This window comes from Microbacterium sp. ISL-59 (assembly GCF_018613945.1).
GTDB lineage: Bacteria > Actinomycetota > Actinomycetes > Actinomycetales > Microbacteriaceae > Microbacterium > Microbacterium oxydans_B.
The window spans coordinates 353038-407033 of sequence record NZ_JAGGPG010000004.1; the positions used below are offsets into that span (position 1 = coordinate 353038).

Genomic DNA, 53996 nt, shown 5'->3' on the forward strand with positions numbered 1-53996 from the left:
GAGGCCCGCTCCGGCGACCCACCCGGAGATGGTCGCGAAGCCCGCATCCGACGAGACGGCATCCACGATCCGGCCGAGGCATGACGGCATCACGATCCCGAGAGCGGATGCCGCGAGGAAGAGCGCAGCGACCGCCGCCGTCCGACCCGGATGCTGCCGCAGCAGCCCGCCGACGACGGCCCGTACGCGGGCGCTGGACGCGATCGGCAGCAGAGCGGTGGTCGAGGTCGTGTCACTCATGGCGAGCATCCGATCCGGGAGAGGGGAGGTCGATGACCCGGTCGCAGACGTCGAGCAGCACCGGGGAGGTGGTGATCACGATCACGGTCTCGTCGTGCTCCGCGAGCGCGCGGGCGATGTGCGCCTCGGTGAGGGCATCGACGGCCGAGGTCGGCTCGTCGAGCACCAGCACGTCGGCCTCCGCATGCAGGGCTCGGGCGATCCCGATGCGCTGGCGCTGTCCGCCTGAGAGGCGTCGACCGGCTTCGCCGACCTGCGATTCCCAGCCGCCGACCTGCACCACGGTGTCGTGCAGTGCGGCCATCTCGATGAACGGCGGATGCGCGGGCTCGTCTGTCCCGTGGCCTCGCACGGCCTCGCGCAGAGACCCGCTCACGATCGTCTGCCCGTGGGGCGGGGCGACGACCCGGCGGCGGTACTCGACGGGGTCGAGGGTGGTCAGATCACGGAGTCCGCCGTCGACGGCGACCGACACCAGCCCGGGCTCGGCGCGCGAGCGCAGCCCGAGCAGGCGGGAGAGCGCGCGGGCCGCGTCGCTGTCGGCGGGACGGATGCCGAGCACCTCGCGCTCGCGCACCTCCACGAGCGGGGATCCCGAGCCGGCGCGGAAAGCCAGCACGACATCGCCGGCCGGTTCTGCCGGAGAAGACGCGGCGGGCGCATCGAGCAGATCCTCGGCGTCGATCACCTCGGCGAGGCGCTTGGCCGAGGCGAGCTTGTGGATCCAGTTCGAGGGGAACGAGCCGGCGTAGGCGAGGTATCCGCTGATGAACTGGGCGAGTCCGAGCACGGTCACCAACTCGCCGATGCTGATGCGGCCCTCCGCCGCGAACCAGGCAGACATGCCGGCGAGGGCGGTCGTCGCGACCGCGGCCAGGGTGCCGCTCACCGCTTCGTAGGCGGCGAGGGACCGGCCGGCAGCTGTCGCGGCCCGGCGGGAGGTGTCGCTGGCGGCGATGTACCGCCGCACAGCCTCCTCGCGCGCACCGATTCCCACGAGCACCCGGAAGCCGCCCATGAAGTCGGCCGCGACGGCCCCGGCCTCGGTCGCGGCATGCTGCTCGGCGAAGCCGCGACGCTCCAACGGACGGGAGACGACCTGCATCACGAACATCATCGCGATCGTCGAGCCGAACACCACGATCGTCGCGACGGGGGAGATCACCAGCATCGCGAGTCCTGCGCCGATGATCGCGGCGATCGTCGAGAACTGTTGCGCGACCGACCAGGCGACTCCGGCCACGCGGTACGTGTCGGAGGTGACGAACGTGAGCGCTTCGCCCGGAGTGACAGCGCGGCGGGAGAGCCGGGGGCGCAGCATGCGGGAGAGGGTGAGGTGGCGCAGCGCCTGCTCGCCGTACCCGTAGATCGAGACCATGAGCCGCGAGGCCGCCTGATAGCTCGCGGTCAGCACGAGGAACGTGCCGACCAGCACGCCGAGCCAGAGCGCGAGGGCTGCGGGGTCGGCGGGCAGCACGGCGCGGTCGATCGTCGCTCCGATGAGGACGGGGATCGTGGCTTCGGCGAGGGAATGCACGATGAGCAGCGCGGTGGCCCCGGCGAGGGCGATGCCGCGTCCCTCGGACTTCAGCGCGATCCCGAACAGCCTTCGCGGAGTGGACGTCACGGCGTCCGCCGTCCGAGCGGCAGCACCAGCGGCGTTCCCGACACCGGGTCCGTGATGACCTTGCAGGGCAGGTCGTACACGGCCTGGACGAGCTCGGCGGTGATGATCTCCCGCGGGTCGCCCTGTGCCACGATCGCCCCGTCGCGCATCGCCACGAGGTGCGTCGCATAGCGGGCGGCGTGGTTGAGGTCGTGCAGCACGGCGACGAGCGTGGTGCCGTCGCGGTGCAGGTCGGCGAAGAGCTCCATCAGGTCGATCTGGTGCGCGATGTCGAGGAACGTCGTCGGCTCGTCGAGCAGCAGGTGCTGGGTCTGCTGGGCGAGGGCCATCGCCACCCAGACCCGCTGACGCTGCCCGCCCGAGAGCTCGTCGACCAGGCGTCGCGACAGGTCGGTGACCCCGGTCGCCGCCATGGCCTCGGACACCGCGCGCTCGTCGGCGCTGCTCCACGTGCGCATGGCGCTCTGGTGGGGGAACCGCCCGCGGCCCACGAGGTCGGCGACCGTGATGCCGTCGGGGGCGATGGACGACTGCGGCAGCAGCCCCAGCTTGCGGGCGGCCTCCTTCGGCTTGAGTGAGCGCAGCTCATCGCCGTCGAGGAGCACCGCTCCGGTGGTCGGGCGCAGCAGGCGGGCGAATCCGCGCAGCAGGGTCGACTTGCCGCACGCGTTCGGTCCGATGATGATCGTGAACGAGCCGTCGGGGACCTCGAGTGACAGGTCGGAGATGATGGGGGTCTCTCCGTAGCCCAGCGTGATGTCGCGGGCCAGCAGCGAAGCGGTCATGGGTGTTCCTTTCAGGTGCGGCGCGCGTACTGGGCGGCCAGCAGCCAGGCGAGGTAGATGCCGCCGACCGAGACCGTCACCACGCCGACCGGTACGGCGACGAGCTGGGCGACGGCATCCGACACCACGACGAGCGCGGCGCCGGTCAGCATCACGGGCACCGTGCCCATCGGGGTGTTCGATCGGGTGAGTCGCTGCGAGATCTGGGGGGCCGCGAGGGCGATGAACGAGATGGGGCCGGCGGCGGCGGTGACGAGGGCGACCAGGGCCACGCCGAAGACCATGGCCGCGAGGCGGGTGCGCCCGGGGCTGATGCCGAGCGCGGTGGCTGCGTCGTCGCCCATCTCCAGCACCGGCAGCGTGCGGGCGAGGGGGAGGGAGAGCACGGTGACGATCGCGAACACGATCGTCGCGGGGATCAGCTGGTCGAAGCCGAGCGAGGCGAGCGAGCCCGCGCCCCAGGTCGCGGCCATCATCGCCTTCTCGACGCTGACCGAGATGAGGATCCACGAGGTGAGCGACCCGAGTCCGGCCGAGACGCCGATGCCGACGATGATCAGGCGGAACGACGACATCGTGTTCTTGTTGGCCAGCGCGTAGACGAGCAGCGCGGTGAGCAGGCCGCCGACGAGGGCTCCGGCCGCCTTGAACATGTAGGTGTTCAGCTCGAGCACGATCATCACGAGCGTGACGCCGAACTGGGCCCCGATGCCAAACCCGATGATGTCGGGGGAGCCGAGCGGGTTGCGGGTGAGGGACTGGAAGATCCCGCCGGCGAGGGCCAGCGCTGCTCCGCACAGCACCGCGAAGAGCACGCGCGGCAGACGCCACTCGAAGACCACCTGGCGGATGTCGGGGTCGGATGCCGGATCGACGATGGCGCGCAGGCCCGCGGGGAAGTCGATCTCGTAGGCGCCGATGGTCATCGAGGCCAGGCCGGTTCCGACGATGACGATGATGAGCACGACGCTGACGATGACGGAGCGCACCGGGATGAGGGCGGCGATGCGCCGGGTCTCGATCCGAATCAGGCGACGCCCGTGATCGACCGGGGCGAACTCGGTGTGCGAAGAGTCGATGGCGGGCAGGGCGACGGGCTTCTGGTCGATGCTCACAGTCCGCTCACCCGCTTCCGGCGCACGAGGATGATCAGGATCGGGGCGCCGAGCAGAGCGGTCACGATCCCGACGCGCATCTCCCCGTTCGGGAGCACGATGCGGCCGAGGATGTCGGCGAACAGCAGGAACGCCGGGCCGATGACCATCGAGTAGGTCAGCACCCAGCGCTGATCGGGTCCGGTGAACCAGCGGACGATGTGCGGGATCATGAGCCCGACGAAGGCGATGGGGCCGGCAGCGGCGACGCTGGTTCCTGCCAGCAGGGTGACGGCGATGATGACGAGGATCCGCGTCACGCGCACGCGTGCGCCGAGCGCCTGCGCGAGGTCATCGCCCAGGGCGAGGGCGTTCAGCGAGCGCGCGCACAGCAGACCGATCAGCAGACCGATCGCGATCAGTGGTGCCGCCCACGCGAGCTGGTCGAGGGTGCGTCCGCCGATCGAGCCGACACCCCAGAACCGCATGACCTGGAGGGTGCCGAGGTCGCGCAGCACGATCGCGGTGGTGAATCCGGTGAAGGCCGCACCCAGGGCGACCCCGGCGAGCGTGAGTTTCATGGGGGTCGCACCCGACGCCCCGAATGAGCCGAGGACGTAGACGAGCACGGTCAGGACGAAGGCGCCGGCGAGGGCGAACGGCACGTAGGCGCCGGGTGCCGTCAGGCCGAGCACGCCGACCGCGAAGGTGACGGCGAAGGAGGCGCCGGCGTTGACTCCGAGGATGCCGGGGTCGGCCAGCGGGTTGCGGGTGAAGGCCTGGATGAGTCCGCCGCACACGGCGAGGGCGGCACCGACGACGATGCCGAGCAGCGTGCGCGGCACCCGCAGCTCCATGACCATCAGGTGCAGCGGGTTCTCGTCGTCGTAGGAGAAGAGGGACTGCAGCACGGTGAGGGGGTCGATCGCGCGGCTGCCGATCGCGAGCGAGGCGATGGCGGCGACCACCAGCACCACGGTGGAGACGATGAGTCCCAGCACCAGCGTCCCGTTGCGGTGCGGGGAGTCGTCGCTGCGACTCCCCGCACCTGTGTTCGAGACGTCCGTGTCGTCTTGCGTCGCCAGGGACATCTCGCGGGTCACTTCCCGTCGATGGTCGGCTCGCCCTGCAGTGCGGCTGCGAGGTCGTCGACGTACTTCGGGAGGATGTACTTCAGCGACAGCACGGTCGGTGCGCTGATCGCGGAGGCCTCGGCGTCGTTCGCGTAGATCACGTACGACCCGTCGGCGATCGGCTCCCAGCGGGAGACGACCTTGTTCTCGACCGTGTACTTCCCCTCATCCGCGCTGCCGCCCCAGGCTGCGAACAGGTCGGCCTGCACGTCGTAGAGGTTCTCGAGGCTGACGCCGGTGTACCAGTTGTCGCCCTCGGCGCTCGCGAGGAAGCTGTCCATCGCCGAGGTGGAGGTGAAGCCCAGCGCCTCGGTGATGCGCACGCGCGGGTCGTACTCGAGGTAGACGCCGAGGTCGGTACCGCCCTCGTTCAGGGTCAGACCCCAGACGAAGGTCTTGTCCTGGAACTCGGGGTGCTCGCCGGAGAGGGTGGTGATCTGCTCCTCGGTCTCGGCGATCAGCTCCTCGGCCTTCGCGTCCTCCGACAGGGCCTTGCCGACCGTGCGGGTCATGCCCTCCCAGGTGCCCGGGTTCCACGGACCCTCGATGTACGGCACCGTCGGAGCGATCTCGCTCAGGCGCTCGTACTCGATGTCGGTGACGCCCGAGTAGAGGCTCAGGATCAGGTCGGGCTTGAGTTCCTTGATGGCCTCGTAGTTCGGGCCGTCCTCGACGAAGGGGATGATCTCGGGGGTCTCGCCGTATTCCTCGGTGACGTAGTCCTCGAACCAGGGCTGGTAGCCGCTCTCGTCGGCGCCCCAGACTTCTTCGATGCCGACCGGGTTGGTGCCGAGGGCCGCGACGATGTCGGGCGTCATCCAGCCGAGGGCGACCACGCGCTGCGGCTTCTCGGGGATCACGGTCTTCCCGTGGCCGTGCTCGATGACCACCCCGTCGACAGCGGCCGACGTGGGTGCGGATCCGGCGGTTTCACCGGATGCCGTGCACCCTGCCAGGGTGAGCGCGGCGGCGACGGCCGCGGCGACGAGGGCCGAGCCTCGGCGGATCTTCGGGCGCGCAGAAGCGTGCGACATGGTTCTCCTTCGGGAAGGGGGGGGAGGGGTGTGCCGCGTCGACGCGGCGAGAAGTTAGGTAAGCATGCCCTAACAGAACGATGTTAGAACGCGGATGGCTTGCTCAGTGTCGCGGGAGCGACGACTTGTGTCGCGGAACCGACAATGGCGGTCGGAACAACCGCGAGCGGTCAGCGCCAGTACAGCTGATGGGCGGTGTCGGCCTGCACGCGCGCGACGTGCTGGCGGGGAGTGATCCCGAACCGCTCCTTGAAGGCGGCGGAGAATGCGCTCGTCGTCGCGTAGCCGCAGCGGTGCGCGGCGGCGCCGATGGGTGTGCCGTCCACGATCAGGCGTGCCCCCAGAGTCATCCGCACTCCCGTGCGCCAGCGGCCGAAGCTCATGCCGACGTCGTTCTGGAAGATGCGCAGGACCGTGCGCTCGTGGAGTCCGTGCGCGAGGAAGAGCTCGACGGCCCCTCGTGGATCGCCGGGGTCGGCGAGTACCGCCTGCACCAGCGGGGCGACCCGTTCGTCGGTGGGCATCGGCACCTCGCCCCACTCGCTCGCGGCCTCGGGCAGCGGCTGCTGCAGCATCTCGATCAGCACCGACTGGATGCGCACGCGCAGGTCGGTGGGCATGTCGTTGATGCCGAGGTGGAGCAGCATCTCCTGCACCGCCCGCGGCACCAGGACCCGGGTGATCTGGTCGACCGGAGCGAGCAGGGCCGTATCCGGGATGTAGGTGTAGCAGCCGATCGAGTCGGGCTCGTGGTGGGCGGTGTGCGGGGTGTTCGCCGGGATCCACACGCCCTGCCCTGGGGCCAGGCGCCACCGTGCGTCCTGCAGGTGCACCCAGACCGTGCCGCGGTAGCACCAGGCGAGCATCGGATCGGCGTGGCTGTGCGGAGGGGAGAGCGGACGAGCGCCGGTGTCCTCCCCCGTGACGACACCCGTGCCCATCAAGTACGGCTCGGCCACCGTCGACGGGAACGAGGGGCTCGCCGCCCAGTCGTCCTGCCGGAATGAGTTCATCGTGCTCCGCGTGAGGGCCGCGTGCGCTGCCGTGGAGTGGATGCTGCGCGGCTCGTCGTACCCCGCAATGCTAGCCGGACTGCAGCGGGCGGCTTCGGGAGGCCCGATGATGGAGACATGCCTTCCGCCCATCGCCCCGGTCTGCGGGTCTCGTCGGGTCTCACGATCCCCGAGGTCGAGCTGTCGTGGCGCTTCTCGCGGTCGTCGGGCCCGGGAGGGCAGGGCGTGAACACCGCCGACTCGCGTGCGGAACTCGTGTGGGACGCGGCGAACTCCGCCGCGCTCACGCCGCATCAGCGCGAGCGGCTGCTCGATCGGCTGAGCGGACGCCTGGTCGACGGGGTGCTGACGATCGCGGCCTCCGAGCATCGCGCGCAGTTGCGCAACCGCGATGCCGCGCGGGATCGACTCGTCGCGCTGGTCGCCGAGGCGCTGAGGCCGCCGGCACCCCCGCGTCGTGCGACCAAGCCGAGTCGCGGGTCGAAGGAGCGTCGCCTCAAGGCCAAGCAGCGACGTACCGACGTCAAGAGTCTGCGCCGCCGACCTCGCGACGACTGAGTCAGCGCGGGAGCCAGCTCTCGATGCCGTCGAGCAGCCGCTGCAGCCCGAACTCGAACAGCGCATCCAGGTCGAGATCGAAGTCGTCCGATCGCACCAGGGAGGCGAGCAGGGGGAGGTCGGTCGGCGACACCATCTCGGCGATGTCGGTGGATCGGGTGGTCATGTACTCGTCTGCCGTGAGGCCCGTGTCCTGACGCTGCTCGGCCTCGAAGGCGATGTCGGTCGCCAGGGACTTGACGTGGCTGAAGACGATGACGCTGATGTACATCATCGTCTCCATGCTCAGCCCGAGTGGGGCCAGGGCCCGCAGGCACCACTCGGTGTAGCGGAAACCGTTGGGGACGAGCTGCGGCCGCGAGATCGACATCACCCCCGCGAGCCAGGGATGCCGTTGGAAGCTCGCCCACTGCAGTCGCGCCGACACCTCCAGATCGGCGCGCCAGTCCGCTGACGGCTCGGGGAACGACTCCTCCCCGAGCACCGCGTCGATCATGAGCAGGATCAGGCCGTCTTTGCTCTCGACGTGCCGGTAGAGGGACATGGTGGCGGTGCCGAGCTCGGCGGCTATCCGCCGCATCGAGATCGCCTCGATGCCTTCGGCGTCCGCCATCGCGATCGCGGTCGCGACAACGGTCGCGGTCGTCAGCGAGGGGGTGGGCGTCGTCGTGGGGGAGGCGACGACGCTGCCGATGCCCGGTGTCGAGACGATCAGGCCCTGCTGCTGCAGGTGCGCAAGGGCCTTGGTCGCGGTGGCGATCGCGACGCCCCAGTCGCGGGTGATCCCGCGCGCCGACGGCACCCGGTCTCCCGGGCTGAGGTCTCCGGACTCGATCCGCTCGGCGATCTCTGCCGCGATGGTCTGTGAAGTTGCTCGCACCGTACTAGTACACCACCCTTCTAACTAGAACACTTGTACAGCGTATATCCGCTGTATTACCGTGCTTCTCATGAACGAATACAGCGTACTCATCTCCGGCGCCGGCATTGCAGGACCCGCCCTCGCACACTGGCTCCACAGGCAGGGCATCCGCTCGACGATCGTCGAGCAGGCGCCCGACGTCCGCCTCGGCGGGCAGGCCGTCGATCTCCGCGGACTCGGCGAGGTCGTCGCCGAGCGGATGGGCATCATGCCCCGCGTGCGCGAGCGCATCGTGCACGAGAAGGGGCTGCGCTACATCGACAGCGCGGGCCGCGAGCTCGCCACGATGCCTGCCGATCTCTTCGTCGGCGACGGCAGTCCCGTGACCGAGATCGAGATCATGAAGGGCGACCTGACGGAGATCCTCCTCGATCTCATCGACGAGCACACCGAGGTCATCTACGGCGACCGGATCGAGTCGATGGTGGAGGGTCCGGATGGCGTCGAGGTCACTTTTCGCAGTGGTCTGGTCCGCACCTTCGACGTCGTCGTCGGTGCCGACGGCATCCACTCCGGTGTGCGGGCGCTCGCCTTCGGTCCGGAGGCCGACTACGTCGTGCACCTCGGCGCGTACCTCGGCTACTGCACCGTGCCGGACGCCGGTCCGCTCGATGACTGGTTCGACATGTACAGCGAGCCGGGGAGGATGCTCGCGTTGAGGCCCGAGCGCGCCGGTTCGGCGAAGGCGATGCTGGCGTTCGCCGCCACCGGCGCGGACGTGGATCGGCGCGACGTCGCCAGTCAGAAGCGGCTCCTGCGCGAGGTCTTCGCGGGGATGGGCTGGCGGGCCGGAGAACTGCTCGCGGCGGCGGATGCCGATGCCGACTTCCATCTCGACACCGTCAGCCAGGTGCGCATGGACAGCTGGACCCGAGGGCGCGTCGCCCTGCTCGGGGATGCCGGCTATTGCGGGTCGCCCCTCACGGGGATGGGCACGAGTCTCGCTCTCGTCGGCGCGTACGTACTGGCGGGTGAGCTCGGACGTGCCGCGGGAGATCATGCCGCGGCGTTCGCCCGTTACGAGGAGATCATGCGGCCCTACGTCGCGACGGCCCACACGCTGGCACCCGGTGGCGTCGACGGCTTCCTTCCGCGCAGTCGATTCATGCTCTGGATGCGGGTGCTCTCCGCGCGACTCATGCACCACTGGCCGATGCGTCAGATCGTCGCGCGAATGCTCGACAAGTCCGAAGCGATCGAGCTCCCGGACTACGCCTCGACCTCGGTCGCTGCGATGCCTTGATCAACCTCGTCGCATCTGAGGGCGATCAAGCTCGGGATTCGGCGATCGTGGCTTCGATCGGTGCCCAGCCGCTGTCGAGCAGCCGGAATCCCGCGTCCAGGGTGCCGAGGGGGTCGTCGCTGTCGTTGACGAGCAGCTGCATCTGCAGCACGAACCGGGCGTACACGCGGATCTCTGCGACCGGCTCGGCGAGACCGAGCTCGTCGGCGATGGCATCGGCGAGGGCGTCTTCGTGCCGGAGCCACATCTTCGCCGCGTAGTCGCGCAGTGCCGGTGTCTCGTTGAGGAAGCGCAGGAAAACGCGGGTGACGTCGTTGCCGTGCTCGTCGACGTTCGCGCGGAGTTCGGCCGTATAGAACTCGTGGATCGCGCGGTTGATCGTGGTCCCCGTCGGCCGGTCTCGGACGGTGGAGACGAGGCGGTCGCGCTGCTCGTCGTCCTCGTCGAAGACGAGGGCCTCCTTCTGGGGGAAGTGCGCGAAGACGGTGGTCGGGGAGACGTCGGCGGCGTCGGCGACCTCGCGGATGCTCACGTTGTCGAAGCCGCGCTCGAGGAACATCATCGTCGCGACGTCGGAGATCGCCTTGCGGGTCGCGGCCTTCTTCCGTTCGCGGCGCCCGAGGGGCTCTGGGGTCGTCATGGTCCTCACCCTATCGTGAACCGACCACAAAACTGGCTTGACACCAAAACTGGTATCGCTACACTTTTGGTATGACTTCACCCAACACCCTCACGCGCCGGGAACAGAAGCGCGCCTGGATCATGCTCATCGTGCTGACGATGCTCACCGTCATCGGGATGACGGTCGTCCTCCCCGTCCTTCCCTTCGTCGTGCTCCAATACGTCTCCCACGAGAGTGACCTCGCCATCTGGGTGGGCGTGCTCGAGGCGGTCAACGGACTCTGCGCCTTCCTGGCCGCGCCGTTCCTCGGTCGCCTCTCCGACCGGTTCGGCCGTCGACCCGTCATCATCGTCGCCGCGTTCGGGGCCGCGTTCTCGATGGCGCTGTTCGGCATCGGCGGCGCGATCTGGGTCCTCGTCCTGGCCCGGGTCATCCAGGGCCTGACGGCCGGCGACCTCCCTGCCCTCTTCGCGTACCTCGCCGACATCACCCCACCCGAGCAGCGCGCCAAGCGCTTCGGTCTGCTCGGTGCGTTGTCCGGCATCGGCACCATGATCGGCCCGGCGATCGGCGGTCTCCTCGCCACCGTGAGCCTCCAGCTCCCGGTCTTCCTTACCGCCGCGGTCGCCCTCACCATCGCGATCCTCAGCATCTTCCTGCTTCCCGAGAGCCTGAAGCCGGGCAACCGCATCGCCACGATCAAGCTCCGTGACGTGCAGCCGTTCGCGGTCTTCAAGGAGGCGTTCGGCCGCAAGGAGCTGCGTGGGCTCATGATCGGCTTCGGCCTGCTCGCCCTGCCGTTCGGCTTCTTCGTGAACAACTTCAGCGTGCTGGCACTCGACTCGATCCAGTGGGGACCGACGCAGATCGGACTCCTGACCGCCGCGGTCGGCATCATCGACATCCTCATCCAGGGTGTGCTGCTCGGCATCCTGCTCCCGCGCATCGGGGAGCGCGGTGTGATCGTGAGCGGCATCATCGCGCAGATGATCGGCCTCGCGGCCCTCGCCATCGTGGCCTCGATCTTCGCTCAGCCGTGGGTGTTCATCGTCGGCGCGCTCATGCTCGCCGCCGGCCAGGGTGCCTCGCAGGCCGCGATGGACGGTGCCATGTCGAACGCCGTCGGCGACGACGAGCAGGGCTGGCTCGGCGGAGCGACGCAGTCGCTGAACGCGGCCATGGGCACGGCCGCGCCGCTCATCGCGGGCGCGCTCTACGCCCTGGTCAGCCCCGCCGCGCCGTACTGGCTGGGTGTCGCGATCATGGTCGTCGCGGTGATCGTCGTCAGCCGCGCGCACATCGCGAACACCGCCAAGCGCCCGGTCGGCGATGCCTCAGGTGAGGCACCGCTCGAGCTGGCGGATGCGGTGGGTTGAGGGGAGCAACCTCGCCGACGAGTTCGACTGGCGCGCGACCCTCGTCAGTCGGACTCCGGTGCGTTCTCCGGGGTGCCGGGGCGGGGGAGCCCGCGCAGTCGCGCGATCGATGCAAGCAGCTCCCCAGGGGAGGCCCCGAGGTTGCCGAGCGCCTCGGCGGCCGCCGCGCTGAACCCGCCGGTGTCGATCCGCAGGCGCGCGACGTTCGTCACGAGGCCCTTCTCGTTCGTGACCCAGTTGCCGGCCGAGGCGTGCCACGCATGCGCGGTGAGCATCGTCGTCGTGGTTCCGCACAGCGACACGTAGGCGACGTCACCGGACTTCGCCCCCTTCAGGGCGGCGTTCAGCAGGAAGTCGACCTGCCAGAGGTTCGCGAGGAACGCGTCCCGCAGAGCCTCCGGGTAGGGGGTCACGCTGCGAGCCAGCCCGACCAGGATCCCGTCCGGATCCCGCAGCGGCACACTCGTCGCGACTTCGCCGGCGTAGGCGACGTCGAGGAAGCCGAGCGGATGCCCCGGCTGGGTGTGGAAGGCGAACTCGCCTCTCGCGGCGCGAGCGCACTGCGCGGCCACCCGTTCCACGTCGCGGAGGATGAGGTCGACCGGCACACCGTCGACGATGAGCCAGGCGCCGCCGTCGACCCATGGTCCCCAGCCGCCCCGTTCGGCGATCTCGACGGGCGCACCCGTCCAGCTGCTCGCCACACGCCCCAGGCCCGCGCGGTCGACGTCCGCGTCGACGTAGAGACCCAGATCGATGTCGGAGTCCGGGCGGTGCGTGCCCCGAGCCCGGCTGCCTCCGAGTGCGACCGCCCGCACGCCGTGCACGGTGGTGAGTTCGTCGGCCATGGAGCGGAGGCGGTCTTCATCGAGCACGACACCGATCGTACTCACGCCGCGGCCGCCGGGTGCGGGGCGGGTGTTATCCGGAAATCCGCATAGCGTTGTGTTATCCGGAAAACGTAATAGTCAGTCCTTCCCACCGCCGCGGACGAGTTCGAGTCCGGCCCCGGCAAACTGCCGCAGCGTGGCATCCGGCAGGAACGCCCGCGTGAGTGCGCCGCCGATGCGGGTGAGGTCGCTCTCGTCGCGGAACAGGAGATACATGGTCTCGTAGCGCGGATGGAACTTCTGCTTGAACCGGTGCAGCGACCCGAAGCCGTAGACCGGTTCCAGAGCATCCGCCAGCCGGTCGCTGAGTGCGGCGATCACTCCCGCATCCGGCGGATAGTCGTGGGCGAGCGGTGCGCCGGAGAGCGACATGACCTGCGCGCCCTCTTCCGAGAACTGCTTCGCGGAAGACCCGATGAGGTACTCCATCACCGGGCCGAACCCGCCGTCGCGGCGGCGCATCAGATCGAGCGTCCACCCGCGCACCGCGCCGTCGCCGCCGTACACGGGGAGCCACGAGAGGAAGCCGTCGATGTCGCCGTTGGGTGCGACGGCCAGCGCGAGTCGCACCTCCGGGTCCTCCGCCTCATCGAGCGTGCCGAGGGTGAAGCGCATCTCCGGCAGATCCTTGTCGCCGACCCAGGCTTCGGAGATCGCCCGCAGCTGCTGCTGCACACCCCAGGACTCGGCCTTCAGGTGCGTCATCCGGAAGGTCATGTCGTCGCGGCCGGCCCTGTTGAGTGAGGTGCGCACCGAGTTCCACCGCTTGCCCGTGAACTCCAGCCCCGGCAGGTCGACGATCGTGTCGTCGGCCACGACGATGCTGCGCCAGGTCGAGGGCACCGCGGCGCGGGTGGCCTCATCGGCGCTGAAGAAGCACGGCACGAGACCCGCCTGCTCAGCGGTGCGGATGAACTCCGTCACGGCCTCGGCGCGAGCATCCGCCGGCCCGATCGGGTCGGCGAGCGCCAGAGCGACGCCGTTGCGGCGCTGGTACGCGACGATGCCGCCGGTCACACGGGCGTAGCTGTTGCCGTCCCAGGTGGTCATCCACGACAGGGTGCCTCCGCCGTGCGTACGCAGTTCCTTCTTCATGTCGTCCGCCGTGGGGGAGGGCTGGATTCCGAGCTTCGACTTGCGCTTCGCCCCGAACGCCCGGCGCACCCAGATGAGGTAGACGAGCATGATGAGCCAGAGGAATCCGTTCGCCAGCTCGAGCTCGGTCTCGCCGTCCCAGCGCATGTCGAGCTGAGCCTGGCTGAAGAGCGTGATGAGCGTGAGTACGAGGGCCGCGGTGAGCACGTTGAAGATCCCGAGCAGGAGCGCGAGAACCCAAGCGAAGCGTCGTCCTCGACGCAGCCCGTTGACGAGCACGAGGATCACGACGAGGTCGATCGCGAGGCTGATGAATCCGCCGGACGCGGGCTCGGTCGGACCGAACGGACCGTCTGTCGGCACGAGGGTCGTGATGATCTCGACGGCGCCGAGAACCAGCATCGCCACCACGGCGATCAGCCTCTGTTCCCGGACCGTCGTGTGGCGCACGCGCAGCGACCGGTCGACGACGAGGATCAGCAGCACCGCGAGCAGGTGCTCGAGGTCGGCGATCTTGCCCCAGAACAGCATCGCGATGAACACGAAGCCGAGCAGGATGAGCCAGCCGCGCACCCGCCACGGTGGGCGGAAGAGGCCGACGGCTGCGGCGATGCAGGCCATGGTTCCCCCGGATGCTCCGACGTCGAGGGCCTGCGCCTGGGTCGTGGCCCACGCCCAGGGGAACTGCGAGAGCACGAGGAGCAGCAGCGCGGTGGCGAAGATCGCGAACAGCTGACCGATCCAGTAGTACGCGAGTGCCACACGGGAACCGCGGCGGAACTCCAGGTACGCCATGCCCCAGAAGCCGGCGATCGTGAACACGTAGACCCACGGCTGGTTCACGAAGAAGGTGCCGGTCAGCGGGGTCCACCACTTGCCGTCGACGAGATTCGGCAGGCCGTAGGCCACGGTCTGGAACAGCTTCGTGTCCTCGAACGGGGCCCAGAGCCCATTCCAGATGAGCCCGACGATGAGGATCAGCAGCACCATGATCAGCGTCGCCGGGATGCGGCGGACGACGGCGATGGCCGGGTGGGGCGTGGGGGAGCGCTCCTCAGTCATGCGCTCAGCGTAGCGATGGCGCTCACCTACCGGGAGTGCGCCGGCTACTCGCCGCGCAGCACTCGGCGCAGGTCCGCGATCTCGTCGTTCGTCATGCCGCCGCTGCGCAGGTAACCCGAGACGTCGCCGTGGTTCGCGTCGATCCACTCCAGGGCCGCCTCGATCGCCGAGGCGGGAGACTCTGTCGCGAGCGTCTTCAGGCTCGGCGTGAGAGGCACACCGAGGGAGGTGATGAGTCCGGTGAGCGCCTGGGCGAAACCGAGCGCGAGGTTCTTCTCCGTCTGCGTGTAGTCCTCGACGATCGCCTCGCGCGGCACCCCGGCGACCGACAGCAGGATCGCCGCGGCGAGCCCTGTGCGATCCTTGCCTGCGGTGCAATGGAACAGCACTCCGGGGTGTTCAGTGCGCGACGCGGCGAGCACGGTGCGCGCGACGGTCGCGAACTGCGCGGCGCTCGCCTCCAGGATGGCCACGTACAGTCCCTCCAGCGTCGGCACCTGCTTGAGCACGTCGGCGACCTGAGTGACCGACAGGCTCGCGCCACCCGCTGCGGGAAGCAGCCGCTTCACCATCTCGTCCATGGCGCCGCCCTGCATCGGCAGGGGCAGCAGGGTCACGCTGCCGTCCTCGGGAAGCCGGTCCGCCGCGCGGGACCGCTCGCCGTCGGTGCGCAGGTCGATCACGGTGCCGATGCGGAGGTCGACGAGTTCCTGCAGCCCCTCGTCGGTGAGCGCGGCGAGGGCGTCGGAGCGGAAGAGGAGGCCGGAGGCGAGCGTTCCGCCGCCGGTGAGCGGGAGCCCGGTGAGCTCTCGAGCGTTGTGCGTCCCCTGCAGAATCGACGTCAGTTCCATGGTCGTCCGGGCCCTCTCCCTGATTGTGATCTCAGCGTATCGGGACGGCAGGGCGTCGGGACCGTCCACGCCGGATGCCGTGGGGCAGACGATCCCGTCACCGAGACTCAGCCGTTGACGGCCTTCTCGATCGCCTGCTCGAGGTCGTCCCACTTCTGCAGCTCGAGCTGTTCCCCGTCGACGAAGAACGTCGGGGTGCTGCTCACTTCGAGCTTCTCGCCGTCGCTCTTGTCGGCCTGCACGCGTTCCGCGGTGGCGGGATCGGCGATCGCGGCGTCGTACGCGGCCAGGTCGAGGCCGAGGTCTTCGGCGAACGCGCGGAACACCTCCGGCGTCTCTTCCGCCTGCCCGCCCCACTGCGCCTGGGTGTCGAACAGCCGGTGGTACATGTCCTCGAACCGGTCCTGCTGCGCCGCGGCCTCGGCGGCGAGGGCGGCCTGGGTGGAGTTGATGTGCCCCGGCAGGGGGAAGTAGCGGACGACGTAGGTGATCTCGCCGTCGTACTTCTCGCGGAGCTCTTCGACGATCGGGTAGAACGCCCCGCACGCCTCGCACTCGAAGTCGAGGAACTCGACCACGGTCACGGCCCCGTCGCCGCCGTCGTCGAGCACATGGGAGTCGGTGCGGACGGTCTGCCGCTGTTCGCCTTCGGGCGGCGCGCTCGCCGCTTTCTGGTTGAGGGCGATCACGAGGCCGACGATCAGCAGCACGATGGCGACGGCGATGGCGATCAGGGTCGCTTTGACAGAGTTCTTCATGGGGTCTCCAGACACACGGGTACGACGGGGAAGGATGCCGCGCGAGGCGGCTCGATGCACGCGTGGGAGTTCAGGTGCGGGAGATCGAGAGCTGGGTCAGGGAGAGCGCGGGGACGACGAGGCCCGGGCCGGCACGGCTCGGCGACGTCAGACGGGGAACGCGGGCGCCGAGAGGTCGGGCGCTCCGACCGCGAAGCCGGAGGAACAGCAGCACCAGGGCGATGCCGCACAGCACGGCGAGCACGCAGACGCCGATGTCGGAGGAGAGCACATCGACCGCCGTCGCGCTGTCGGTGCCGTGCTCGGGGGCCGCGGTGTCGGACGCGGCCGAGACGCCGGACGCCAGGCACAGGGTGGCGTGCACATCGGCCGGGCCGTGGGAGCTGGACCAGGCGCCGATCACGAGCAGGAGCGCGAGGCCGACGGCCGTGACCGCGCGGGCGATCAGCGTCCGATCAGCCCGCGCTCGCAGCATCCGATCCGGCGATGAGGGCAGCATTTCCCGCGCAGTCTAGCAACCGCGCCTCTGTCCCTCCGGGGCCGGGCCGCCGCTGACACGCCTACACTGGAGGGGTGGCGAGACTACTGATCGTCGGCGGCTTCCTCGCCGCCGTGTTCTGGGTGTACAGCATCGTCGATTGCGCAGTGCAGCCGGCGACGCGTCACCGGGGTGTGTCCAAGGCCGCCTGGATCGCGATCGTGGTGCTCCTGCCCGTGATCGGTGGAATCCTGTGGTTCGTGATCGGCCGGCACCGTGCGAACGATTCCGGTACTCGCCCCGTCATCGCCCCGGACGACGATCCTGCGTTCCTGCGCAGCATCAGCAAGACCGAGCAGGATGCACGCATCCGCCGCCTCGAAGAGGAGCTCGCCCGTCTGGACGAGGAGACCGACGAGCCTCCCGCCTCGGACCCGCGCCCGTGACGTCGTCGCCGGCGATGGAGGCGGCGTCCTCCCTGATCGCCGACCTCGTCGCGAACGGTGTGCGTGACATCGTGCTGTCGCCGGGCTCGCGCTCGCAGGCGCTCGCGCTCGCCGCGGTGCGCTTCGCCGATGATGCGCACGTCCGGGTGCACGTACGCATCGACGAACGCGTCGCCGGGTTCACCGCGCTCGGGATCGCCCGTGAGACGGGTGTGCCCGCGGCCGTGATCTGCACCTCGGGCACGGCCGTCGCCAACCTGCTCCCCGCGGTGCTCGAGGCGTTCCACTCCGGTGTGCCGCTGCTGCTGCTCACCGCCGATCGTCCGCCGGAACTCCGCGGCGTCGGCGCCAACCAGGCGACGCTCCAAGAAGGTCTCTTCCACCCCTGGGTGCGCGACCAGGTCGACGCCCCGGTGCCGGGAGACGGCAACTGGGCGGGACTCGCCGAGCGCGCCGTCGCGACCGCGATGGGCGCGCGCGAGGTCGATGGTGCGCTGCCCGGCGTGGCAGGACCCGTGCACCTCAACCTTCCCGCGAGGGAGCCGCTCTCGGGGGCACTCTCCGCGCTCTCGGTGGTCCCCGGCGAAGCACCCCGTCCGCTCGCGGAGGAGCCGTTCGAACTCGAACGCGGTCCGCGCACCGTCGTGATCGCCGGGGCCGATGCGGGAGCGGATGCCGAGGAGGTCGCCTACGCGGGCGGCTGGCCGCTGATCGCAGAGATCGTGAGCGGTGCCCGGTTCGGGCGACAGCTCGTGCACGGGTACCGCCGATTGCTGGCGCGCGAAGAGCTCGGCGGCCGGATCGAACGCGTCGTCGTCCTCGGCCACCCGACGCTCAGCCGTGAAGCGGTAGCTGTCCTCTCGCGCGCGGATGTCGACGTGATCGCGGTGCGCCGGGGTGGGGAGGAGCTGAACCTCAACCACCGCACCCGTGCCGTCGGCGCCGTATCCGTCGCCCCCGGCCCCGCCGATCGCGCCTGGCTCGGCGACTGGCTCCAGGCCTCGGCTGCCGAGGTCGTCGACCTGAGCGAGGACGCCCCCGACCCCGACGGGTTGGCCTCCACCGACTTCGCCGCCCGCAGGGAAGCCGTCAAGGCTGAGCTCGACGCCGTCCGCCGCCCGCTCGACCGTGCTCTTCTGGTCGATGCCGTGTGGCGGGCCACCTGGCCGCACGACCGGCTGATGTTCGGCTCTTCGCGGCTCGTGCGCGTCGCCGACCAGGTGCTCGGCGGCAAGAAGGTGCCTGTGCACGCCAACCGCGGACTCGCCGGGATCGACGGCACGATCGCGACCGCGACCGGCATCGCACTCGCCAGCCAGGCGGCCGGAGCCCCCGGTGTGACGAGGGTGCTGCTGGGCGACCTCGCCTTCCTGCACGACGTCGGCGCACTGCTGCTGCCCCCGGACGAGACCGAACCGCGGCTCCAGGTGATCGTCGGCAACGACGGCGGCGGCACCATCTTCGACTCCCTGGAGGTGGCAGGGTCCGCACGTTCTGCCGACCTCGATCGGGCTTTCTACACCCCGCACACCGTGCGCCTGGAGCACCTCGCGCTGGCCTACGGCTGGGAGTACCAGAGGGTCACGACCCGCACGGCGCTCGATCAGGCACTGACCTCCCCGCGCGGCGGTCGTCAGATCATCGAGGTGCCGCTGCCGCGTTGACTGGCAGGATGTGCGTATGGACGCGCACACCTGGACGCAGACGCTGCGAGTGGACGAGGGATTCCGCCTCGCCGATCTCGACCCCGACTCCAAGCCCGGATACGTCGGCGGCAAGTCGCACGGCGCCCGCGACCTCGCGGCCGGGCTCGAGAAGCTGAACGATCTGCAGGAGCGGCTGTTCGCCGAGAGCAGGGCCGGGGTGGCGAAGGATGCCGTGCTGCTGGTGCTGCAGGCGATGGACTCGGCCGGCAAGGGCGGGATCGTGCGGCACGTGGTCGGCGGTGTCGATCCGCAGGGCGTCGCGCTCGCCGCGTTCAAGGCGCCGACGCCTGAGGAGCGCAGTCACGACTTCCTGTGGCGCATCGAGAAGCGCCTGCCGGAGCCGGGCTTCATCGGGGTCTTCGACCGCTCCCACTATGAAGACGTCCTGATCGGCAAGGTGCGTGAGCTGGCGGACGCACCGGAGATCGAGCGCCGCTACGACGCCATCAACGAGTTCGAGGCCCGCGTCGCGGCATCCGGCACCCGCATCATCAAGGTCATGCTGCACATCTCGCCGGGCGAGCAGAAGGAGCGGCTCATGGAGCGGCTCGAACGCCCGGACAAGTACTGGAAGTACAACCCCGGCGATGTGGACGAGCGGATGCTGTGGCCGCAGTACATGCAGGCGTACCAGACCGTGTTCGACCGCACCTCCACCGAGGTGGCCCCGTGGCACGTGATCCCGGCGAACGCCAAGTGGTATGCCCGTCTCGCGGTGCAGGAGCTGCTGCTCGCGGCTCTCGAGGACATCGACCCGCAGTGGCCGGTCGCCGACTTCGACGTCGAGGCCGAGAAGAAGCGTCTCGCCGCGAGCTGAGCGCGCTCAGGCCAGCGCGTCGACCAGCGGCCGGAACTTCACGCGTGTCTCGAGCAGTTCGCTCTCGGGATCGGAACCCGCGACGATCCCGGCGCCGGCGTATGCGGTCACCCCGATCTCGCCCGAGCCGGCCGTGAACTGCGCGCAGCGCAGCGCGATCGCCCACTCGCCGTTGCCCGCGGCGTCCACCCAGCCGACCGGGCCAGCGTAGCGTCCGCGGTCGAAGGGCTCGAGATCGCGGATGGCGGCGATGGCTGCGGGGGTCGGCGTGCCGGCGACGGCGGCGGTCGGATGCAGCACCTGCACCAGGTCGAGAGCCGATTCGCCGTCGGCGAGCTCGCCCTCGACGTCTGTCGCGAGATGGAAGAGGTTCGGGAGCTTCAGCAGGAACGGCTGCTCGCTCGCGGCCAGTGCCCTCGTGTGCGTCCGCAGCGAGGCGAGGACGCTCTGCACGGCGTACTGGTGCTCGTCGAGATCCTTGGTGCTCGAGGCGAGGTGGGAGGATGCCGCGGTGTCGGCATCCGCATCCGCGCCTCGGCCGATGGTGCCGGCGAGCACACGAGCGGTGACCGTGCCGTCGTGCACGGTGACCAGGGTCTCCGGGCTCGCGCCGATCAGCCCGTCCACGGCGAAGGCCCACGTGTCGGGGTAGCCGGTCGACAGGGCGCGCACGAGGCGGCGCAGGTCCGACCCCGCAGGGATGGTGCCGGTGAGGTCGCGCGCCAGCACGACCTTGCTCAGCTCGCCGTCGGCGATGCGGGTCAGAGCCCGGCGCACCGAGTCCTGGTAGCCCTGCGGACTCTGGGCTCCCGGTCCGACCGTGCCGGCCCAGTGCGGGCCGTACGGCTGCGTGGCGAAGACCTCGTCGGCGGCGGGCGACGCGGCGAGGCGGATGCGGGTCTCCCAGAAGCGATCGCCGTGACGCCCGAGCACCTGACTCGGCACGACGAGCACACTGTCGGCCGCGGATTCCTCGTCGAACGCGAACGCGCCGAACGCCACCAGCCCGCTGCCGGGCAGCCCCACGGGGTCGGAGACCTCGGCCTGAGCGGTCATGTCGCGCCACAGGGCCGCGACGACGGCGGTGCGTGATTCGCCGGTGGCTGCCGGCGGGCGGATCTCGGCCAGCGGTTCGCCGACCGCGACGATGCCGTCTCCGCGCCGCAGCCAGGCGAGCGGGCGGGCGGGATCCGCGTAGGCGAGGAGGTCTTCGACCGGGTCGATCTCTCGGGTCTCCACGACCAGGTGGGTGGTGTGCACGCATCCAGCCTATGCCGCACAGGAGCCACGGATTCGCGCCGTCGTAGGGTGAACGGATGAGCGATGCACGCCCCGCACCCGGCACCGAGATGGTCTTCCAGTGGCGCAAGTGGGACGGGTCGCCGCACTGGCGCCACGAGTGCGTGTATCTCGGCGCCGACGAGTGGGGCGACTGGATCGGGCAGCCGGTGGGCTGGCACAGCTTCCGGCCCGGGGCCGAGTTCCATGCGGGCGGACCCAACGTCACGCTCGTCCCGGCGAGCGGTGACCACGCCGTGACGGTGAACCGGCGCCACCGCCGCGGCATGCGCATCTACATCGACCTGGGCTGGGACATCCACTGGTCCGACGGCCCGCTCCTCGCGACCGGCATCGACATGGACCTCGATGTCGTGCGCGTGGCCGGGGCTCGGGGCACCTGGGTCGACGACCGCGACGAGTGGGCCGAGCACAGCGCGCGCTACGGCTATCCCGCCGACGTCATGGCGCACCTCGAGGCGCTCGCGCTCGACCTCGAGGAGCGGGTGCGCGCGCAGGTCGCACCGTTCGACGATGCCACGGCCGATCCGTGGCTCGACCGCCTCGAGGCCCTGGGCCTCGCGCCTAGACTGAACGCGTGACTTCGAACGAGAAGAACCGCGCCGATCTCGGCAAGGACCCCGCCCGCGTCAGCGGCATGTTCGACCAGGTCGCCGCCGGGTACGACCGCACCAACACGGCCATGACCTTCGGCAACGACGTGCTGTGGCGCGCGGCGACCACCCGTGCCGTCGCCCCGAAGCCCGGGGAGCGGATCCTCGACCTCGGTGCCGGCACCGCGTCGTCGTCGGCGTCGCTCGCTCGCAGCGGTGCCGACGTGGTCGCGGCCGACTTCTCGCCCGGGATGCTGGCCGAGGGGGAGCGCCGCCACGGTGCGATGCGCAACCTGTCGTTCGTGCAGGCGGATGCCACGGCGCTGCCGTTCGCGGATGCCGAGTTCGACGCGGTCACGATGTCGTATGCACTGCGCAACGTCAACGACCCGAAGAAGGCTCTGAGTGAGCTGTACCGGGTGACCAAGCCGGGCGGCCGGCTCGTGATCAACGAATTCTCCACGCCTCCGGGCGCGCTGTTCCGCAGTGCGTACCGCTTCTACAACGCGCAGGTGCTGCCCCGCGTCGCCCGCGTGGCGGGCACCAACGGCGACGCGTACGACTACCTCAACGAGTCGATCCGCGAGTGGCCCGACCAGAAGAAGTTGTCGGCCTGGATCCGCGAGGCGGGCTGGGGCGACGTGGCCTACCGCAACCTCACGTTCGGCATCGTCGCCCTGCACCGAGCGCGCAAGCCCGCGTGAGCGCCGCGCACGCAACTGCGGCATCCCGGCGCAGGTAGGCTGGGACCGTGACTTCGAGCCCCATCGCCCCGGGTTCGCGGCTGGCGAGCCGTCTGGGGTTCAGCGACCGCGTCTTCATCGGCCCTGCCGCACGCAAGGTCGCCCGCGCGATCGAAGACGGCCTCGAGCTCGTCGAGACCGGCCTCGCGCAAGACGTCCGTGTCGCCGACCCACTGGCCGACGCTGCCAGCCGCTACCTGTACGAGGCGGGCGGCAAACGCATCCGTCCCGTGCTCACGCTCCTCGCCGCCCAGCTCGGCGACGGCAACACCTCCGAGGTGATCGACGTCGCCAAGGCGCTCGAGATCACCCACCTGGGCTCGCTCTATCACGACGACGTCATGGACGGCGCCGACCGCCGTCGTGGCGTGCCGGCGGCGCATGCCGTGTGGGGCAACAACATCGCCATCCTCACGGGCGACATCCTCTTCTCCCGCGCCAGCCAGCTGATGTCCCGGCTCGGCGAACGCGCCATCCGGCTTCAGGCCGACACGTTCGAGCGCCTGGTCCTCGGCCAGATGCACGAGACTCTCGGGCCGCAGCAGGATGACGACCCGATCGCGTTCTACATCCAGGTGCTCGCCGACAAGACCGGCTCGCTCATCGCCGCCGCCACGCAGGGCGGTGTGATCTTCTCCAACGCGCCGAGCGAGTACGAGGAGCCGCTGCGGGTGTACGGCGAGAAGATCGGCGTCGCGTTCCAGCTGCTCGACGATGTGATCGACCTGTCGGCCAAGCCCGAAGAGACGGGCAAGGTGCCGGGTACCGATCTCCGCGCCGGCGTCCCGACCATGCCGTACCTGCTGTTGAAGGCCGAGCCCGATGACGCCGCCGTCGACCTCGCCGCGCGCATCGACGACGGTGTGGCCCTCATCGCCGATGGGGCAGACCCCTCGATCCTCGACGGCCCGCTCGACGAGCTGCGCGATCACCTGGTGACACAGAAGACCCTCGAACTCGCGCATGCGTGGACGAGGGATGCCGTCGATGCGCTCGCACCGCTGCCGCGCGGCACCGTGCGCGAGGCGCTGACCCGATTCGCAGAGACCCTCGCCGAACGCTCCAGCTGACTGCTCGCGACCTTCGGGTCGCACGCCGGTTGCGTCGGCATACGAAAGGACCTCCATGACCAAGCTCAGACTGGCCATCGTCGGTGCGGGCCCCGCCGGCATCTACGCCGCGGACATCCTGCTGAAGGCCGAGCGCAAGTTCGACGTCTCGATCGATCTCTTCGAGCAGCTCCCTGCTCCCTACGGACTGGTCCGCTACGGCGTCGCCCCCGATCACCCCCGCATCAAGGGCATCGTCAACGCGCTGCGCGATGTGCTCGACCGCGGAGACATCCGCCTGTTCGGCAACGTGCGCTTCGGTGAGGACATCACCCTCGACGATCTGAAGAAGCACTACAACGCCGTCGTCTTCGCGACCGGAGCGATCCGTGACACGTCCATGGAGATCCCCGGGATCGATGCTGTCGCGTCCTACGGTGCCGCCGACTACGTCAGCTGGTTCGACGGACATCCCGACGTGCCGCGCGAGTGGCCGCTGGATGCCGCATCCGTCGGAGTGCTCGGCAACGGCAACGTGGCGCTCGACGTCGCGCGCATGCTCGCGAAGCACGCCGAGGATCTGCTGGTCACCGAGGTGCCGGCCAACGTCTACGAGGGTCTCAAGGCCAGCGAGATCACCGACGTGCACGTCTTCGGACGCCGCGGACCGGCGCAGGTGAAGTTCACTCCGCTGGAGCTCCGCGAGCTCGGCGAGCTGCGCGATGTCGACATGGTCGTCTACGACGAGGACTTCGACTACGACGAGGCGTCGAAGGATGCTGTCGCCAGCAACAAGCAGGTCATGGTCATCGACCGCATCCTGCAGTCCTGGCGCAAGCGCGACTCGGTGAACAACGCCGGGGGTACGGCCTCGCGCCGATTGCACCTGCATTTCTGGGCGCGCCCGGTCGAGGTGCGCAAGGACGAGAACGGTCGCGTCGCGGCACTCGTCTACGAGCGCACACAGCCCGACGGTCAGGGCGGCGCGGTGGGAACCGGAGAGATGCGTGAGGTGCCGCTCCAGGCGCTGTACCGCGCCATCGGCTACTTCGGCTCGCCCCTTCCCGGCGTGCCCTTCGACAAGAAGCACGGTGTCATCCCGAACCGCGAGGGTCAGGTGCTCGCGAAGGATTCCAACGAGCGGGTCTCCGGCATCTACGCGACCGGCTGGATCAAGCGCGGCCCGGTGGGGCTGATCGGGCACACCAAGTCCGACGCGATGGAGACCGTGCGGCACATCATCAACGACCAGGGCTCCTGGTGGCACCCGGAGGATCCGTCCGAGGAGGCCGTCGTCGAGCTGCTGCGGGAGCGCGGCGTGCGCTGGACCGATCTCGAGGGCTGGCACCGTCTCGACGAGCACGAGATCGCCCTCGGTGCTCCCGACGAGCGCGCCCGCGTCAAGGTCGTCCCGCGCGACGAGATGGTGCGCGTCTCCCGCGGCGAGTAGGAGGTTCGCCTCCGTCGCCCCCATGCTCGTCGGCTAGCCTGGCGACGACGGGGGAGGACTGCATGACCGAATGGATCCGGGATGTGCTCGGCGATGAGTTCCAGCAGCTGACTCTCGACCTCGGCACCGATGAGCAGGGTCCGGTGGTGGCGACCCTGGTGCGCGCGCTCCCGGCCGAGCCGGACCTCTGGCATCGCATCCGTGGGCGCTGGCCGCTGCTCGACGGCGTCGACGTGCTCTACGTGCACGGCTGGTCGGACTACTTCTTCCAGAAGCGACTCGCGCGTTTCTGGACCTCGCGGGGCGCCCGCTTCTTCGCCCTCGACCTCCGCAAGTACGGACGCAGCCTCCGCGACGGGCAGACGCCCGGCTACGTCGCCGACCTCGCCACCTACGACGAGGACATCGGGGCGGCGTTGGAGGCCATGGGCCGGGGGAGGGGCGGTACCGAGTCCTCCCGGCGTCTGGTGCTGCTCGGTCATTCGACGGGCGGGCTCACGCTGAGTCTCTGGGCGTCACGTCATCCGGGTGCGGCGGATGCGGTGATCCTGAACAGCCCCTGGCTGGAGTTCCAGTTCGCGCCGGCGCGGGCGGCGATCGCGCCGATGGTCGAGCTACAGGCACGGATCCGGCCGATGGAGGCGGCGCCGCAGGTCGACCTCGGCTTCTACACCCGCGCTCAGCAGGAGGTCGCCGACCCGGATGATCCGATGGAGGTGAACGCGCTGTGGCGCCCGGCGCAGACCATGGCCGTGTACGCGGGCTGGTTGCACGCGATCCTCTCCGGGCACAAGACCGTGGCCGCGGGGCTGTCGATCACGGCTCCGGTGTGCGTGCTGCTCTCGGCGCGGTTCGCGCCCCCGACGCGGTGGTCGGAAGAGCTCACCAGCGCCGACTCCGTGCTCGTCGTCGACGACATCGCGCGCGCGGCGCTGCGGCTCGGGGCGAGCGTGACGGTGGAACGCATCGACGGCGCGCTCCACGACGTCTTCCTCTCGCGCCACGACGCGCGCGAGGACGCCTACCGACGCCTCGAGCGTTGGGTCACGGGTTGGCGAGCGACCCTCTGATCGCGCGTCACAGGTAGTACATCGCCCGGACCAGGCGCTCCGCCTCATCGCCGTCACCGTTTCGGACGGCTCCGGCGAAGGCGATGTACACATCCCGCATCCGAGCGCGGTCCTTCGCGGGGACCACCCAGTCGCGGAGGTTGCGGAACAGCACCATGCTCGCGTCTTCCATCAGCGTGCGATGCTGCGCGTTCCCGCTCCGATCTCCGAGATACGAGAACACCGCCCATCGTGCGTCCGAGGTCGTCGCCGTGTCCTCGAGGGACGCGTGCATCGCGGCCACGAGTCGGACGACGTGATCGCGCTGGCCGTCGCTGATGCGCGGAACGGCCAGCCGTGCGGCGATCGCCGCCTGGTACCCGGCGAACTCGAGCGACTGCGTGATCGTCTCCGAGGTCACCTCGGTCACCTCGGTGTACCGGCTCGGATACATCGTCACCATCCCCAGCCGCTCCAGCCGCTGAAGCGCTTCGCGAACGGGTGTTCGCGACACGTGCAGCTCTTCGGCCACGTCGACGTCGCGGATGCGTTCGCCGGCCTCGAGCGTGCCCTCGATGATCTGTCTGCCGAGGTGGTGGAACACCTCTTCGGCCAGAAGCTGCTTGCTCTCGCCGACACTCGTCGATCCGATAATGCTCATGGACCTGCCCCCAGTTGCCCTTCATTTCCCGAGCATCCTCATGATCAGCCCCGGGTGGGCCACCGCATCATGAGGTCGCGTCGGTCTCCAACACGATCTACGCCTGTCGTCGCGTGTGGGGGCACACGGCTGTCGGCGACGTTTCCAGTCTTGGCCACTCACGCCGATATTCCGGTATGCGATCCTACTGCTCGGCTCCGGAAGACCGAAGTCGCGGCCGTGGGCAGACGAAAGGCCCCACTCGGTCTTTCGCCGAGTGGGGCCTTTCGTCGTGCAGGCGGGAGTTCGCCTAGCGGTAGTTGATGAACTGCAGGTCGAGATCGAGGTCGGCGCCCTTCAGCAGCGCGATGACCGACTGCAGGTCGTCGCGGCTCTTGGACTGCACGCGCAGTTCGTCGCCCTGGATCTGGCTCTTGACGCCCTTGGGGCCCTCGTCGCGGATGATCTTGCCGATCTTCTTCGCGTTCTCCGAGGAGATGCCGTCCTTGAGCGTCGAGACGATGCGGAACTCCTTGCCGCTGGCGAACGGGTCGCCCGACTCGAGGCTCTTCAGCGAGATGCCGCGCTTGATGAGCTTGGACTGGAACACGTCGAGCACGGCCTTCGCCCGCTCCTCGGTGTTCGCGATGATCAGGATGCTCTCGCCGCTCCAGGCGATCGACGCACCCGTGCCCTTGAAGTCGTAGCGCTGCTCGATCTCCTTGCGGGCCTGGTTCAGGGCGTTCTCGGCCTCCTGATGATCCACCTTCGAGACGATGTCAAAAGAACTGTCAGCCATGGTTTCATCCTACTCAGGGGCTCAGTGCGTACACATTGTCGGAGATCCTGGTTGCTCCGTCCGGAGTGGGGTAGTCGTCCGGCACCGTCGTGAAGTGACCCGCCGGTCCGCTCATCTCCACAGGACCGCGCTCCCCGCCGCAGCCCATGCCCCACTCGTCCTCGTCGCGGTAGGCGAGTACGCAGACCGTCGACGGCTCGACGCCCCGCAGCAGCCAGATCGAGCTGCCGGAGTGCTCGCCGACCAAGCGCGCCGAAGAGAGGTCGGCGACGTCGCCGGAGTCCTGCTCGACCACCCCGTCCGGCACGGTGTCCGCAGCCTCCGCGTCTCGATTCAGCACAGCGTAGTTCGTGGCGAACGCGGTGCAGCCGCTCAGGGCGATCGCCGACAGCGTCAGGAGGAGACCCGCCGCTGTTCGCGCGACACGAAGGGAACGATCCGTCATCCCCCCAGTCTACGAGCGCTCCCTGTCGAGTCCTGTGGAAGCGTTTTCACACCCGACGCTTCCGATCTTCCCGGTCACGGGTTGGTATCGACGCTCTTCTTCGTTGCAAAAGGAGTCGTATCCGATGCATACTGTAAGCGCTTGCAGTCTGTGCAGGCCACCAGCACCGAGAGAGGCACACACCAATGAAGGTGAACAAGAGGGGCATCGCCGCCGCAGGCGCGATCGCCATCGTTTCGACTCTGACGCTTGCCGGCTGCTCCGCAGGGACCAGCGGCGACGACACCTCCGACTCCAAAGGCAGCGGCAAGCTGGTCGTCTGGGTCGACGCCGAGCGCGTGGACGCGCTGCAGACCGCGGCGGACTCCTACGAGGACAAGACCGGCGTCAAGGTCGAGCTCGTCGGCAAGTCGGTCGACGACATGAAGGACGACTTCATCCAGCAGGTCCCGACCGGCAAGGGCCCTGACGTGGTCATGGGTGCGCACGACTGGCTGGGCGAGCTCTCGACCAACGGCGTCGTCGCGCCGATCGAGCTCGGCGACAGCTCCGAGGACTACCTTCCGGTCGCGCTGCAGGCCGCAACGTACGAGGGCACCGTCTACATGCTTCCGTACGCGGTCGAGAACATCGCCGTGCTGCGCAACGCCGACCTCGTCCCGGCCGCTGCGACCAGCTTCGACGACATGGTCTCGAAGGGCACCTTCGTCGTCGAGCAGGGCGCCGAGGGCAACCCGTACCACCTGTACCCGTTCCAGACCGCGTTCGGTGCCCCGGTCTTCGGCACCGATGACTCGGGCAGCTACGACCCCACCGACCTGCAGCTCGGCAGCGAGGGCGGCTTCGCCTTCGCCGACTGGCTGGGTGCGCAGGGCGCCGCGGGCGTGCTGAACACCGACGTCGACGGCGAGATCGCCAAGCAGCAGTTCCTCGACGGCACGGCCGCCTTCTGGCTGACCGGCCCGTGGAACGTGGGGGCCGCAACCGACGCCGGCATCAACGTCGCGATCGACCCGATCCCCAGCCCGACCGGTGAGACCGCTTCGCCGTTCGCCGGCGTCAAGGGCTTCTTCGTCAGCTCCGAGTCGAAGAACAAGGTCGCCGCGAACGACTTCCTCGTCAACTACATCGGCACCGAAGACGTGCAGCTCGAGCTGTTCAAGGCCGGCAACGTCCTGCCGGCGCTCACCGCTGCCGCCGACACCGCGGCGTCCGACCCGATCATCGCCGGCTTCCAGGCCGTCGGCGAAGACGCCGTGCCGATGCCGGCCATCCCGGCCATGGGCGCGGTGTGGGAATTCTGGGGCGTGGCCGAGGCCGCGATCATCAACGGCGCGGACCCGAAGACGACGTGGCAGAAGCTCGTCGACGACGTGACCGCCGCGATCAAGTAACAGCCATCACACTGACCCTGCCGGGGTGGACTCCTCCGTCCGCCCCGGCAGGATCATGACGAGGACGACATGACTGACATCGACGAGCGCACCGCTCCTCCGACCAGACGCCAGCGCCAGGCCGCGAAGATCGCCGAGGCGGCATCCGGCCCGATCGGCTGGATGCTGCTGAAGATCCTCCTGCTGGCCGTCGTCGACGCGATCGCCCTGTATGCGGCGTTCGTGCTCTTCGCCCACCAGGAGTGGCTGATCCTCGGCATCGTCGTCGTGGTCGCCGTCCTCGTCAACTACATCTACTTCTCCCGCAAGCGCATCGCGGCGAAGTACCTGACGCCCGGCATCATCTTCCTGATCCTGTTCCAGGTGTTCACGCTGCTCTACACCGGCTACATCGGGTTCACGAACTACGGCACCGGGCACAACGGCACGAAAGACCAGGCCATCTCCTCTCTCCTCGCGTCGGCGCAGGAGCGGGTCGAGGATTCGCCCACCTACCCGGTGACGGTCGTCGAGCAGTTCGGCACCTACGGTCTTCTCGTCACCGACCCGGACTCCGGCGACGCGCTTCTCGGCACGGCCGAGCAGCCGCTCGAAGAGGTCGACGCGCAGTTCGAGGGCGGACAGGCCGTCGCGGTCGACGGCTGGACGACGCTCCCGCTGGCCACCGTGTTCACCCTCTCGGAAGAACTCGAGAAGCTGTCGGTCCCCTTCAGCGACGACCCGAACGACGGCAGCCTGCGCGCGCCGGACGGGCAGAAGGGGTACCTCTACGTCTCGACGCTCGAGTACGACGAGGCCGCCGACACCATCACCGACACCACCACGGGCACGGTGTACGCCGACACGGGTGACGGAGCCTTCACCGCCGACGACGGAGAGCAACTGCTGCCCGGCTGGCAGACCACGGTCGGCTTCGACAACTTCGTGCGCGCGGTCACCGACTCCTCGATCCGCGGACCGCTCATCTCGGTGACGGTGTGGACCTTCGCGTTCGCGCTGATCTCGGTCGCGACGACATTCTTCCTCGGGCTCCTGCTCGCGTTGGTGTTCAACAACACCCGGATGCGGTTCCGCAACGGGTACCGGATCATCCTGATCCTTCCTTACGCGTTCCCCGCGTTCCTGTCCGCACTCGTCTGGGCCGGCATGATGAACGAGAGCTTCGGCTTCATCAACCAGGTCATCTTCGGGGGAGCGGACATCCCCTGGCTCACCGATCCGACGCTGGCCAAGGTGTCGGTGCTGCTGGTGAACCTATGGCTGGGCTTCCCCTACATGTTCCTGGTCTGCATGGGCGCCCTGCAGGGCATCCCGGAGGACGTGAACGAGGCCGCCGTGATGGACGGCGCGAATCCGTGGCAGGTCTTCCGGCGGATCAAGCTGCCGCTGCTGCTCGTCACGGTCGCGCCGCTGCTGATCTCGTCGTTCGCGTTCAACTTCAACAACTTCAACCTGATCTACATGCTCACCAACGGCGGGCCGCGCTTCAGCGACGTGTCCATCCCGGTCGGGCACACCGACATCCTGATCTCGATGGTCTACAAGGTGGCCTTCACCGGGCAGACCCGTGACTACGGCCTGGCTTCGGCGTTCACCATCCTGATCTTCATCGTGGTCGCGACCATCTCGATCATCAGCTTCCGCAAGACCAAGGCCCTCGAGGAGCTGAACTGACATGAGCACCACTCGCTCCACCACCGCTCACGCTGCCACCGATGGGCCGAGTCTCGCCCCGCGTCGCCGCAGCTTCGGTGCCTGGTTCGCCGATACCGGATGGCGGCATCTCGTCGCGATCGTGGTCAGCGCCTTCGCCTTGTTCCCGCTTCTGTACGTCGTCTCGGCGTCGCTGAACCCGAAGGGGACGCTGACCGGATCGAACCAGCTGTTCTCCGCGATCGGGATCGACAGTTACGTGCGCATCCTGAGCGACCCGCAGAACCCGTACGGCATGTGGTTCCTCAACACCCTGCTGATCGCCGTCGTGACCGGGGCGGTCACGGTCTTCATCGGCGCCTGCGCGGCGTATGCCTTCTCGCGTATGCGGTTCGCCGGGCGCCGCGTCGGGCTCGTCACGATCGTGGTCGTGCAGATGTTCCCGCAGCTGCTCGCGGTCGTCGCGATCTTCCTGCTCATGTCGACGCTGGGGGACTGGTTCCCCGCCATCGGCCTGAACACCCACACCGGCCTGATCCTGGTCTACCTCGGCGGCGCGCTCGGTGTGAACACGTACCTGATGTACGGGTTCTTCAACACGATCCCGAAGGAGATCGACGAGGCCGCTCGCATCGACGGCGCCGGTCACGCACGCATCTTCTTCACCATCATCCTGCGCCTGGTCGCGCCCATCCTCGCGGTGGTCGGACTGCTCTCCTTCATCGGCACGGTCAACGAGTATGTGATCGCGAGCGTCATGCTCGTCGACGTGGAGCAGCAGACGCTGGTCGTCGGGCTCACCAAGCTCGTCGCGAACCCGCGCTATGCGGACTGGTCGGCGTTCTCCGCGGGCGCCGTGATGGCGGCAATCCCGGTGATGATCCTGTTCCTCTTCCTGCAGAAGTACATCGTCGGCGGTCTCACCGCGGGCGCGACGAAGGGCTGACCGCCCTGCGGCGCACTCGGCACGGATCCGTGTCGGAGGTAACGTGCATCGCATGGTAGCTTGTCATGCATGACAGCTGATGTCGGATCGCAGATGCGCAAAGGGGTGGTCGAGTACTGCGTGCTCGGACTCCTCGCGCGTGAGCCGATGTACGGCTGGCAGCTGGCCGATGCGCTCACCGGCGCCGGGCTGATCGCCAGCATCGGCACGCTCTACCCGCTGCTGGGACGGCTGCGGGACAACGGTTGGGTCAGCACGTTCGACCTGCCGTCGGAGAGCGGGCCCGTGCGCAAGTACTACCGGCTCACCGAGTCGGGTATCGAGCAGCTCGAGCGCTTCCGAGTGCAGTGGACCCCGTTCGCCCGTGTGGTGACGGGCATCGTCGGAGAGGGACGACCATGACAGAGACGACAGCAGACACCCTGCGCGAGGAGTACCTCGCCCGGCTCGACGAGGCGATGCGCGGGCTTCCGCACGGCGTCGCGTCGGACATCCGCGGCGGAATCGTCGAAGAGCTGCAGGGCCTCGACGCCGCGGAGACCGCCGCGCGGATCGCTCGACTCGGTGATCCGGTGGCCATCGCGAGGGAAGCGCAGGATGAGGTGCCGGCGAGCCCCACCATCATGGTCGCCGCGCCGGTGGCGGCCCCGCCCGCGCCCCGACCGTCGACGACATCGACGCGCGGCTTCGCGATCGCCGCCGCATTGACGCTGAGCTTCGGCGGTTTCCTTCTTCCGGTGCTCGGATGGTTCGTCGGCGCGGTGCTCGTCAGCATCAGCACCCTCTGGAAGACGTGGGAGAAGGTCGTGGCGATCATCGTGCCGTTCGTCTTCGGAGCGCTCTCGTTGTTCCTGGTGCAGTTCATGAGCTTCGTCGAGTTCAGTTCGACCGGAAGTTCCTCCGGCACCGGCACCCCACCCGAGGAGGTCGTGAACAACCCGCTGCTGCCGAGCTTCAGCGCCTGGCATGCGCTCCTCCTCCTCGGGTTCCTCCTGATCCCGGCGTCGGGTCTCTGGCTGCTCTGGCGGCTCCGGGGGCGAACCGCTCGCTGAGCCGCACCAACCCATGCGCGAGCATGCTCGGCGTTGCGCCCGGCCAGTATCCCGGTCGGGCCATAGCGTGGAGGCATGGCACGGGTGGCGGGGCGCAATCTGGCGATGAGCTGGTTCGCCGGCATCGTGTGCGCCGGAGTCATCGGGGCGCTGATCTGGCTGTCCCTCCCGATCCTTCCCGCTCTCGCGGAGTTCGCGGGGACCGCGCTTCGCAACGCCCTTCCATGATGGTCCGCCACGAGGCATCGACGCGCGTATCCCGACACGTCGGCACGCCTGCGTCGGGGGCCGTTCGCCCGGCGGTACCCTCACAATGCACGTATCCGATGAGAGGCGCACCCCATGAGTGACCCCGACGCTCCCCAGCCCGAGAAGCCGACTGACGTCGACGACGTCGTCGGCAGCGCGAACGCCGGCCTCGACGCCGCCGCCGCCGCGGGTGCGGATGTTCCCGGTTCCGCCGATGCGCCGGAGAACCGGCCGGCCGAACCGGTCGACGAGAAGGCCGGCGACCCCGACCTCGCCGCATTCGAAGCCGCCGAGCGCGACCACCCGGGGACGTTCGCATCCCCGCCCCCGGCCGTCGTGTCGTCCCCGGCCGTCGAATCGCGTGAGAGCGTGCGCGACGTCAGAGCCGAGGCCGACGCGGAGGCCGCGTCGTTCTTCCCCGAGCCGGTCGTGGGCGAGCCCGTGCCGTTCGGCCACGAACAGTCCGGTCTCGCTGGTGCCGCCTACGCCCAGTACGGCGACGAGGCCGAGACTCGCATCGTCCCGTCGGAGCCGCTGGTCGGTGCGACCGGCGCGGCGCAGCCCCAGCCCATCTTCGTGCAGGCGCCCGAGCCGCCCCGCGACCGCGGCAACCGCGGCACCGCCGGCCTCATCGGCCTGCTCGCGACCCTCGTCTTCGCCGTGCTCTACCTCGGCACGGCCCTGGGCCTCGGCGCGATCGCCGGCGATGTGAACGGCGAGAACATCGGCGAAGCCGCGCTCGCGCCGCTGATGACGTGGGGATACTGGACGCCGGTCGTCGTCTTCTTCCTCGGCTTCTGGCTGCTCGGCGCGATCATCAACCGCGGTCGCTGGGGGCTCTGGGTCGTCTTCGGCATCATCGTCGGTGTCATCGCCTATGCGGGCCACATCCTCGGACAGCTGTTCGAGGCGCCGTTCTGGAAGCTCACGTCGTCTCAGGGACTCGAGTTGGTCGGCGAGCAGCTGCTCGCCCCGCTCGCGATCGCCGCGTTCGTGTTCGCCCGTGAGCTGACCATCTGGTTCGGCGCGTGGGTCTCCCGCAGCGGCGCGCGCAAGACCGAACTGAACGCCGAGGCGCAGCGCGAGTACGAGCGCACCCTCGAAGCCGGTCCGACACTGTCGAGGTAATCACGCACTCCACCACGCCGAACCCCCGCGGGCCCGAGTCCGCGGGGGTTTCGGCTGTCCTGGCGGTGGTCCTCGCGACGATCGGCTTCTTCGCGCTCGCGGTGTTCGGGCTCGGGGCGCTCAGCGTGGCCACCGACACCGACATCATCGCGGTTCCGGGGTTGGGGCAGGCACCCGGTGCGATCGGGATGCTGTCGGCGGTCGTCGTCTTCGCGCTCATGCTGTGGTCGACGCTCCGACGGGGTAACCCGTCCTACGTGGCGACCGTCGCGATCGCCCTCCTCGCCGGGATCACGCATCTCGCGGCGGTGTGGATCACGGTGCTGATCGGTTCGTCCGACCTCGTGATAGCCACTGCCGTCGCGGGTGACCTCGTCCGCGGCGGTGCGAGTGCGGTGCTGGTGGTCGCGGGGCTGATCGCCGCGTGGGGCGGTATCGCCCTTCGGCGCACCCGGGCGGAACATCCGCGCTGGCCCTGGGAGCGCGACGACGACGGCGAGTGACGCGGTCGCCCCGCCGCGACGAGCGACATCGCGGCGACGGCGTGCGACGCGCCGTACGCTGGTGGGGTGGAGCGCTCATTGGAGACGCAGGTCGACCAGGCCGTCGAGACCTGGTTGCGCTGGGTGCCGCGCTGGGAGCCGGCGACCCACCGCGGTCGCGTCGCGCCATGCCGCCGCTGTCTGGGATCACCGATCCTCTCGGCGGCGGGAATCGGCGCGAACACCCCGCACGGCGTGCAGCACGGACTCTCGACACGCATCAAGACCATCGTCGACCACGCCGTCGCGGACTACACGGCCCGGAATCTCCCCATGCTGCAGCGCGAGCTCGATCAGCAGGCGGCCCGCAATCGTGCCCGCAGCTACCGCCCTGCCGAAGACCTCGATCCGGAGTTCGACGGCCTCCCGCTCGACCCCGAGCCGGTTCCCGGCGCGCCGTTCCTGTTCACCATCGCCGGGCTCGCCGACGACTCGGCCGCAGAGCTCCCGGCGCTGCCGCCTCTCACCGAGGAGGCCAAGATCGCCCTCCGGCAGGAGGTCGCCCTCGCCGACGAGTACGCCAACATGGTCGGGCGAGAGATCTGCGGCATCCTGCTGCGCCATCGGATCCACATCCAGGCAGCCATCTCCCAGCACGTCGAACCGCAGATCGAGGCACTGCTCGCCGAGTTGACGGAGTCTCTGGACTCGCCGTTCGACCCCGACGTGCCGTGACCCCGGGCGCTGGCCCCACCGGCGCCCGGCGCCTGCGCTCATTTGACCCCCACGTTACGCGGCATTACACTTGATCAGGTGTGTGCACGTCTTGACGTGCGCACTGGGCGTCGGCACCATGCCGGTCCGCCCCCACGGCATACCCACCACACCAAAAGCTCGTCGATTCCGGCGTGCCGGTGGGGCATGATGTGAAACCCATCACGCTGTCACCGTGCAGCACTATGAGGAGAGAACGTGCCAACCATTCAGCAGTTGGTTCGCAAGGGTCGCTCGCCGAAGGTCACCAAGACCAAGACGCCAGCCCTGAAGTCGAACCCGCAGCAGGCCGGGGTCTGCACCCGCGTCTACACCACCACCCCGAAGAAGCCGAACTCGGCGATGCGCAAGGTCGCCCGTGTGAAGCTTCGCAACGGCACCGAGGTCACCGCGTACATCCCCGGTGAGGGCCACAACCTGCAGGAGCACTCGCTGGTGCTCGTGCGTGGCGGTCGTGTGAAGGACCTCCCCGGTGTGCGTTACAAGATCGTCCGTGGCGCCCTGGACACCCAGGCAGTCAAGAACCGTAAGCAGGCTCGTTCCCGCTACGGCGCGAAGAAGGGTTGAGTTAGATGCCTCGTAAGGGTCCCGCCCCTAAGCGCCCCGTCGTCAACGACCCGGTATACGGCGCTCCGATCGTCACCTCGCTGGTGAACAAGATCCTCGTCGACGGCAAGAAGTCGCTGGCCGAGTCGATCGTCTACGGCGCCCTCCGCGGCGTCGAGGCGAAGAACGGCGGCCAGGATGCTGTCGCCACCCTCAAGAAGGCGCTCGACAACGTGCGCCCCACCCTCGAGGTCCGCAGCCGCCGCGTCGGTGGCTCGACCTACCAGGTGCCGATCGAGGTCAAGCCGCACCGTGCGAACACTCTCGCGCTGCGCTGGCTCGTCAGCTACGCCAAGGGCCGTCGTGAGAAGACGATGACCGAGCGTCTCCAGAACGAGATCCTCGACGCGTCGAACGGCCTGGGTGCCGCGGTCAAGCGCCGCGAGGACACTCACAAGATGGCCGAGTCGAACCGCGCGTTCGCTCACTACCGCTGGTAAACAGCTTCGCCCGCCCCTCGGCCACTCGCCGAGGGGCGGGCACCCCCTCTTCGCAGTACGACTGCTCCAAAAGATAAGGACACTCCTGTGGCACAAGACGTGCTCACGGACCTGAGCAAGGTCCGCAACATCGGCATCATGGCGCACATCGATGCCGGCAAGACCACGACGACCGAGCGCATCCTGTTCTACACGGGCGTCAACCACAAGCTCGGCGAGACGCACGATGGCGCCTCGACCACCGACTGGATGGAGCAGGAGAAGGAGCGCGGCATCACGATCACGTCTGCCGCCGTGACCTGCTTCTGGAACAACAACCAGATCAACATCATCGACACCCCCGGTCACGTGGACTTCACGGTCGAGGTGGAGCGTTCGCTCCGCGTCCTCGACGGTGCCGTCGCCGTCTTCGACGGCAAGGAGGGCGTCGAGCCCCAGTCCGAGACCGTGTGGCGTCAGGCCGACAAGTACAACGTTCCCCGCATCTGCTTCGTCAACAAGATGGACAAGCTCGGCGCGGACTTCTACTTCACCGTCGACACCATCATCAACCGTCTGGGCGCGAAGCCCCTCGTCATCCAGCTGCCCATCGGCGCGGAGAACGACTTCGTCGGCGTCATCGACCTGGTCGAGATGCGCGCGCTGGTGTGGGCCGGAGACTCCAAGGGTGACGTCACCATGGGCGCCTCCTACGAGATCCAGGAGATCCCGGAAGACCTCAAGGAGAAGGCGGCCGATTACCGGCAGCAGCTCCTCGAGACCGTCGCCGAGACCGACGACGCGCTGCTCGAGAAGTTCTTCGGTGGCGAAGAGCTCACGGTCGCCGAGATCAAGGGCGCGATCCGCAAGCTGACCGTCGCCTCGGAGATCTACCCGGTGCTGTGTGGCTCCGCTTTCAAGAACCGTGGTGTCCAGCCGATGCTCGACGCGGTCGTCGACTACCTCCCGAACCCGCTCGACGTGGGCTCGATCGAGGCGCACGACCCCAAGGACTACGACACGATCATCGAGCGTCACCCCGACGCGAATGACCCGTTCGCAGCTCTCGCGTTCAAGGTCGCCGTGCACCCGTTCTTCGGTCGCCTCACCTACGTCCGCGTCTACTCGGGTCACCTCGACTCCGGTTCTCCGGTCATCAACTCGACCAAGAACAAGAAGGAGCGCATCGGGAAGATCTTCCAGATGCACGCCAACAAGGAGATCCCGGTTCCCTCGGTCACCGCCGGCAACATCTACGCGGTCATCGGTCTGAAGGACACCACCACGGGTGACACCCTCACCGACCCGGCGTCTCCGGTCGTCCTCGAGTCGATGACGTTCCCCGAGCCCGTCATCGAGGTCGCGATCGAGCCGAAGACCAAGGCCGACCAGGAGAAGCTGGGTGTCGCCATCCAGAAGCTCGCTGAGGAGGACCCGACCTTCCGCACGGAACTCAACCCCGAGACCGGTCAGACGACCATCAAGGGCATGGGCGAGCTTCACCTCGACATCCTCGTCGACCGCATGAAGCGCGAGTTCAACGTCGAGGCCAACGTCGGCAAGCCCCAGGTGGCGTACCGCGAGACGATCAAGAAGATCGTCGAGAAGCACGACTACACGCACAAGAAGCAGACCGGTGGCTCCGGCCAGTTCGCGAAGATCCAGTTCACCATCGAGCCGATGGACCTGGACTCCGAGAAGACCTACGAGTTCGTGAACGCCGTCACCGGTGGTCGCATCCCTCGTGAGTACATCGGCTCGATCGATGCCGGTTTCCAGGACGCGATGAACGTCGGAGTCCTCGCGGGCTACCCGATGGTGGGCGTCAAGGCCACCATCACCGATGGTGCGGCTCACGACGTCGACTCCTCGGAGATGGCGTTCAAGATCGCGGGTTCCATGGGCTTCAAGGAGGCCGCACGCCGTGCCAACGCCGTGCTGCTCGAGCCGCTGATGGCCGTCGAGGTCCGTACTCCTGAGGAGTACATGGGCGACGTCATCGGCGACTTGAACTCGCGTCGTGGCCAGATCCAGTCGATGGAAGACGCCGCCGGCGTCAAGGTCGTCCGTGCTCAGGTTCCGCTGTCCGAGATGTTCGGCTACATCGGCGACCTGCGCTCGAAGACCTCGGGTCGTGCCGTCTACTCCATGGAGTTCCACAGCTACGCTGAGGTTCCCCGCGCTGTGGCCGACGAGATCGTCCAGAAGACCAAGGGCGAGTAATCGCCCTTCTGGGTACCCCGCGGCGCCGAGCGCGGCGAAGCGCTGCGGGGTTCCCAGGTCCCCTACAACTTCACATTCCCTCTCTACTAAACTGAGAACCTAAACCCGTAGAGAACCGGTCGCAAACCAGTGCCCGGTCACCTTTACAACGACGTCCTGAGGAGGACCCAGTGGCTAAGGCCAAGTTCGAGCGGACCAAGCCGCACGTCAACATCGGAACCATCGGTCACGTTGACCACGGCAAGACCACGCTCTCCGCAGCGATCTCGAAGGTGCTTGCTGACAAGTTCCCGTCCGACACCAACGTGCAGCGTGACTTCGCTTCCATCGACTCGGCGCCGGAAGAGCGCCAGCGTGGAATCACCATCAACATCTCGCACATCGAGTACGAGACCCCCAAGCGCCACTACGCTCACGTCGACGCCCCCGGCCACGCCGACTACGTCAAGAACATGATCACCGGTGCTGCTCAGATGGACGGCGCGATCCTCGTGGTCGCCGCCACCGACGGCCCGATGGCTCAGACGCGTGAGCACGTGCTGCTCGCCAAGCAGGTCGGCGTGCCGTACCTGCTGGTCGCGCTGAACAAGTCGGACATGGTCGACGACGAGGAGATCCTGGAGCTCGTCGAGCTCGAGGTCCGCGAGCTGCTCGCAGCCCAGGGCTTCGACGAGGACGCTCCTGTCGTCCGCGTCTCGGCTCTCAAGGCTCTCGAGGGCGACGAGAAGTGGACCCAGGCGATCCTGGACCTCATGCAGGCTGTCGACGACAGCGTTCCGGACCCGGAGCGTGACCGTGACAAGCCGTTCCTGATGCCCGTCGAGGACGTCTTCACGATCACCGGTCGTGGAACCGTCGTCACGGGTCGCGCCGAGCGTGGCACGCTGGCCATCAACTCCGAGGTCGAGATCGTCGGACTCCGTCCGACCGTCAAGACCACGGTCACGGGTATCGAGATGTTCCACAAGCAGCTCGACGAGGCCTGGGCCGGCGAGAACTGTGGTCTCCTGCTCCGTGGCACGAAGCGTGAGGACGTCGAGCGCGGTCAGGTCATCGTCAAGCCGGGTTCGGTCACGCCGCACACCGACTTCGAGGGCACCGCGTACATCCTGTCCAAGGACGAGGGTGGGCGTCACAACCCCTTCTACACGAACTACCGCCCGCAGTTCTACTTCCGCACCACCGACGTCACCGGCGTCATCTCGCTGCCCGAGGGCACCGAGATGGTCATGCCCGGCGACACCACCGACATGACGGTCGAGCTGATCCAGCCGATCGCCATGGAGGAGGGCCTCGGCTTCGCCATCCGTGAGGGTGGACGCACCGTCGGCGCCGGTACGGTCACGAAGATCGTCAAGTAAGTACCTGCTTCCTCACAGAGGGGTCGGACCTTCGGGTCCGGCCCCTCTGTGTTTTGTATCGTGTCGGGAGTTTCCTCCGCGCGCCAAGACGTGCACAATGATCTCGTCGGCCTCTTCGTCGACGCACACCTGAGAAGGGGATTCACATGGGTATCGATGACGCGGTGAACAAGGGCAAAGACCTCTACGAGCAGAACAAGGACAAGATCGCCGAGGCCGTCAAGAGCGACCAGGCCGAGGACATCAGCGACAAGGTCCTCGATGGCGTCGCGGACTTCGCGAAGAAGATCGCTCCGGGTGCCGCCGACAAGATCGACGAGATCCGGGACAGCGCGGACAAGTCCGTCGGCAACGAGTAACAGCCCCGCACTCTTCGAGCGGCGATCCACCACCCGGTGGATCGCCGCTTTCGTATACAGAGGCACGCCCCGTTCGATCTGGTGGTCGTCAAATGTGGCGGATTCGCAGATGTATCGAGTAGGATCGTCTCGACCGCCTGGGGATCTTGCGGTCGGGGAAGCCGAAGGGGTTCGGTTTCCCGAAGCACGCGGGCTTTCCGCGTTGAAACTGGGGATAAGCGATCTTGGGGATCATCGTGCGACGCGCGCACTCTGTGCGCCTGAGCGTCACCCTGCCTGCGCGGCGGGTCTTCAGCCGCGCCCTCGAACGAGGAGTTCGGCGTCCCTTCACGCCGGGCTACTCGCGTTCGGTGTGCCCCCTCGCACTGAACGCCCTCCCCAAGCGGGGCGAGGCATGGGGATGCCTCGCCCCGCTATCTCCCTCCTTCTGACCCGGATTTCGACGTCCGTCATCGGCTCTGCGAGAGGCGCGACACGCCCGGGTTTGCAGAAGTGAAATCAGCCGTGGCAGAATAGACAGGTTCGATATTCCGTCGCCGCTGTGCGTGCGCCGGATCACTGCCAGGGCAGTGCATAGACGGCGGTTCCTCATGGGGGCTGCAGGGTTCTAGGCCGCGGGTAGCAGAACACACACCCCGACACCCTTCTCACCGAGGGGTTCGCCGTGCGCGGCGGAGGTCGGGCATCCGGTCGCCTCGCGGCGTCCGGCTGACAGAAGAACAGTGGTGCAGCAGATCGACTCGAGAGAGCCGTTCTCGTGCCGAGGCGCGAACAGCGCCGACGTGCGTCCAATGCCCCAGGGCCACCCGGTCCCGGACGGTATGACGCCTAAAGAGAGAGAGCAGACAATGGCGGGACAGAAGATCCGCATTCGCCTGAAGTCGTATGACCACGAGGTCATCGACACGTCCGCACGCAAGATCGTCGACACCGTGACCCGTGCGGGTGCGACCGTCGTCGGACCCGTGCCCCTTCCGACCGAGAAGAACGTCGTGTGCGTCATCCGGTCGCCGCACAAGTACAAGGACAGCCGCGAGCACTTCGAGATGCGCACCCACAAGCGTCTGATCGACATCGTCGACCCGACGCCCAAGGCCGTCGACTCGCTGATGCGTCTCGACCTGCCTGCCGATGTCAACATCGAGATCAAGCTCTGAGGTCGGACATGGTTGACATCAACTCCAAGATTTCCAAGGGCATGCTGGGCACGAAGCTCGGTATGACCCAGGTCTGGAACGAGAGCGGCAAGCTCGTTCCCGTCACCGTCATCGAGCTCGCCTCGAACGTGGTCACGCAGATCCGTACGCCCGAGAAGGACGGCTACAACGCCGTGCAGATCGCGTACGGCCAGATCGACCCGCGCAAGGTGAACAAGCCCCTCACGGCTCACTTCGAGGCAGCCGGCGTCACGCCGCGTCGTCACGTCACCGAGATCCGCACCGCGGACGCCGGCGACTACAGCCTGGGCCAGGAGCTCACGGTCGACGGCACCTTCGAAGCCGGCCAGCTCGTCGACGTCGTCGGCACGAGCAAGGGCAAGGGCTTCGCCGGTGTCATGAAGCGTCACAACTTCAAGGGCGTCTCGGCTTCGCACGGTTCGCACCGCAACCACCGCAAGCCCGGCTCGATCGGCGCATCGTCGACCCCGAGCCGCGTCTTCAAGGGCATGCGCATGGCCGGCCGTATGGGTGGCGAGCGTGTGACCGTCCTCAACCTCACGGTGCACGCCGTCGACATCGAGAAGGGTCTGCTGCTCGTCAAGGGCGCCGTCCCCGGTGCTCGTGGCCGCATCGTCTATGTCCGCAACGCAGTGAAGGGTGCCTGAACATGGCTGACTCCACTCTCGCGCTCGACGTCCTCAAGGCAGACGGCAAGAAGGCAAGCTCCATCGAGCTTCCCGCCGCGCTGTTCGACGCCAAGACGAACATCCCGCTCATCCACCAGGTCGTCGTCGCGCAGCTCGCGGCGGCTCGCCAGGGCACGCACTCGACCAAGCGTCGTGGCGAGGTCTCCGGTGCCGGCCGCAAGCCCTTCAAGCAGAAGGGCACGGGTAACGCCCGTCAGGGTTCCATCCGCGCGCCGCACATGACCGGTGGTGGCATCGTCCACGGCCCGAAGCCGCGTGACTACTCGCAGCGCACCCCCAAGAAGATGATCGCCGCCGCCCTGCTGGGCGCGCTCAGCGACCGCTTCCGCGGTGACCGCATCCACGCCATCGAGTCCTTCGGGATCGACGGCACGCCCTCGACGAAGACCGCGGTGAACTTCCTCACCAACGTCGTCTCGTCGAAGAACGTGCTTGTCGTGATCGAGCGCAACGACGACGTGACGCTGAAGAGCATCCGCAACCTGTCGAACCTGCACGTGCTGACGTTCGACCAGCTCAACGCATACGACGTGCTCGTCTCCGACGACATCGTCTTCACCCAGGCCGCGCTCGAGGGCTTCATCGCCTCCAAGTCCGGCGCCAACCAGGAGGTCTCCGCATGAGCGAGCAGGCATCTGTTCTCCAGACGGCCCTGAACAAGGACCCGCGCGACATCATCCTGAAGCCGGTCGTGTCCGAGAAGAGCTACGGGCTCATCGATGAAGGAAAGTACACCTTCCTCGTCGACCCGCGCGCTTCGAAGACCGAGATCAAGCTCGCCATCGAGAAGATCTTCGGCGTCAAGGTCGCAGGGGTCAACACCCTCAACCGCGTCGGCAAGGCTCGCCGCACCCGCTTCGGCACCGGCAAGCGCAAGGACACCAAGCGCGCCATCGTCACCCTGAAGTCGGGCACCATCGACATCTTCACGGCAATCGGCTGATCCGGGGGATAAGGACAATAATGGCTATTCGCAAGTACAAGCCCACGACCCCGGGCCGTCGCGGCTCGTCGGTGGCTGACTTCGCCGAGATCACTCGATCGACGCCGGAGAAGTCGCTGCTACGCCCGCTCTCGAAGACCGGTGGTCGCAACAACCAGGGCCGCATCACGACCCGTCACATCGGTGGTGGCCACAAGCGCCAGTACCGCGTCATCGACTTCCGTCGTAACGACAAGGACGGCGTCAACGCCAAGGTCGCTCAAATCGAGTACGACCCCAACCGCACCGCGCGCATCGCGCTGCTGCACTACTTCGACGGTGAGAAGCGCTACATCCTCGCTCCGGCGAAGCTGAAGCAGGGCGACGTCGTCGAGTCGGGTGCCGGGGCTGACATCAAGCCGGGCAACAACCTCCCGCTGAAGAACATCCCCACGGGTACCGTCATCCACGCGATCGAGCTCCGCCCCGGCGGCGGCGCGAAGATGGCACGTTCGGCCGGTGCATCCGTCCGCCTCGTCGCCAAGGACGGCAACTTCGCCCAGCTGCGTCTCCCCTCGGGCGAGATCCGCAACGTCGATGCGCGCTGCCGCGCGACCATCGGCGAGGTCGGCAACGCCGAGCAGTCGAACATCAACTGGGGTAAGGCCGGCCGCATGCGCTGGAAGGGCGTCCGCCCGACCGTGCGTGGTGTCGCGATGAACCCGGTGGATCACCCGCACGGTGGTGGTGAGGGTAAGACCTCTGGTGGTCGTCACCCCGTCTCCCCGTGGGGCCAGGCTGAGGGTCGTACCCGTCACGCCAACAAGGAAAGCGACAAGTACATCGTGCGTCGTCGTAACGCCGGCAAGAAGCGTAAGTAGGAGTAAGAGAAGATGCCTCGCAGTCTTAAGAAGGGCCCCTTCGTCGACGATCACCTGCTTCGCAAGGTGGTCGTGCAGAACGAAGCCGGCACCAAGAACGTCATCAAGACCTGGTCCCGTCGGTCCATGATCATCCCGGCCATGCTGGGTCACACGATCGCGGTCCACGACGGACGCAAGCACATCCCTGTGTTCGTGTCCGAGACCATGGTCGGTCACAAGCTGGGCGAGTTCGCGCCCACCCGCACCTTCCGCGGCCACGAGAAGGACGACAAGAAGGGGCGGCGCCGCTAATGGTCGAATCGATCGCACGCGTGCGACACATCCGCGTGACCCCTCAGAAGGCTCGTCGTGTCGTCGCGCTCATCAAGGGCAAGCAGGCCCAGGAGGCTCTGGCGATCCTGAAGTTCGCGCAGCAGAGCGCCAGTGAGCCGATCTACAAGCTTGTCGCGTCGGCCATGGCCAACGCGCAGGTCAAGGCAGATCGCGACGGCGAGTTCCTCGACGAGAAGGACCTGTACGTGGCCAACGCGTACGTCGACGAGGGCACCACGCTCAAGCGTTTCCAGCCCCGTGCACAGGGTCGCGCTTTCCAGATCAAGAAGCGCACGAGCCACATCACGGTCGTGCTCTCGACGCCTGAGGCAGCTCCGGCCGCCACGGGCGACAGCAACAAGAAGGCGAGCAAGTAATGGGACAGAAGGTAAACCCGTACGGCTTCCGTCTCGGCATCACGACGGACCACGTCTCGCGTTGGTTCTCTGACTCGACGAAGCCGGGTCAGCGTTACGCCGACTACGTCGCCGAGGACATCAAGATCCGCAACCTGCTCAAGACGCAGCTCGACCGCGCCGGTGTCTCGAACATCGAGATCGAGCGCACCCGTGACCGCGTCCGCGTCGACATCCACACCGCCCGTCCGGGCATCGTGATCGGTCGTCGTGGCGCCGAGGCCGAGCGCATCCGCGGCGACCTCGAGAAGCTCTCGGGCAAGCAGATCCAGCTGAACATCCTCGAGGTCAAGAACCCCGAGGCTGACGCTCAGCTCGTCGCACAGGGCATCGCCGAGCAGCTCTCTGCTCGTGTGGCGTTCCGTCGTGCGATGCGCAAGGGTCTGCAGGGCGCTCAGCGCGCCGGCGCCAAGGGCATCCGCATCCAGGTCTCCGGCCGCCTCGGCGGCGCCGAGATGAGCCGTTCGGAGTTCTACCGCGAGGGTCGTGTGCCGCTGCACACGCTTCGCGCGAACATCGACTACGGCTTCTACGAGGCGAAGACCACCTTCGGCCGTATCGGTGTGAAGGTCTGGATCTACAAGGGCGACCTGACCGCCAAGGAGCTCGCTCGCGAGCAGGCAAACGCACCCAAGGCTCGTCGTGACGACCGTGGTGGCGACCGCCGCCGTGCCCCGCGCAACGAGGCACCTGTCGCAGAAGGAGCGTCGGCATAATGCTCATCCCCCGTAAGGTCAAGTTCCGCAAGCAGCACCACCCGGGTCGCTCGGGCCAGGCAACCGGCGGCACGAAGGTCTCCTTCGGCGAGTACGGTATCCAGGCTCTGACCCCCGCTTACGTGACGAACCGTCAGATCGAGTCCGCTCGTATCGCGATGACCCGTCACATCAAGCGTGGTGGAAAGGTGTGGATCAACATCTACCCCGACCGTCCGCTCACGAAGAAGCCTGCTGAGACCCGCATGGGTTCCGGTAAGGGTTCCCCCGAGTGGTGGGTCGCCAACGTCAAGCCGGGCCGTGTCCTCTTCGAGGTCGCGGGTGTCGACGAGGAGCTCGCACGCGAAGCTCTGACCCGTGCAATTCACAAGCTGCCTCTCAAGGCACGCATCATCAAGCGCGAGGAGGGCGACGCGTAATGGCGATCGGCACCAAGGAGCTCGCCCCGGCAGAGCTCGATACATTCGAAGACCAGCGCCTCGTCGAGGAGCTGCGCAAGGCCAAGGAGGAGCTGTTCAACCTCCGTTTCCAGTCGGCCACCGGCCAGCTGGAGAGCCACGGCCGCATCCGCGCCGTCAAGCGCGACATCGCGCGTCTCTACACGGTGATCCGCGAACGTGAGCTGGGCATCCGTGCGACGCCCGCTCCGGTCGAGGTCCCCGCGAAGAAGGCGACCAAGTCGAAGGCGAAGAAGGCGGACTCCGCCGACGACGCCGTGAAGGAAGAGGCTGAGTGATGGCCACCAAGAAGGAAGCGACTGTGGAGACGCAGGCCGCAGGACACGAGTCGTCCGAGCGCGACGTCCGCGACTCCGCTGCCCGCGGTTACCGCAAGGCACGTCGCGGCTACGTCGTCAGCGACAAGATGGACAAGACCATCGTGGTCGAGGTCGAGGACCGCGTGAAGCACCCGCTTTACGGCAAGGTCATCCGCCGCACCTCGAAGGTCAAGGCGCACGATGAGGCGAACTCCGCCGGCATCGGCGACCTGGTCCTGATCAACGAGACCCGCCCGCTGAGCGCCACGAAGCGCTGGCGCCTGGTGGAGATTCTGGAGAAGGCCAAGTGATTCAGCAGGAATCCCGACTCAAGGTCGCCGACAACACCGGCGCCAAGGAGCTCCTCACGATTCGCGTCCTCGGTGGCTCGAAGCGTCGTTACGCCGGTCTCGGCGACACCATCGTCGCGACCGTCAAGGACGCGATCCCCGGTGGCAACGTGAAGAAGGGCGACGTCGTCAAGGCGGTCATCGTCCGCACCAAGAAGGAGGTCCGTCGTCCGGACGGCTCCTACATCAAGTTCGACGAGAACGCCGCAGTGATCCTGAAGAACGACGGGGAGCCCCGCGGCACCCGTATCTTCGGGCCGGTCGGTCGTGAGCTTCGCGACAAGAAGTTCATGAAGATCGTCTCGCTGGCGCCGGAGGTCATCTAATCATGGCGAAGATCAAGAAGGGTGACCTGGTTCAGGTCATCACCGGTGCCACGCACGAGCGTGGCGGCGACCGTGGCAAGCAGGGCAAGGTCCTCGACGTGCTCGGCGACAAGAACCGCGTGATCGTCGAAGGCGTGAACTACGTCACCAAGCACACCCGCGTCGGACAGACGCAGCGTGGCACCAAGACCGGAGGCATCGAGACCGTCGAAGCCTCCATCCACATCTCGAACGTCGCACTCGTCGACCCCTCGACCAAGAAGCCGACCAAGGTCGGCCACCGGGTCGAGGAGCAGACCAAGGACGGCGTCAAGCGCACCGTCCGCGTGCGGTACGCGAAGAAGAGCGGTAAGGACCTCTGATGAGCACCGACACTGCCGCGCCGGCTGGCAAGATCCAGCCGCGCCTGAAGCAGAAGTACAACAGCGAGATCAAGAAGGCTCTGCAGGAAGAGTTCGGCTACGCGAACGTCATGCAGATCCCCGGACTGGTCAAGGTCGTCGTGAACACCGGTGTCGGCGAGGCAGCTCGCGACAGCAAGGTGATCGATGGTGCGGTCGACGACCTCACCAAGATCACCGGCCAGAAGCCGATCGTCACGAAGGCCCGCAAGTCCATCGCGCAGTTCAAGCTGCGTGAGGGCCAGGCCATCGGCGCGCACGTCACCCTCCGCGGTGACCGCGCGTGGGAGTTCGTTGACCGTCTCGTGTCGCTGGCACTGCCCCGTATCCGCGACTTCCGCGGTCTCTCGGGCAAGCAGTTCGACGGCAACGGCAACTACACCTTCGGTCTCCAGGAGCAGAGCGTGTTCCACGAGATCGATCAGGACAAGATCGACCGGGTTCGCGGTTTCGACATCACCGTCGTCACCACCGCGAAGACGGATGACGAGGGTCGGGCACTGCTCCGTCACCTCGGCTTCCCGTTCCGCTCGGAAGACGCACAGGCGTGACTCTTCGACAGGCTCAGGGACCCACGGGTTGCTGAGCCTGTCGAAGCACTCGCCGACATGCACCTACAATTGAAGATTGCGTGTCATCGCAGGCCGTCTGTCGTGTAACGGCAGCCGGAACCTCATGAACAAAGGAAAACAACAATGACAATGACAGACCCGGTCGCAGATCTGCTGACCCGTCTGCGTAACGCGAACTCGGCGCACCACGATTCCGTGACCCTGCCGTCGAGCAAGCTCAAGACGAACATCGCTCAGATCCTCCAGCAGGAGGGCTACATCGCCGGCTGGGAGACCTCTGACGCCCGCGTCGGACAGAACCTCACGCTGACGCTGAAGTACGGTCCCAACCGTGAGCGCTCGATCGCTGGTATCAAGCGCGTCTCGAAGCCCGGCCTCCGCGTCTACGCGAAGTCCACCGAGCTCCCCACGGTCCTCGGCGGTCTCGGCGTGGCCATCCTGTCCACCTCCTCCGGTCTTCTCACCGACCGTCAGGCTGAGCAGAAGGGCGTGGGCGGAGAAGTTCTCGCCTACGTGTGGTAATTCGAAATGTCGCGTATTGGACGACTTCCCATCGACGTTCCCGCGGACGTGACCGTTTCGGTCGCAGGCCGCGTGGTCTCGGTGAAGGGCCCCAAGGGTGAGCTCACCCTCACGGTGGCCAACCCCATCGAGGTCGCGGTCGAGGAGAACCAGGTTCTGGTCTCCCGTCCCGACGACGAGCGCGAGTCGCGGTCGCTTCACGGCCTGACCCGCACGCTCATCAACAACAACATCATCGGCGTGACCCAGGGCTACACCAAGGGTCTCGAGGTCGTCGGCACCGGTTACCGCGTGCAGCAGAAGGGGAGCTCGGTCGAGTTCGCCCTCGGCTTCTCGCACCCGGTTCTGATCGACCCGCCCGCCGGCATCACGCTCACGGTCGAGGGCACCACCAAGCTCACCGTCAGCGGGATCGACAAGCAGGCTGTCGGCGAGGCAGCTGCCAACATCCGCAAGATCCGCAAGCCCGAGCCGTACAAGGGCAAGGGTGTGCGCTACGCCGGCGAGAACGTGCGTCGCAAGGCCGGAAAGAGTGGTAAGTAACCATGGCTCTCAAGTCAAAGTCTGACGCCCGCGCGCGTCGTCACGCCCGCCTTCGCAAGAAGGTCGTCGGCACCGAGGTGCGTCCGCGCCTCGTCGTCAACCGCTCGGCCCGCCACGTCTTCGTGCAGCTGGTCGACGACAGCAAGGGTCACACCGTGGCGTCGGCATCGACGCTCGAGACCGACCTGCGCTCGCTCGAGGGTGACAAGACCGCCAAGGCCCGCAAGGTCGGCGAGCTCCTCGCCGAGCGTGCGAAGGCTGCCGGCGTTTCCGAGGCAGTGTTCGACCGTGGCGGTAACCGCTACGCCGGTCGTGTCGCCGCCATCGCCGACGGCGCCCGCGAAGGGGGTCTGGCACTGTGAGTGACAACAAGGAGAACGAAGTGACCGAAACGGCTGCTGCCGCTCCCGAGGCGGCCGCTGTCGTCTCTGAGACGGCCGCCGGCACGACCCAGGCTGAGCCTGCTCGCGAAGGCCGCCGTGGCGGCGGTCGCGATCGCAACCAGGGTGGCGGCCGCGACCGCAACTCGCGCGACCGTGGCGACAACCAGTTCCTGGAGCGCGTCGTCACCATCAACCGCGTCTCGAAGGTCGTGAAGGGTGGTCGTCGCTTCAGCTTCACCGCCCTCGTGGTCGTCGGTGACGGCAACGGTCTGGTCGGCGTCGGCTACGGCAAGGCCCGAGAGGTCCCCCTGGCGATCTCGAAGGGTGTCGAAGAGGCCAAGCGCAACTTCTTCCGCGTTCCGCGCGTCGGCAGCACCATCCCGCACCCGGTGCAGGGTGAGGCCGCCGCTGGTGTGGTCCTGCTCCGTCCGGCCGCTGCCGGTACCGGTGTCATCGCCGGTGGTCCGGTCCGCGCCGTGCTCGAGTGCGCCGGTATCCACGACGTGCTGTCGAAGTCGCTCGGTTCGTCGAACACGATCAACATCGTGCACGCGACGGTCACCGCCCTGAAGCAGCTTGAGGAGCCTCGTGCGGTCGCCGCTCGTCGCGGTCTCGAGTTCGACCAGGTCGCCCCTGCCCGCCTCGTGCGTGCAGAGGCCGAGGCCATCGCCGCACAGAAGGTAGGTGCCTGATGGCCGCGCGACTGAAGGTCACGCAGATCAAGTCCAAGGTGAGCGAGAAGCAGAACCAGCGTGACACGCTGCGCAGCCTCGGTCTCAAGCGGATCGGTGACACCACCGTCCGCCCCGACGACGCGCAGACGCGCGGTTACGTCAAGACCGTCGCACACCTCGTCAAGGTTGAGGAGATCGACTAATGGCTGAGAAGAACGAGGCCGTCGAGGCCGAGAAGGCCCCGAAGAAGGCTGCAGCTCCCAAGGCTGCTGCTGCAAAGAAGCCCGCTGCGAAGAAGGCTCCGGCCAAGACCGCTGCGTCCGCCGCCAAGGCTGACGCTCCGGCCAAGAAGCCGGCCGCCAAGAAGGCTGCGCCGGCGAAGGATGCTCCGGCATCCCGCCCCGGCGTGCTGAAGGTGCACCACCTGCGTCCGGTCCCCGGATCCAACACCGCCAAGACTCGCGTCGGCCGTGGTGAGGGTTCCAAGGGTAAGACCGCTGGTCGTGGTACCAAGGGCACCAAGGCGCGCAACACCGTTCGCGTCGGCTTCGAGGGTGGGCAGATGCCGCTGCACATGCGCACCCCGAAGCTGCGCGGGTTCAAGAACCCGTTCCGCGTCGAGTACCAGGTCGTGAACCTGGAGAAGCTCGCGGAGCTGTACCCCAAGGGTGGCGATGTCACCATCGGCGACCTGGTCGCCAAGGGTGCCGTTCGCAAGAACGAGAAGGTCAAGGTTCTCGGAAACGGCGACATCGCCGTGAAGCTCACCGTTTCGGTCGACAAGGTCTCGGGTTCTGCCGAGCAGAAGATCGTCGCGGCGGGCGGATCCGTCAAGTAACCGCAAGATGAGAGGGGCCGGAGATTCTCCGGCCCCTCTCGTCGTTTCACACTCCGAGACCTCGCTCTGGGGCCGCATCCGGCGGGCCTGGTATCGGTGACGAATTCCGGGAACCCCGGATTGCGTTACCCTGGTCTTTCAGCCGTCCTTCGGGAATCGGCAACTTTTCAGGAGGAACGTCCTTGTTTAGCGCCATCGCGCGGATCTTCCGCACCCCGGACCTGCGTCGGAAGATCGGTTTCACCCTCGCCATCATCGCGATCTACCGTCTCGGCTCCAACGTCCCTGCGCCGTTCGTGAACTTCCCGAACGTCGAGGAGTGCCTTGCGGCGAACGCGGGCACCGACGGCCTGCTCGGACTGGTCAACCTCTTCTCCGGCGGTGCACTGCTGCAGCTGTCGATCTTCGCCCTCGGCGTCATGCCGTACATCACGGCGACGATCATCACGCAGCTGCTCCGCGTGGTCATCCCGCACTTCGAGGCACTGCACAAGGAAGGACAGGCCGGTCAGGCCCGTCTGACCCAGTACACGCGGTACCTCACCATCGCTCTCGCGCTGCTGCAGTCGACGACTCTCGTCACGGTGGCGCGCAGCGGCCAGCTCTTCGGCTCGACCGATCTCGCGGCCTGCCAGCAGCTCCTGACGAACGACGTGTGGTGGGCGCAGCTGCTCATCATCATGACCATGACGGCCGGTACCGGTCTCATCATGTGGTTCGCCGAGCTCGTCACCGAGCGTGGCATCGGCAACGGCATGTCGCTCCTCATCTTCACCTCGATCGCCGCGACGTTCCCCGGCGCCATGGGCCTCATCTGGCAGACCAAGGGCTTCGAGGTCTTCCTGCTGGTGCTGCTGGTCGGAATCATCGTCATGGGGCTCGTCGTCTTCGTCGAGCAATCGCAACGACGGATCCCCGTCCAGTACGCGAAGCGCATGGTCGGTCGCCGCACGTACGGCGGCACCAACACGTACATCCCGATCAAGGTGAACATGGCGGGTGTGATCCCCGTGATCTTCGCGTCGTCGCTTCTCTACATCCCGGCACTCATCGCGCAGTTCAACACTCCGCAGGACGGATCGACGCCGCCCGAGTGGGTCAGCTGGATCACCGCGAACTTCACCACGGGCAACAGCCCGGTGTACATGGCCGCGTACTTCCTGCTGATCATCGGTTTCACCTACTTCTACGTGGCGATCACGTTCAACCCGGTCGAGGTCGCGGACAACATGAAGAAGTACGGCGGGTTCATCCCCGGCATCCGTGCGGGCCGCCCGACGGCCGAGTACCTCGACTACGTGCTCACTCGCATCACGCTCCCGGGCTCGCTGTACCTCGGCCTGATCGCGCTCATCCCGCTGATCGCACTGGCCACGGTCGGCGCGAACCAGAACTTCCCGTTCGGCGGCGCCTCGATCCTCATCATCGTCGGTGTGGGTCTCGAGACGGTCAAGCAGATCGACGCGCAGCTGCAGCAGCGACACTATGAAGGGCTCCTCCGATGACAGCATCCGCCCGTCTTCTCATCGTCGGCCCGCAGGGTTCCGGCAAAGGCACGCAGGGCGTGCGCATCGCCGAGTCCTACGGCATCCCGGTCGTGTCGACCGGTGACATCTTCCGCGCGAACATCAAGGAGGGGACGCCGCTGGGCCAGCAGGTCACGGCGATCCTCGACAAGGGTGACCTCGTTCCGGATGAGTTGACGAGCGAGATCGTGCGCGATCGGCTGTCCCAGGAAGACGCGGCGCACGGATTCCTGCTCGACGGGTATCCGCGCAACACCGCGCAGGTCGCCCACCTGGAGTCGTTCCTCGCGGAGCGGGGGGAGTCGCTCGACGCGGTCATCCTCCTCGACGTGCCGCGCGAGGAGAGCCTGGAGCGTCTGACGCTCCGCGCCACCGAGCAGGGCCGCTCCGACGACACCCCGGAGGCCATCGGCCACCGCCTCGACATTTACGAGCGCGAGACCGCTCCGATCATCGAGGTCTACGGCCCCAAGGGCATCGTGGACCGCATCGACGGCACCGGCGCTCTCGACGACGTCACCGAGCGGATCACGGCGGCCCTGGCCGCCCGCGGTCTTCGCCTCGCGGCCTCCGCTTCCTGAGATGTTCCGCCGGTCGATCTACAAGACCCCGGCTCAGCTGCGAGCCATGGTCGAGCCGGGTCTCATCACGGCCGCAGCGCTGGAGGCCGTCCGCCCGTTGATCAAGGCCGGCGTCACGACGCTCGAGCTGGACGCGGTGGCGAACCGTACGATCCTTGCCCGTGGCGCGGAGTCGAACTTCCAGCTGGTGCGCGGCTACCACCACACGACCTGCATCTCGGTGAACGAGCAGGTCGTGCACGGGATCCCGGGTGAGCGGGTGTTGCAGCCGGGCGACATCGTGTCGGTCGACTGCGGCGCGCAGTTCAAGGGCTGGAACGGCGACAGCGCGATCACGGTCGTCGTCCCCGACCCGGAGCGGCCCGAACTGGTCGCGCAGCGCGAAGAGCTCTCCCGCGTGACCGAGGGATCCCTGTGGGCGGGGATCGCCGCGATGGCATCCGTCTCGTCGATCGATGAGATCGGCGCGGCCATCCAGGGCTACATCGAGGCGCAGGGGCCCTCAGTGGTCTCGGGGGAGTCGTACGGCATCCTCCGCGAGTACGTCGGGCACGGCATCGGCCGCAAGATGCACGAGGCCCCCAGCGTCTTCAACTACCGCACTCCCGACCGCGGCGAAGAAGTCAAGCCCGGCCTCGTTCTCGCGATCGAGCCGATGGTCACGGCGGGTGGGGATTCGACGTTCATCGAGGACGATGACTGGACCGTCACGACGGTCGACGGCACGGACGGCTCCCATTGGGAACATAGCGTCGCCCTGCATGATGGGGGTATCTGGGTGCTGACTGCGCCCGATGGCGGAAGAGCCGGACTCGCTCCATTCGGAGTCGAGCCTCGAGAGATCGGAAAGTAATGGCAGCGGCGAAGAGCAACACCAACTGGTTCGCGATCGGCGTCTCCATCGCCGTGGTCGTGGTGCTGGTGGCGATCGGTGGACTCGTGG

The 53996-nt window shown here is 67.7% G+C and carries 67 protein-coding genes (2 of these 67 only partly in view); 49 read left to right on the forward strand and 18 right to left on the reverse strand.

The window, feature by feature from the left end; all coding sequences use genetic code 11:
- The 7 genes from J7E45_RS15235 to J7E45_RS15265 all read right to left on the reverse strand — a co-directional run.
- Positions 1-240 carry the start of an ABC transporter ATP-binding protein gene (locus tag J7E45_RS15235; RefSeq protein WP_215070413.1) on the reverse strand. The gene continues 1578 nt to the left of window position 1, outside the view, so the window shows 240 of its 1818 coding nt (coding positions 1-240); it begins with the start codon at positions 238-240; its stop codon lies beyond the left edge, outside the window.
- Complete coding sequence (locus tag J7E45_RS15240; RefSeq protein WP_215070414.1) at positions 233-1867, reverse strand: ABC transporter ATP-binding protein; 1635 nt, start codon at positions 1865-1867, stop codon at positions 233-235. Before J7E45_RS15240 ends, J7E45_RS15235 begins: the two co-directional genes overlap by 8 nt.
- Positions 1864-2652: an ABC transporter ATP-binding protein gene (locus tag J7E45_RS15245; protein WP_215070415.1), complete on the reverse strand. Its 789-nt coding sequence runs from the start codon at positions 2650-2652 to the stop codon at positions 1864-1866. Before J7E45_RS15245 ends, J7E45_RS15240 begins: the two co-directional genes overlap by 4 nt.
- Before the next feature lie 11 nt (positions 2653-2663).
- Entirely contained in the window at positions 2664-3767 is a 1104-nt protein-coding gene (locus J7E45_RS15250; protein ID WP_215070416.1) for an iron chelate uptake ABC transporter family permease subunit, read from the reverse strand.
- Positions 3764-4849 (reverse strand): iron ABC transporter permease, encoded by a 1086-nt coding sequence (locus J7E45_RS15255; protein WP_215070417.1) that lies wholly within the window; start codon positions 4847-4849, stop codon positions 3764-3766. Before J7E45_RS15255 ends, J7E45_RS15250 begins: the two co-directional genes overlap by 4 nt.
- Positions 4846-5913: an ABC transporter substrate-binding protein gene (locus J7E45_RS15260; RefSeq protein WP_215070418.1), complete on the reverse strand. Its 1068-nt coding sequence runs from the start codon at positions 5911-5913 to the stop codon at positions 4846-4848. Before J7E45_RS15260 ends, J7E45_RS15255 begins: the two co-directional genes overlap by 4 nt.
- 170 nt (positions 5914-6083) lie before the next feature.
- Positions 6084-6926 (reverse strand): AraC family transcriptional regulator, encoded by an 843-nt coding sequence (locus J7E45_RS15265; protein WP_215070419.1) that lies wholly within the window; start codon positions 6924-6926, stop codon positions 6084-6086.
- Between the two features lie 117 nt (positions 6927-7043).
- Here J7E45_RS15265 and arfB point away from each other — a divergent pair, with 117 nt between their 5' ends.
- Complete coding sequence (gene arfB / locus J7E45_RS15270) at positions 7044-7484, forward strand: alternative ribosome rescue aminoacyl-tRNA hydrolase ArfB (protein WP_215070421.1); 441 nt, start codon at positions 7044-7046, stop codon at positions 7482-7484.
- Position 7485: 1 nt separating this feature from the next.
- On the opposite strand, the gene J7E45_RS18215 is transcribed toward arfB, so the two are convergent.
- Positions 7486-8364 carry a TetR/AcrR family transcriptional regulator C-terminal domain-containing protein gene (locus J7E45_RS18215; protein ID WP_215070423.1) on the reverse strand — a complete coding sequence of 293 codons (879 nt, stop codon included), beginning with the start codon at positions 8362-8364 and terminating at the stop codon, positions 7486-7488.
- Between the two features lie 70 nt (positions 8365-8434).
- Between J7E45_RS18215 and J7E45_RS15280 the strand changes: the two genes are divergently transcribed.
- Positions 8435-9649, forward strand: a complete 1215-nt coding sequence (locus J7E45_RS15280; protein WP_215070426.1) for an FAD-dependent monooxygenase — start codon at positions 8435-8437, stop codon at positions 9647-9649.
- A 25-nt stretch (positions 9650-9674) separates the two neighbouring features.
- Here J7E45_RS15280 and J7E45_RS15285 read toward each other — a convergent pair whose 3' ends face one another.
- Positions 9675-10289, reverse strand: coding sequence for a TetR/AcrR family transcriptional regulator (locus tag J7E45_RS15285; RefSeq protein ID WP_215070428.1), 615 nt, complete (start codon positions 10287-10289; stop codon positions 9675-9677).
- Positions 10290-10360: 71 nt separating this feature from the next.
- Between J7E45_RS15285 and tet(42) the strand changes: the two genes are divergently transcribed.
- Positions 10361-11647 (forward strand): tetracycline efflux MFS transporter Tet(42), encoded by a 1287-nt coding sequence (tet(42), locus tag J7E45_RS15290; RefSeq protein ID WP_251054298.1) that lies wholly within the window; start codon positions 10361-10363, stop codon positions 11645-11647.
- A 44-nt stretch (positions 11648-11691) separates the two neighbouring features.
- On the opposite strand, the gene J7E45_RS15295 is transcribed toward tet(42), so the two are convergent.
- The 5 genes from J7E45_RS15295 to J7E45_RS15315 form a co-directional block, all read right to left on the reverse strand.
- Complete coding sequence (locus J7E45_RS15295) at positions 11692-12522, reverse strand: nucleotidyltransferase domain-containing protein (RefSeq protein WP_308162149.1); 831 nt, start codon at positions 12520-12522, stop codon at positions 11692-11694.
- 93 nt (positions 12523-12615) lie between these two features.
- Positions 12616-14694: a phosphatidylglycerol lysyltransferase domain-containing protein gene (locus J7E45_RS15300; protein ID WP_215070431.1), complete on the reverse strand. Its 2079-nt coding sequence runs from the start codon at positions 14692-14694 to the stop codon at positions 12616-12618.
- A gap of 44 nt (positions 14695-14738) precedes the next feature.
- Complete coding sequence (locus tag J7E45_RS15305) at positions 14739-15545, reverse strand: tyrosine-protein phosphatase (protein WP_215070432.1); 807 nt, start codon at positions 15543-15545, stop codon at positions 14739-14741.
- 107 nt (positions 15546-15652) lie between these two features.
- Positions 15653-16303 carry a thioredoxin domain-containing protein gene (locus J7E45_RS15310; protein WP_167634413.1) on the reverse strand — a complete coding sequence of 217 codons (651 nt, stop codon included), beginning with the start codon at positions 16301-16303 and terminating at the stop codon, positions 15653-15655.
- Between the two features lie 70 nt (positions 16304-16373).
- Complete coding sequence (locus J7E45_RS15315) at positions 16374-16802, reverse strand: hypothetical protein (protein WP_251054300.1); 429 nt, start codon at positions 16800-16802, stop codon at positions 16374-16376.
- 74 nt (positions 16803-16876) lie between these two features.
- On the opposite strand from J7E45_RS15315, the gene J7E45_RS15320 reads away from it, so the two are divergent.
- The 3 genes from J7E45_RS15320 to J7E45_RS15330 are packed head-to-tail and all read left to right on the forward strand — an operon-like array spanning position 16877 to position 19750.
- Positions 16877-17227, forward strand: a complete 351-nt coding sequence (locus J7E45_RS15320; protein ID WP_215070433.1) for a PLD nuclease N-terminal domain-containing protein — start codon at positions 16877-16879, stop codon at positions 17225-17227.
- A 14-nt stretch (positions 17228-17241) separates the two neighbouring features.
- On the forward strand, positions 17242-18891 hold the full coding sequence (gene menD, locus J7E45_RS15325; protein WP_215070690.1) for a 2-succinyl-5-enolpyruvyl-6-hydroxy-3-cyclohexene-1-carboxylic-acid synthase: 1650 nt from the start codon (positions 17242-17244) through the stop codon (positions 18889-18891).
- A gap of 16 nt (positions 18892-18907) precedes the next feature.
- Entirely contained in the window at positions 18908-19750 is an 843-nt protein-coding gene (locus tag J7E45_RS15330; RefSeq protein ID WP_215070434.1) for a PPK2 family polyphosphate kinase, read from the forward strand.
- Positions 19751-19756: 6 nt separating this feature from the next.
- On the opposite strand, the gene J7E45_RS15335 is transcribed toward J7E45_RS15330, so the two are convergent.
- Positions 19757-21010: an isochorismate synthase MenF gene (locus J7E45_RS15335; protein ID WP_215070435.1), complete on the reverse strand. Its 1254-nt coding sequence runs from the start codon at positions 21008-21010 to the stop codon at positions 19757-19759.
- Positions 21011-21066: 56 nt separating this feature from the next.
- Between J7E45_RS15335 and J7E45_RS15340 the strand changes: the two genes are divergently transcribed.
- The 5 genes from J7E45_RS15340 to J7E45_RS15360 all read left to right on the forward strand — a co-directional run bounded on the left by J7E45_RS15340 (position 21067) and on the right by J7E45_RS15360 (position 25954).
- A complete protein-coding gene (locus tag J7E45_RS15340) occupies positions 21067-21630 on the forward strand; it encodes a DUF402 domain-containing protein (protein WP_215070436.1) in 564 nt (187 codons plus the stop codon).
- On the forward strand, positions 21627-22346 hold the full coding sequence (locus J7E45_RS15345; protein ID WP_215070438.1) for a class I SAM-dependent methyltransferase: 720 nt from the start codon (positions 21627-21629) through the stop codon (positions 22344-22346). Before J7E45_RS15340 ends, J7E45_RS15345 begins: the two co-directional genes overlap by 4 nt.
- Before the next feature lie 47 nt (positions 22347-22393).
- Positions 22394-23455: a polyprenyl synthetase family protein gene (locus J7E45_RS15350; protein ID WP_215070440.1), complete on the forward strand. Its 1062-nt coding sequence runs from the start codon at positions 22394-22396 to the stop codon at positions 23453-23455.
- A 55-nt stretch (positions 23456-23510) separates the two neighbouring features.
- Positions 23511-24884, forward strand: coding sequence for an FAD-dependent oxidoreductase (locus J7E45_RS15355; protein WP_091029479.1), 1374 nt, complete (start codon positions 23511-23513; stop codon positions 24882-24884).
- Positions 24885-24946: 62 nt separating this feature from the next.
- On the forward strand, positions 24947-25954 hold the full coding sequence (locus J7E45_RS15360; RefSeq protein WP_215070443.1) for an alpha/beta hydrolase: 1008 nt from the start codon (positions 24947-24949) through the stop codon (positions 25952-25954).
- A gap of 7 nt (positions 25955-25961) precedes the next feature.
- Here the strand turns inward: J7E45_RS15360 and J7E45_RS15365 are convergent, their stop codons facing one another.
- The 3 genes from J7E45_RS15365 to J7E45_RS15375 all read right to left on the reverse strand — a co-directional run bounded on the left by J7E45_RS15365 (position 25962) and on the right by J7E45_RS15375 (position 27817).
- Positions 25962-26594 carry a GntR family transcriptional regulator gene (locus J7E45_RS15365; protein ID WP_215070444.1) on the reverse strand — a complete coding sequence of 211 codons (633 nt, stop codon included), beginning with the start codon at positions 26592-26594 and terminating at the stop codon, positions 25962-25964.
- A gap of 289 nt (positions 26595-26883) precedes the next feature.
- Positions 26884-27372, reverse strand: coding sequence for a YajQ family cyclic di-GMP-binding protein (locus J7E45_RS15370; protein ID WP_091029487.1), 489 nt, complete (start codon positions 27370-27372; stop codon positions 26884-26886).
- A gap of 13 nt (positions 27373-27385) precedes the next feature.
- A complete protein-coding gene (locus tag J7E45_RS15375) occupies positions 27386-27817 on the reverse strand; it encodes a hypothetical protein (protein ID WP_215070446.1) in 432 nt (143 codons plus the stop codon).
- A 185-nt stretch (positions 27818-28002) separates the two neighbouring features.
- Between J7E45_RS15375 and J7E45_RS15380 the strand changes: the two genes are divergently transcribed.
- From J7E45_RS15380 to J7E45_RS15565, 38 genes are all read left to right on the forward strand, one after another.
- Positions 28003-29211, forward strand: a complete 1209-nt coding sequence (locus J7E45_RS15380; protein ID WP_215070447.1) for a maltose ABC transporter substrate-binding protein — start codon at positions 28003-28005, stop codon at positions 29209-29211.
- A gap of 69 nt (positions 29212-29280) precedes the next feature.
- Positions 29281-30885, forward strand: a complete 1605-nt coding sequence (gene malF / locus J7E45_RS15385; protein WP_215070448.1) for a maltose ABC transporter permease MalF — start codon at positions 29281-29283, stop codon at positions 30883-30885.
- A 1-nt stretch (position 30886) separates the two neighbouring features.
- Entirely contained in the window at positions 30887-31810 is a 924-nt protein-coding gene (locus J7E45_RS15390; RefSeq protein WP_091029502.1) for a sugar ABC transporter permease, read from the forward strand.
- Positions 31811-31879: 69 nt separating this feature from the next.
- Positions 31880-32212 (forward strand): PadR family transcriptional regulator, encoded by a 333-nt coding sequence (locus tag J7E45_RS15395; RefSeq protein ID WP_215070449.1) that lies wholly within the window; start codon positions 31880-31882, stop codon positions 32210-32212.
- Positions 32209-32862: a hypothetical protein gene (locus tag J7E45_RS15400; RefSeq protein WP_091029505.1), complete on the forward strand. Its 654-nt coding sequence runs from the start codon at positions 32209-32211 to the stop codon at positions 32860-32862. The genes J7E45_RS15395 and J7E45_RS15400 overlap by 4 nt, the downstream gene beginning before the upstream one ends.
- Positions 32863-32937: 75 nt before the next feature.
- Entirely contained in the window at positions 32938-33090 is a 153-nt protein-coding gene (locus J7E45_RS15405; protein ID WP_167381524.1) for a hypothetical protein, read from the forward strand.
- Positions 33091-33204: 114 nt separating this feature from the next.
- Entirely contained in the window at positions 33205-34239 is a 1035-nt protein-coding gene (locus J7E45_RS15410) for an ABC transporter (RefSeq protein ID WP_215070450.1), read from the forward strand.
- A gap of 65 nt (positions 34240-34304) precedes the next feature.
- Positions 34305-34742: a hypothetical protein gene (locus J7E45_RS15415; protein WP_215070451.1), complete on the forward strand. Its 438-nt coding sequence runs from the start codon at positions 34305-34307 to the stop codon at positions 34740-34742.
- Positions 34743-34808: 66 nt separating this feature from the next.
- A complete protein-coding gene (locus J7E45_RS15420; RefSeq protein ID WP_208617610.1) occupies positions 34809-35456 on the forward strand; it encodes a spermidine/putrescine ABC transporter substrate-binding protein in 648 nt (215 codons plus the stop codon).
- A 237-nt stretch (positions 35457-35693) separates the two neighbouring features.
- Positions 35694-36062 (forward strand): 30S ribosomal protein S12, encoded by a 369-nt coding sequence (gene rpsL / locus J7E45_RS15425; RefSeq protein ID WP_028502478.1) that lies wholly within the window; start codon positions 35694-35696, stop codon positions 36060-36062.
- Between the two features lie 5 nt (positions 36063-36067).
- Positions 36068-36541 carry a 30S ribosomal protein S7 gene (gene rpsG / locus J7E45_RS15430; protein ID WP_028502477.1) on the forward strand — a complete coding sequence of 158 codons (474 nt, stop codon included), beginning with the start codon at positions 36068-36070 and terminating at the stop codon, positions 36539-36541.
- Positions 36542-36628: 87 nt separating this feature from the next.
- The gene (fusA, locus tag J7E45_RS15435) at positions 36629-38743 is read left to right on the forward strand and encodes an elongation factor G (RefSeq protein ID WP_308162151.1); all 2115 of its coding nucleotides are present in this window, start codon (positions 36629-36631) and stop codon (positions 38741-38743) included.
- Positions 38744-38913: 170 nt separating this feature from the next.
- Positions 38914-40104 (forward strand): elongation factor Tu, encoded by a 1191-nt coding sequence (gene tuf / locus J7E45_RS15440; RefSeq protein ID WP_028502475.1) that lies wholly within the window; start codon positions 38914-38916, stop codon positions 40102-40104.
- A gap of 146 nt (positions 40105-40250) precedes the next feature.
- Complete coding sequence (locus J7E45_RS15445; RefSeq protein WP_091029523.1) at positions 40251-40463, forward strand: hypothetical protein; 213 nt, start codon at positions 40251-40253, stop codon at positions 40461-40463.
- Between the two features lie 848 nt (positions 40464-41311).
- A complete protein-coding gene (rpsJ, locus tag J7E45_RS15450) occupies positions 41312-41620 on the forward strand; it encodes a 30S ribosomal protein S10 (protein WP_017201594.1) in 309 nt (102 codons plus the stop codon).
- 8 nt (positions 41621-41628) lie between these two features.
- On the forward strand, positions 41629-42288 hold the full coding sequence (gene rplC, locus J7E45_RS15455) for a 50S ribosomal protein L3 (RefSeq protein WP_056312872.1): 660 nt from the start codon (positions 41629-41631) through the stop codon (positions 42286-42288).
- Positions 42289-42290: 2 nt separating this feature from the next.
- Positions 42291-42953: a 50S ribosomal protein L4 gene (gene rplD, locus J7E45_RS15460; RefSeq protein ID WP_091029526.1), complete on the forward strand. Its 663-nt coding sequence runs from the start codon at positions 42291-42293 to the stop codon at positions 42951-42953.
- Positions 42950-43273: a 50S ribosomal protein L23 gene (gene rplW / locus J7E45_RS15465; RefSeq protein ID WP_017829206.1), complete on the forward strand. Its 324-nt coding sequence runs from the start codon at positions 42950-42952 to the stop codon at positions 43271-43273. The genes rplD and rplW overlap by 4 nt, the downstream gene beginning before the upstream one ends.
- Before the next feature lie 20 nt (positions 43274-43293).
- Complete coding sequence (gene rplB / locus J7E45_RS15470) at positions 43294-44133, forward strand: 50S ribosomal protein L2 (protein ID WP_215070453.1); 840 nt, start codon at positions 43294-43296, stop codon at positions 44131-44133.
- A gap of 12 nt (positions 44134-44145) precedes the next feature.
- Positions 44146-44427, forward strand: coding sequence for a 30S ribosomal protein S19 (gene rpsS / locus J7E45_RS15475; RefSeq protein WP_017829205.1), 282 nt, complete (start codon positions 44146-44148; stop codon positions 44425-44427).
- Complete coding sequence (gene rplV / locus J7E45_RS15480; protein WP_091029532.1) at positions 44427-44825, forward strand: 50S ribosomal protein L22; 399 nt, start codon at positions 44427-44429, stop codon at positions 44823-44825. The genes rpsS and rplV overlap by 1 nt, the downstream gene beginning before the upstream one ends.
- The gene (gene rpsC / locus J7E45_RS15485) at positions 44825-45580 is read left to right on the forward strand and encodes a 30S ribosomal protein S3 (protein ID WP_017201587.1); all 756 of its coding nucleotides are present in this window, start codon (positions 44825-44827) and stop codon (positions 45578-45580) included. Before rplV ends, rpsC begins: the two co-directional genes overlap by 1 nt.
- The gene (gene rplP / locus J7E45_RS15490) at positions 45580-45999 is read left to right on the forward strand and encodes a 50S ribosomal protein L16 (RefSeq protein ID WP_017829203.1); all 420 of its coding nucleotides are present in this window, start codon (positions 45580-45582) and stop codon (positions 45997-45999) included. Before rpsC ends, rplP begins: the two co-directional genes overlap by 1 nt.
- Entirely contained in the window at positions 45999-46316 is a 318-nt protein-coding gene (gene rpmC / locus J7E45_RS18110; RefSeq protein ID WP_045278747.1) for a 50S ribosomal protein L29, read from the forward strand. The genes rplP and rpmC overlap by 1 nt, the downstream gene beginning before the upstream one ends.
- Entirely contained in the window at positions 46316-46648 is a 333-nt protein-coding gene (gene rpsQ, locus J7E45_RS15500; protein WP_215070455.1) for a 30S ribosomal protein S17, read from the forward strand. The genes rpmC and rpsQ overlap by 1 nt, the downstream gene beginning before the upstream one ends.
- Positions 46645-47013, forward strand: a complete 369-nt coding sequence (gene rplN, locus J7E45_RS15505; RefSeq protein WP_017201583.1) for a 50S ribosomal protein L14 — start codon at positions 46645-46647, stop codon at positions 47011-47013. Before rpsQ ends, rplN begins: the two co-directional genes overlap by 4 nt.
- A gap of 2 nt (positions 47014-47015) precedes the next feature.
- Positions 47016-47375, forward strand: coding sequence for a 50S ribosomal protein L24 (gene rplX, locus J7E45_RS15510; protein ID WP_215070457.1), 360 nt, complete (start codon positions 47016-47018; stop codon positions 47373-47375).
- Positions 47375-47965 (forward strand): 50S ribosomal protein L5, encoded by a 591-nt coding sequence (gene rplE / locus J7E45_RS15515; RefSeq protein ID WP_091029536.1) that lies wholly within the window; start codon positions 47375-47377, stop codon positions 47963-47965. Before rplX ends, rplE begins: the two co-directional genes overlap by 1 nt.
- Positions 47966-48109: 144 nt before the next feature.
- A complete protein-coding gene (gene rpsH / locus J7E45_RS15520; protein WP_029260924.1) occupies positions 48110-48508 on the forward strand; it encodes a 30S ribosomal protein S8 in 399 nt (132 codons plus the stop codon).
- A 6-nt stretch (positions 48509-48514) separates the two neighbouring features.
- Positions 48515-49051, forward strand: a complete 537-nt coding sequence (rplF, locus tag J7E45_RS15525) for a 50S ribosomal protein L6 (protein ID WP_091029539.1) — start codon at positions 48515-48517, stop codon at positions 49049-49051.
- A gap of 2 nt (positions 49052-49053) precedes the next feature.
- Positions 49054-49413: a 50S ribosomal protein L18 gene (gene rplR / locus J7E45_RS15530; protein WP_029260926.1), complete on the forward strand. Its 360-nt coding sequence runs from the start codon at positions 49054-49056 to the stop codon at positions 49411-49413.
- Between the two features lie 20 nt (positions 49414-49433).
- On the forward strand, positions 49434-50126 hold the full coding sequence (rpsE, locus tag J7E45_RS15535; protein ID WP_374225474.1) for a 30S ribosomal protein S5: 693 nt from the start codon (positions 49434-49436) through the stop codon (positions 50124-50126).
- Positions 50126-50311 carry a 50S ribosomal protein L30 gene (gene rpmD / locus J7E45_RS15540; protein WP_017201575.1) on the forward strand — a complete coding sequence of 62 codons (186 nt, stop codon included), beginning with the start codon at positions 50126-50128 and terminating at the stop codon, positions 50309-50311. Before rpsE ends, rpmD begins: the two co-directional genes overlap by 1 nt.
- Complete coding sequence (gene rplO, locus J7E45_RS15545; protein WP_091029546.1) at positions 50311-50946, forward strand: 50S ribosomal protein L15; 636 nt, start codon at positions 50311-50313, stop codon at positions 50944-50946. The genes rpmD and rplO overlap by 1 nt, the downstream gene beginning before the upstream one ends.
- A gap of 182 nt (positions 50947-51128) precedes the next feature.
- Positions 51129-52451, forward strand: a complete 1323-nt coding sequence (gene secY, locus J7E45_RS15550; protein WP_029260928.1) for a preprotein translocase subunit SecY — start codon at positions 51129-51131, stop codon at positions 52449-52451.
- Positions 52448-53053: an adenylate kinase gene (locus tag J7E45_RS15555; protein ID WP_167634394.1), complete on the forward strand. Its 606-nt coding sequence runs from the start codon at positions 52448-52450 to the stop codon at positions 53051-53053. Before secY ends, J7E45_RS15555 begins: the two co-directional genes overlap by 4 nt.
- Before the next feature lies 1 nt (position 53054).
- Positions 53055-53906 carry a type I methionyl aminopeptidase gene (gene map / locus J7E45_RS15560; RefSeq protein ID WP_215070459.1) on the forward strand — a complete coding sequence of 284 codons (852 nt, stop codon included), beginning with the start codon at positions 53055-53057 and terminating at the stop codon, positions 53904-53906.
- A protein-coding gene (locus J7E45_RS15565) for a thioredoxin domain-containing protein (protein WP_091029557.1) crosses the window boundary here: on the forward strand, positions 53906-53996 show its 5' end (the start). It continues 572 nt past the right edge of the window; 91 of the gene's 663 nt are visible here — the first part of the coding sequence; it begins with the start codon at positions 53906-53908; the stop codon falls past the right edge of the window. The genes map and J7E45_RS15565 overlap by 1 nt, the downstream gene beginning before the upstream one ends.

Coding starts and splice junctions, on each gene's coding strand:
- rpsH (WP_029260924.1), top strand. CDS start 48,110: ATGACAATGACAGACCCGGTCGCAGATCTGCTGACCCGTCTGCGTAAC.
- J7E45_RS15410 (WP_215070450.1), top strand. CDS start 33,205: ATGAGTGACCCCGACGCTCCCCAGCCCGAGAAGCCGACTGACGTCGAC.
- rplW (WP_017829206.1), top strand. CDS start 42,950: ATGAGCGAGCAGGCATCTGTTCTCCAGACGGCCCTGAACAAGGACCCG.
- J7E45_RS15330 (WP_215070434.1), top strand. CDS start 18,908: ATGGACGCGCACACCTGGACGCAGACGCTGCGAGTGGACGAGGGATTC.
- rpsJ (WP_017201594.1), top strand. CDS start 41,312: ATGGCGGGACAGAAGATCCGCATTCGCCTGAAGTCGTATGACCACGAG.
- rpsG (WP_028502477.1), top strand. CDS start 36,068: ATGCCTCGTAAGGGTCCCGCCCCTAAGCGCCCCGTCGTCAACGACCCG.
- J7E45_RS15245 (WP_215070415.1), bottom strand. CDS start 2,652: ATGACCGCTTCGCTGCTGGCCCGCGACATCACGCTGGGCTACGGAGAG.
- J7E45_RS15305 (WP_215070432.1), bottom strand. CDS start 15,545: ATGGAACTGACGTCGATTCTGCAGGGGACGCACAACGCTCGAGAGCTC.
- rplO (WP_091029546.1), top strand. CDS start 50,311: ATGGCTGAGAAGAACGAGGCCGTCGAGGCCGAGAAGGCCCCGAAGAAG.
- malF (WP_215070448.1), top strand. CDS start 29,281: ATGACTGACATCGACGAGCGCACCGCTCCTCCGACCAGACGCCAGCGC.
- map (WP_215070459.1), top strand. CDS start 53,055: ATGTTCCGCCGGTCGATCTACAAGACCCCGGCTCAGCTGCGAGCCATG.
- J7E45_RS15310 (WP_167634413.1), bottom strand. CDS start 16,303: ATGAAGAACTCTGTCAAAGCGACCCTGATCGCCATCGCCGTCGCCATC.
- J7E45_RS15445 (WP_091029523.1), top strand. CDS start 40,251: ATGGGTATCGATGACGCGGTGAACAAGGGCAAAGACCTCTACGAGCAG.
- rpmD (WP_017201575.1), top strand. CDS start 50,126: ATGGCCGCGCGACTGAAGGTCACGCAGATCAAGTCCAAGGTGAGCGAG.
- J7E45_RS15260 (WP_215070418.1), bottom strand. CDS start 5,913: ATGTCGCACGCTTCTGCGCGCCCGAAGATCCGCCGAGGCTCGGCCCTC.
- J7E45_RS15280 (WP_215070426.1), top strand. CDS start 8,435: ATGAACGAATACAGCGTACTCATCTCCGGCGCCGGCATTGCAGGACCC.
- rpmC (WP_045278747.1), top strand. CDS start 45,999: ATGGCGATCGGCACCAAGGAGCTCGCCCCGGCAGAGCTCGATACATTC.
- rplR (WP_029260926.1), top strand. CDS start 49,054: ATGGCTCTCAAGTCAAAGTCTGACGCCCGCGCGCGTCGTCACGCCCGC.
- menD (WP_215070690.1), top strand. CDS start 17,242: ATGGAGGCGGCGTCCTCCCTGATCGCCGACCTCGTCGCGAACGGTGTG.
- J7E45_RS15340 (WP_215070436.1), top strand. CDS start 21,067: ATGAGCGATGCACGCCCCGCACCCGGCACCGAGATGGTCTTCCAGTGG.
- rpsS (WP_017829205.1), top strand. CDS start 44,146: ATGCCTCGCAGTCTTAAGAAGGGCCCCTTCGTCGACGATCACCTGCTT.
- rplB (WP_215070453.1), top strand. CDS start 43,294: ATGGCTATTCGCAAGTACAAGCCCACGACCCCGGGCCGTCGCGGCTCG.
- J7E45_RS15390 (WP_091029502.1), top strand. CDS start 30,887: ATGAGCACCACTCGCTCCACCACCGCTCACGCTGCCACCGATGGGCCG.
- arfB (WP_215070421.1), top strand. CDS start 7,044: ATGCCTTCCGCCCATCGCCCCGGTCTGCGGGTCTCGTCGGGTCTCACG.
- rplF (WP_091029539.1), top strand. CDS start 48,515: ATGTCGCGTATTGGACGACTTCCCATCGACGTTCCCGCGGACGTGACC.
- J7E45_RS15315 (WP_251054300.1), bottom strand. CDS start 16,802: ATGCTGCCCTCATCGCCGGATCGGATGCTGCGAGCGCGGGCTGATCGG.
- J7E45_RS15375 (WP_215070446.1), bottom strand. CDS start 27,817: ATGACGGATCGTTCCCTTCGTGTCGCGCGAACAGCGGCGGGTCTCCTC.
- J7E45_RS15365 (WP_215070444.1), bottom strand. CDS start 26,594: ATGAGCATTATCGGATCGACGAGTGTCGGCGAGAGCAAGCAGCTTCTG.
- J7E45_RS15355 (WP_091029479.1), top strand. CDS start 23,511: ATGACCAAGCTCAGACTGGCCATCGTCGGTGCGGGCCCCGCCGGCATC.
- rplD (WP_091029526.1), top strand. CDS start 42,291: ATGGCTGACTCCACTCTCGCGCTCGACGTCCTCAAGGCAGACGGCAAG.
- J7E45_RS15400 (WP_091029505.1), top strand. CDS start 32,209: ATGACAGAGACGACAGCAGACACCCTGCGCGAGGAGTACCTCGCCCGG.
- J7E45_RS15285 (WP_215070428.1), bottom strand. CDS start 10,289: ATGACGACCCCAGAGCCCCTCGGGCGCCGCGAACGGAAGAAGGCCGCG.
- rplE (WP_091029536.1), top strand. CDS start 47,375: ATGAGCACCGACACTGCCGCGCCGGCTGGCAAGATCCAGCCGCGCCTG.
- J7E45_RS15395 (WP_215070449.1), top strand. CDS start 31,880: ATGACAGCTGATGTCGGATCGCAGATGCGCAAAGGGGTGGTCGAGTAC.
- J7E45_RS15265 (WP_215070419.1), bottom strand. CDS start 6,926: ATGAACTCATTCCGGCAGGACGACTGGGCGGCGAGCCCCTCGTTCCCG.
- rpsC (WP_017201587.1), top strand. CDS start 44,825: ATGGGACAGAAGGTAAACCCGTACGGCTTCCGTCTCGGCATCACGACG.
- rplX (WP_215070457.1), top strand. CDS start 47,016: ATGGCGAAGATCAAGAAGGGTGACCTGGTTCAGGTCATCACCGGTGCC.
- J7E45_RS15380 (WP_215070447.1), top strand. CDS start 28,003: ATGAAGGTGAACAAGAGGGGCATCGCCGCCGCAGGCGCGATCGCCATC.
- rpsQ (WP_215070455.1), top strand. CDS start 46,316: ATGGCCACCAAGAAGGAAGCGACTGTGGAGACGCAGGCCGCAGGACAC.
- J7E45_RS15370 (WP_091029487.1), bottom strand. CDS start 27,372: ATGGCTGACAGTTCTTTTGACATCGTCTCGAAGGTGGATCATCAGGAG.
- J7E45_RS15405 (WP_167381524.1), top strand. CDS start 32,938: ATGGCACGGGTGGCGGGGCGCAATCTGGCGATGAGCTGGTTCGCCGGC.
- J7E45_RS15555 (WP_167634394.1), top strand. CDS start 52,448: ATGACAGCATCCGCCCGTCTTCTCATCGTCGGCCCGCAGGGTTCCGGC.
- J7E45_RS15300 (WP_215070431.1), bottom strand. CDS start 14,694: ATGACTGAGGAGCGCTCCCCCACGCCCCACCCGGCCATCGCCGTCGTC.
- rplP (WP_017829203.1), top strand. CDS start 45,580: ATGCTCATCCCCCGTAAGGTCAAGTTCCGCAAGCAGCACCACCCGGGT.
- rplV (WP_091029532.1), top strand. CDS start 44,427: ATGGTCGAATCGATCGCACGCGTGCGACACATCCGCGTGACCCCTCAG.
- rplC (WP_056312872.1), top strand. CDS start 41,629: ATGGTTGACATCAACTCCAAGATTTCCAAGGGCATGCTGGGCACGAAG.
- J7E45_RS15360 (WP_215070443.1), top strand. CDS start 24,947: ATGACCGAATGGATCCGGGATGTGCTCGGCGATGAGTTCCAGCAGCTG.